Raw genomic sequence first — 49286 nt, 5'->3', positions numbered from 1 at the left:
CCCCCGCCTTCTCCCAGTGGCCCGTCGCCGGGTCATACAGCTCCGACTGCAGGCCGCTCGCGAAGAGCACCTTGCCCGTGCGCAGCACCACCGCCGTCCCCGCGCCGCCTCGCGCGTACGCAGGCGCCTCCGCCGCGCTCCACGTCGCAGTCACCGGATCGAACAGCTCCGCCGAACGCACCGGCCGCAGATCCACGTCCGTGCCTCCCGCCACCAGCACGCGCCCGTCCGGCAACACCACCACCGCGGGGTCGTTGCGCGCCTCGCTCATGGACGACGCTTGCGTCCACACGCCCGTGTCAGGCGCGTACAGCTCCGCGCTCGCCAGCGCGCCCACCGTCACGCCGTTGGAGCCCCCCACCACCAGCACGCGCCCATCCAGCAGCCGCACCGCCGCGTGGTTGCGCCGCGCCGTGCGCAGCGCTCCCGTGGACCTCCAGTGCCCCGTTTCCGGGTCGAAGACCTCGCAGCTGCCCAGCGTGCGGTTGCCGTCATGCCCTCCCGCCGCCAGCACCCTCCCGTCGTCCAACGCGATGTAGGGCAACAGCCGCCTCGGCGTGGACAACACGCCCGGCACCGGTGCCTCCACGCCGCCCGCATCGGCGCGCGGCGCGGGCCCGCACGCGAACACCACTCCCAACCACAGCATCGTGACGCAAGAAGTCGAAAACCGTCGCATGGCCCCACCGGGACGTCTGGTCGAGGGGTCCGTTTAACCCGCCGGTCTGACACCCAGGCTCCTGCAAGACCCTGTGATTCCAGGGTCTTGCCCTGCCCTCCGGGTTGGAAATCCCGAAGTCCCGGAGGCGCGCCGGGCCCTTCCGCATCAGTGCCTCATGGGACCCACGGGGTCGTTCGCGGGCTCCGCTTCCAGGCCCTCGCTGTGGCGCGGCGGCAGGGCTCCGCCGTCGTCGTCCTCCTCCAGCGTGAGCTGCGAGTGGTCCGCCGGCTTGAGCAGGACTTCATCCCCGCTCACGGCCTCCACGTCGCTGTACTCGACCAGGTAGTCGCGCCGGGGAATGGGCACCACCCCCTGCTCCAGTTCGAAGTGCGTGTCGCCCACGCCCGCCACCCGGCCCAGCCGCTGTCCGTCGGCGGTGCGCACCGACATGCCTTCGCGAACCTCTCCCGCGTGAATCATCGCGTCGCTCCTCGCGCTCATGGGGTCCTCACCAAGAGTGGGGTCGCTCCCGCCGCCGTGCGCGATGTGACAGGCAGCCCGGTGGGCCCTCGGGCCGCCTTCTTCCACGCCTGTGTGCCTGCCCTGCGCGCGGCCCCGTCGCGCGGTGCCTAACGTTGCCTCAAGGAGGCCCCCATGCTGCTGGAACTGTCGAACGACGAATCGCGCGTGTTGAAGGACGCAGTGGATTCCGCACTGAACACGCTGCTGGATGAAATCGCCCACGCGGAACAACGCGAGCTCAAGGAAGCGCTGCACCAGCGCTACGACCGGCTCGCCGCCCTCCAGCGCCGGCTGGAACCGGTCGTGGAGAGCGAACAGGTCTACGCCTGACAACCTCCCCGCCCAATTCCTCACACCCACCCCAAGGCGGGTTGCGATGCGCGACCCGCCTGTGTATGGTTTTGATGCAGCCCGCAGAACCCCAACTGGCCAGGAATTTCCACGTGGGTCCGTGGCCGTCCGTCTGGACGGAGGCTTGGTTGGCCGTTGAATCCGGCATGACCACGAGCACCGCCGGCAAATCCGACACTGGAGATGCCCATGAGCAGGTCTTCGAAGCAGTACCAACCCTCGCAGGCAGATATCGATAACCGTTCGCGTCAGCTCAATTCCGAGCATGACGCGTACTGGCAGTCTCGTGGCGAAGAAGGTCGTCCCTCCGAAGAGGAAGTGGATACCCAGAAGCCTCAGGCTCCCGCGCCCGCCACGCCCGCGTTGAAGTAGAGATCCAGCCACCCACATGGAGACACGGCTTCGCGCATGTGGGCGGAGCCGTGTCGCGGCGTTCCACACCCTCTCATTTCAACCAGTGTCGTGGCCAGGAGCCATGACGCCCGGGCCCTCTCATGCGAGTCCTTCAGGTCATCCATGGCTATCCCATGCGCTTCAACGCAGGCTCGGAGGTGTATACCCAGGCACTTTCACAAGGCCTGTCGAGCCGGCACGAGGTCCAGGTCTTCACCCGCCGCGAGGACCCGTTCCTCCCAGACTACGCGCTGACGCAGGAGCGCGATCCGGACGACCCACGTGTCCTGCTGCACCTGGTCAACCTCCCCAACAGTCGTGACCGCTACCGGCATGAAGGGGTGGATCAACGCTTCGAGGAGGTGCTGGACGGCTTCCGTCCCCACGTCATCCACGTGGGCCATCTGAACCACCTGTCCACGTCCCTGCTGGAGGTAGGCGCGGCCCGTGGAATCCCCATCGTCTTCACCCTGCACGACTACTGGCTCATGTGTCCCCGGGGGCAGTTCATGCAGATGCATTCCGTACCTGGGAGCGAGCCCTGGTCCGCATGTTCAGGCCAGGAGGACCGGAAGTGCGCGGAGCGCTGCTACGCGCGCTACTTCTCTGGAGGCCCCGAAACGCGGGAGCAGGACGTCGCGCACTGGAGTCAGTGGGTGCGCGACCGGATGGAGCATGTGCGCCGGATGATGGAGCACGTGGACCTCTTCATCGCTCCCTCGCGCTACCTGCTGGAGCGTTTCCAGCGGGACTTCGGGCTGCCCGCCAACAAGGCGGTGTATCTGGATTACGGCTTCGACCTGGAGCGACTGCGCCACCGGCAGCGAACGCCCGAACCCGACGTCGTCTTCGGCTACATCGGCACCCACATCCCGGCCAAGGGCATCCACCATCTCATCCAGGCCTTCGGGCAGGTGCGCGGCAAGGCCCGGCTGAAAATCTGGGGCCGGCCTCGCGGCGAACACACGGAGACGCTCAAGGCCATGGCCCGCGCCCTCCCGGGAGATGCCAGCACGCGCGTGGAGTGGCTTCCCGAGTACCGCAACGCGGACATCGTTCCGGATGTCTTCAACCACGTGGATGCCATCGTCGTGCCCTCCATCTGGGTGGAGAACTCTCCGCTGGTCATCCACGAGGCGCTCCAGGCGCGGGTGCCTGTCATCACCGCGGATGCAGGAGGGATGCGCGAGTACGTCCGGGATGGAGAAAATGGCGTGCTCTTCACCCACCGCGACCCCGGGTCGCTTGCCCAGGCCATGCAGCAGCTCGTGGATGCCCCGGACCTGGCGGTGCGCCTGGGCAGCCGTGGGCACCTCTGGGGCGAAAGCGGCGACGTGCAGGGGATGCAAGCCCATGTGGAGGCCGTGGAGGCGCTCTACGCACGCGCCATCCGGGAACACCGTGCCCGCCGTCCTGCCACCCGGCCCGGCCCCTGGCGAATCACCTTCGACACCAACCCCGACGACTGCAACCTGCACTGCATCATGTGCGAGGACCACTCGCCCCACAGCGACACCCAGCGGCTGCGCAGGGAAGCGGGCCAGCCGAAGCGCCGCATGCCCCTCGAGCTCCTGCGAAGGGTCATGGAGGACAGTGATGGCACGCCCCTGCGGGAGGTGATTCCGTCCACCATGGGAGAGCCGCTGCTCTATCCCCACTTCGACGACATCATCGACCTGTGCATGGCGCACGGGGTGTGGCTGAACCTCACCACCAACGGGACGTTTCCCAGGCGCGGAGCACGCGCGTGGGCACGCAGACTGGTCCCCATCACCTCCGACGTGAAGGTGTCCTGGAATGGGGCCACGAAGCAGACCCACGAAACGGTGATGCCAGGGACGCGCTGGGAGCAGGTCCTGGAGAACCTCCGGCAGTTCCTGGCCGAGCGTGATGCCCATGCCCACCAGGGAGGCCACCGCTGCCGGGTCACGCTCCAGCTCACCTTCCTGGAGTCGAACGTGGGCGAGCTGGCGGACATCGTGCGGCTCGCGGCGGGCCTGGGCGTCGACCGGGTGAAGGGGCATCACCTCTGGGCCCATTTCGCCGCCATCCAGCCCCTGTCCATGAGGCGCGACGCATCCGCGATCCACCGTTGGAACGAGGCCGTCCGGCAGGCCCATGCCGTCGCGGAGGAGTGCCGTCGGCCGGATGGGAGCAAGGTGCTCCTGGAGAACATCCTCCCCCTGGGCGCGGAGGCCGTCACGGACCTCGCGCCAGGCGCACACTGCCCCTTCCTGGGGAAGGAGGCCTGGGTGAGCGCCGTGGGCCGCTTCGACCCCTGCTGCGCTCCCGACAAGGAACGACGAACGCTCGGGAATCTGGGCAACCTGAACGCGGTGGGCATCCAGGAGGTGTGGACGGGCCCGGCCTATCAACGGCTGCTGAACGGCTATCAGGACCATCCCCTGTGCCGTGGATGCAACATGCGTCAGCCGGTGAAGGAGGCCCCTTGAACCCCAGCTCCCATCCGCGGGTCTCGCCTGACAGGACCCATCATCTCCTGGACGGCAAGCCGCTCTATGCCTCGCGCTTCACCGAGGTCCTTTCCTTTCACGAGCCAGGGCTCGCGGCCGTCAGGGACGCCTCGGGAGCATTCCACATCGACTTGAGGGGGAACGCTCTCTCTTCCCGCCGCTTCATCCGGACGTTTGGATTCTATGAAGGGCTCGCGGCGGTCGTGGATGCAGCGGGTGCGTTCCACTTGCGAGTGGATGGGCAGGAGCTCACCCCAGGGCGCCACGCGTGGTGCGGCAACTTCCAGGACGGACGCTGTCCGGTCCGGGCGAAGGACGGCCGCTACTTCCACATCGACGGCCGGGGAGATGCGGCCTACCTGGAACGGTATGCCTACGCGGGAGACTTCCGGGACGGCTGCGCGGTGGTGCAGGAGTCCTCGGGTCTCCACCTGCACATCGACAAGCAGGGGCACCCCCTGAACGCGCGCCGGTTCCTGGACCTGGATGTCTTCCACAAGGGCTTCGCGCGTGCCCGGGACGCAGGCGGCTGGCATCACGTCGACGCCGCGGGAGACGCGCTCTACACCCGGCGTTTCGCCATCGTGGAGCCCTTCTACAACGGACAGTCCCGCGTGGAGACGTTGGACGGCGCGCTCCAGGTCATCGACGAGCAGGGCGTCACCGTACGCGAGTTGCGTGCACGCCTTCTGGATCCGGCATGAGGTGCTCGCCTCTCGCGCCGGACTCGGTCATCGCCTTTGCTCGGGACCAGCTCGCTCCGATTGTCTCCCGCGCGTTTCCAGGTCGATTCTTCCTGGCCGGGGGTGCGTTCAAGACACTGCTCCATGGTCGTTCCCCTCATGACCTGGACCTCTGGCCAGCGACCCTCCAGGACCGGCAGGCGCTCCTGCTGCACCTGGAAGCACTCGGAGCCGTGCTGCTGGACGACAACCCTCCATTCCAGACGACCTTCCAGTTTTCGGGGCAGCGACTCGAAGTGGCCCATGACTGCACGCCAGCGAGCCTGGAGGAGCGCCTTTCCAGGTTCGACCTGGGCCTCTCGGCCATCGGAGTGGAGTACGCGGAAGGCCGGTGGCGGGGGTACGTGCATTCCTTCGCATCCGAGTCCCACCAGCGACGGGAGGTGCTGTTGCTGCGCCCGCTGGCCAACTGGAAGTACCTGCTCGCCACCCTGGAGCGGTTGCGTCGCTATGGCGAGGAGCTGGGGTATCGCGTCCCTGTCCTGGAGGAGCAGTACCTCTGGGACCTGTTCGAGGCACAGCCTCGTGCATCCCAGGAAGCCCTGATGACGCGCCATGCGCGTGTCGCGCGTGAGGCCAGCTGCGTCCTGGCGGAAGCCCGGCTGCGGCTCCGCCCGTGACTCACACCGCGCGCCCCGTCTTCGCGTCGAACCGGCGCAGGTAGCGCGCGTCGTGGCGCAGCCACACCGTGTCTCCGCTCGCGGCGCGGAAGTCCCCGGGCGCCCGCGCCACCAGGCGCTCGCCGCCTGTCTCCACCGTCACCCAGACCTCCGCGCCCATGGGCTCCACCAGGTACACGCGACCCTCGCGCGCGTCCTCCGGCATGGCGCCCTGCCCCACCTGGAGGTGCTCAGGCCTCAGGCCCAGCACCGCGTCACCTTCGGACAGGCCCAGCGTCTGGGGCTTCACCAGGTTGATGCGCGGCGAGCCGAAGAAGCCCGCCACGAAGAGGTTCGCCGGCGCGTCGTACAACTCGCGCGGTGGAGCCACCTGCTGCACCTCGCCCTGGCTCATCACCACCACGCGGTCCGACAGCGTCATCGCCTCCGACTGGTCGTGCGTGACGTAGATGAACGTGGCCTTCAGCTGTTCGTGCAGCTTCTTGATTTCGCCGCGCATCTGCGTGCGCAGCGCCGCGTCCAGGTTGGACAGGGGCTCGTCGAAGAGGAACACCTTGGGCCTGCGCACCAACGCGCGCCCCAGCGCCACCCGCTGCCGCTGCCCGCCCGACAGCTCCTTCGGCCGGCGCGCCAGCAGCGCCTCCAGCCCCAGCACGCCGGACACCTCGCGCACGCGCGCGTCCACGTCCTTCGCCCCCATCCCCGCCACCTTCAACGGAAACGCCAGGTTCCCCGCCACGTCCAGGTGCGGATAGAGCGCGTAGCTCTGGAACACCATCGCGATGTCCCGCTCGCGCGGCGACAGGTCGTTCACCCGCTGCCCGTCGATGCGCAGCTCGCCGCCCGACAGCTCCTCCAGCCCGGCGATGAGGTTCAACGTCGTGGACTTGCCGCACCCGGACGGGCCCACCAGCGACACGAACTCGCCGTCCGCGATGTCCAGCGTCACGCCCTTCACCGCCGCCACCCCACCCCGGTACACCTTGCGCACGTCCTGCAGGGACACCGTCGCCAAGGCTCCGCTCCTCCACTCAGGGCCACGCCCCGCGAAAGGCCCCAGCATCGCCGCTCGCGTCCGCCCGCGAAGCCCCATCCCCACGTGCCCCGTCACATCCCCTACGTGTCGGGTTTTCCATGGCGGGCGGTTTGTTACAGGTTCAACAGTTCTCTACACTGCGCCGGGAACGCCGTCCGCCGGAGCGCCCGCCCCATGCCCTTCATCTTCCGTGGTCAGAACCTGGACGCCATCCTGGGCGACCCGCTCAACGCGGCCAACAGCCTGTTCAGCATCATGAACGCGGCGGAGCCGGAGCTGCTGCAGGGGCTGCGGACACACTGGTCGAAGCATGTCAGCACCGTGACCGCCTTCCAGGGGTGGCGGCCCGCGCTGAAGGCCTTCTCCGACATCACGGGCTTCTGGGGCACCACGTACAGCGACCACCGGCTCGCGAAGGTGCTCTACGACCACGACGCCAATGCGACCGCGGCGGTGACGGGCGCGCAGTCCGCCGCGCAGTTCCTCCGCGACTTCGAGGCCGCGCGAGACGAGGCCTTCTACGTCTTCTTCCAGGCCACGTCCGTGAACCAGCTGGCGGGCGTGTCCTTCAAGGCCACGTACTACCACAAGGACGTGTCCGCGCTGTTCGAGCAGCGGCGGCACAGCAAGATCAAAGCCGTCGTGTCCCGTCGGGTCATCGAGACGGCGCAGATCATGCTGCGCATCCTCTACGGCAACATGAACATGGGCTGGGGCAGCATCTACAGCACGCGCACCCTGGCCACGACGCTGCTGCTGGCGCAGATGCACAACGTCGCGCTGAGCCACTACCAGTCCCATCACACGGGGCGGGACCGTTGCTACAACCAGAGCGCGGTCGCGTTCACGCTGCTGACGTTCTCCCACGTCGTCGCGCAGGCGTGGGTGAACAAGGGCTACGAGTACAACGAGCAGCGCTGGTACTCCTTCTGGAAGCTGCTGGGCTCGCTGCTGGGCGTGGACACGCGCCTCATGGCGGACGACCACGCGGAGGCCGCCACGCTGTGGAACCTCTTCTTCGCCCGGGGCGAGTGCTTCGGAGGCACGCCCGCGCCCGCCCCCACGGTCCTGGACCCCAACCGCATCGACGATGACCTGTGGAACGGCTACGACGTGCAGCCGGAGGCGAACCTGCTCCAGTGGGTGCCCGCCTTCATCGTCACCCAGATGCGCAACAGCCTGCGCTGGGGCAAGTACCTCACCGGCCTCTGAGTCAGCGCTCCACCGTCACGCCCTTCCAGAAGGCCACATGGCCCTGGATGTTGGACGCGGCCGGCTTGGGCTCCGGGTAGTACCAGGCCGCGTCGGCGTTCGTCTTCCCGTCCACCTCCACCGAGTAGTAACTCGCCTCGCCCTTCCAGGGGCAGGTGGTGTGCGTGGCGCTGGGCTTGAAGTGCTCGCGCGCCAGGCTGTCGGGCGGGAAGTAGATGTTGCCCTCCACCGTCTCGTAGGTGTCGCTCTTCGCGAGCACGGTGCCGTTCCATTTCGCGACTGGCATGGGGAAACCCTCCTGGAGTGCTGGTTAACGGCGCGTCAGCCCGCGTGCGCGGCCTGGTTGGACGCGTGCTGCGTGAGGAAGGGGGCGAGCTCCGCGTTGACGAGCGCCGGCTCCTCCACGGAGGACGAATGGCCTCCGCGCGACAGGCGCACCAGATGGGAGCCGGGAATGAGCGAGTGGATGCGCTCCGATTTGGCGGGCACTGTCGCACGGTCCTCTTCCCCCACGATGACGAGCGTGGGCGTGCGGATGCGCGGCAGCTCCTCCGTGATGGCCTTGCGTTTGATGACGCCGTTGACGGCGCGGTAGATGTCGCGGCGGTTGCCTGTCAGGCGCGTTCGCCACAGCGCCCGCTCCTCCGCGCGGCCCGGGTCGGAGAGGAACGACGCGCCGAACATGATGCGCATCACCGCGGTCGCGACGGGGGCCAGGCCCACGTAGCGGGCGACGAGGTTGAGCGCGGTGTAGCGCGGCACGTTGGCGATGGGCTCGGGGTCCGCGGACGTCTCCAGGAGCACCAGCGAGCGCAGCAGGTCCGGCCGGCGCGCCGCGAGCCGCATGCCCACGAAGCCGCCCATGGACAGGCCCACGAAGTGGACGGGCGCCACGCCCAGGGACTCGATGAGCGCCACCGCGTCCGCGTACACCGTCTCCACGTCGATGGCGGACTCGGGCGGCACGTCGCTCTGGCCCTGCCCCCGGTGGTCGTACGCGATGCAGCGGAAGCGGCCGCGCAGGGCCTCCACCTGCGGGTCGAACAGCCGGGTGCTCCAGAGGAGCCCGTGGCTGAAGAGGACCACGTCCCCGGAACCACCAGTGTCCTCGTAGTACAGCCGGGTTCCATTCACGGATCGCATGGGCATGGGCACGGCCTCCCTTGGCTTGGAGGGAGACCCTAATCCAGGGCTCGCCAGGACCGCAGCCCTCCCTGGGAGGTCATTGTCCACTGGAGGAGAAGGGCTTGCGCGGAGCGCCGCTTGTGCGGCCCGGCGCTTGGGAGGAGCATGGGCGGCACCTTCCGGATGCGCTCCTCTCGCCCTGTCCTTGTCGCCCTCGCGGTGGTGGTCCTCGCGGCGGGCCTGTTCTTCTTCCTGCGCTCTTCGTCCGCGCCCACGCCCTCCGTGTCCCCACCGGTGACACAGGCGCCGACTCCGGCTCCGGAGACCCCGCTGGACGCGGGCAGTGTGGCCGCGCCCGTGCCGGTGAAGACGGTGGAGGCGCCGCCCGCGAAGCCGAATCACTTCGTGGGCTCGCAGGTGTGCGCGGACTGCCACGAGGAGCAGCACACGGGCTGGAAGCACGACTGGCACGCGCGGGCGCTGTCTCCGGCGACGAAGCCGTACGTGGTGGGCACATTCACGGCGAGCACGCACTTCAAGGGCGAGTCCAGCGAGGCCTGGATGCGCCGCGACGGGAGCCAGTACCTGATGCGCACCAAGGGCGCGGACGGGAACCTGGGCGAGTGGCCGGTGCAGTGGGTGGTGGGCGGCAAGCGGATGCAGGACCCCATCACCCTGTTGCCGGACGGCCGCTGGCAGGTGATGCCGGTGTACTTCCACGTCACGGGCAAGGCCGAGTGGGTGGACTACTCGGAGAAGAAGCAGGGGGCGCTGTCGCCGGACCACCCGTTCTTCTGGACGAACTTCCGCCGCAGCGCGCAGCACGCGTGCCTGGACTGCCACGTGACGGGGTTGGACGCGCGCTATGACCGGGCGAGCCACCAGTGGGAGACGAAGTTCGCGGACGCGGGCGTCGCGTGCGAGTCCTGCCACGGGCCCGGCGGGCAGCACGCGGAGTCGCAGGCGCCGGAGGACATCATCCAGCCGGCGAAGCTGTCGAAGGAGGAGGGCTTCGCGGTGTGCGCGCAGTGCCACGGGCCGCGCCGCACGTTGTTCCCCATGCTGGACGCGAAGCACCACTTCCTGCCCGGCCAGCGCTACGACGCGAGCTATCAGCCCATGGTGCTGCTGGTGGGCAACGACCGCTCCGGGGACTTCTTCGCGGACGGGCGGCCCAGCACCTCCAGCTTCGAGTACCAGGCGCTCATCCAGTCCCAGTGCCACCTGAAGGGCGGGGCCACCTGCCTGACGTGCCACACGGCGCCGCACGACGCGAACGCGCCCAACGAGGTGCGCAAGCAGAAGCCGGTGGCGGCGCGCACGTCGGTGAACGCGTCCACGTGCCAGGGCTGTCATCAAGAGGTGGTGGCGCAGGGAGAGCAGCACACGCACCACAAGGCAGCGGCGGCGCAGGACTGCCTGGCGTGTCACATGCCGCCGGTGGTGTCGGGCGTGTTGGACCACTTCGCGGACCACGCGCTGGACGTGCCGGCGCCCCAGAACACGGCGCGCCATGACATCCCCAACGCGTGCAACACCTGTCATGAGAAGAAGACGCCGGACGCGATGCAGGACGCGCTGGTGAAGTGGTGGCCGAAGGCGGAGGCGCGGCAGGCGCGGCGGCTGCGGCTGGCGGACGCGTTCGACGAGAAGACGGCGGCACAGAGCCGTGGGGCGCTGGAGGCGGTGCTGGCGGACACGGCGGAGGCGGGCACGCTGAGGGGCGCGGCGGCGAAGTTCCTGGCGCGCCGGTTCAAGCACGACGCGGTGCCGGCGCTGCGAGCGGCGTTGAAGAGCACGACGGACAGCACGTTGCGCTCGGACATCATCGACGGGTTGGGCGCGGCGAACGCGCGCGAGGCGACGGACGACCTGGCGTCGCTGCTCAAGGACGGCTCGCTGTGGGTGCGGCAGGGCGCGGCGTTGACGCTGGCGGCGTTCGGGGACGCGAGGGGAATGCCGGCGTTGCAGGCGCTGGCGACGGAGCCGGAGACGCGCGGCCTGGTGCAGCCGCACGTGATGCTGGGGCAGCTGGCCATGCGCCGCAGGGACGTGACCACGGCGACGCGTGAGTTCGAACAGGCGCTGGACCTGCAGCCCTACAACGCGGACGTGCTGGTGCGGCTGGCGGACCTCTACGTGGTGCAGGGCAACCCGGCAAAGGGCCGCGAGCGGCTGGAGGAAGCGCTCCGGTTCGATCCGCAGAACAAGTCCGCGAAGCAGCGGCTGGGCATGTTGCCGCAGTGAGGATGCGCGGCGTGAATGTGTCGTGGTGCGTGTTTCCGGCAGCGTTGCTCCTGGCGGGCTGCCTGCGGCCCACGCCCACGCGTGATGCGTGGACGAATGACGCGTCCATCGAGTTCCCCCGGTTCTTCGAGCAGCCTGCCGTGGAAGCGAGCGCGGAGAGAGGCGCGGTCGAACTGAGCGGCACCGTCCTGCATGCGCTCGACGTCGCCGCCGCCGATTTCCTGGGCCCACAAGATGCCAACCCACCCTGCGTCGACCGGCGCGAGTCACACCGGTACAGGGTCATGCAGCGGCAAGGCATCCTCTTCGTCCGGATCGATGAGGATCCCCGGGCCTGTGGACTGACTGTTCCCGCGCTGCACTCGGGCGCGCAGTACGCGGTCGGGAGCGATGGCCGGATCCTCCGCCGCCTTCGGGATGGAGAGCCGGATGAATCGATGGCGCCCACGGATGCTGGGCCCGGCATCCTGGTTCCCACTTCGGAGGTCGGTCGGTCCTTCGATCCACCGGATGGCTCCGTGCCCTTGCCGTTCATCCAGGCGCCTGACCCGGATGCTGGAACCGGAGTGCGCCATGGCCCATGACCTGCACCAACTCCTGGAAGAGGTCACGGACGAGGCGTCCTTCCTGCGCTTCGTCCAGGCGCTGAGCGAGGACTTCGAGGAGGACCGCGCGGAGGCTGCCCGTCGGCCTCCTGCTCCGCACGCACCGAGCCCCCTCGGATGGGAGAACGGCACCATCGGGGCGTTCCTCGAACGAGGCGCCTCCTGGGGCGAGGACTCCCAGGACCAGGACCGCTCCGCCAATCCCTGGCACCGGTGCGCGAGCATCCTGTTCGCGGGCAAGTTCTACGAGTAGCGGGGCTCCACCCGTGGCGTGTTGAACGCCCGCCCTCCCTTGAAGACAGACGCCCGCTCGGCGATCGCGACGCACGTTGGCTCTTCCCTTGCCCCAGCCACCGTCAGGACGCGCCATGTCTCCACGAGCCCCTCCACCTTCCCCGCCCTTGCGTCCGTAAGGGCAACCCCGGACCTCCCGCTCCTGGCCCGAGGTCCGTTCATCGACTGCTGAGCACAACCTCGCCCTGCTGTGTTGTCCACTGGAGCGCCGGGGGGCGCGAACCGTGGCCGGGGGCTGGCTTCGCCCCTACCTGGGGAGCATCCCTTTATGAACGCGCTCGTGTTCGCAGCCCTGCTGGTTCCCACCGGAATCCCCGGTGAGGCGCCAGCACAGCACGGCTCCGGACCCCTCCGTCCCGTCCTCGCGCAATACACCGCGCCACCGCAGCGCGCTCCACCCGCGCCTCCGCCGCCCACGCCTTCCGTCGCGACACCGAACACCCAGGCTCCGAACGCGCCCGCGACGAACGCCCCGGTCCTGAACCTACCCGAGCAGCCTCCGGCCGCGCCGAGTGCCCCGGCTCCGAACGCGCCCGCGCGGACACCGGCCGCGCCAAACGCACGGACTCCCGCGCGGCAGCCCGACCGGACCCGCACGCCGTCGGCCCAGGACCCGGACGACGTCCCCGAGGTGCCACCGCCGTTCCAGGCGAACGTGTCGGATCCGTTGCTCACGCCCGCACCCGCCGCGCCCCTACAACTCCAGTCCTGGAACGAAGCGCTCACGCTCCTGCGCCAGCGCTCCCCCGACCTCCAGGCAGCGCTGGGCCAGATTGAAGTCGCCGCGGGCACATGGCGCATCGCGCTCGCCAACCTGCTGCCCTCCGTCTCCGGCAACCTGACCGCGCAGTACAACGTCCTCAACCCGGGCATCGTCGCCTTCGGCGGCGGCACGGGCGGCGCGGTGACGGGCGGCGGGAGCTTCACACCCACGGAGCTGCTGGGCGTGGGCATCCTCACCGCCAACGTGCCCGTGGTGGACCTGGCCAGCCTCTATGCCCTGGGCAGCGCCAAGGAGTCGCGGCGCACCGCCGGCCTGTCGCTCGCGGAGACGCGCCGGCAGCTCACCCGCGGCCTCGCACAGGCGCTCGTCTCCGTGTCCTCCACGGAGCGCCTGGCGGAGGTCAACCGCGTCAACCTGCGCACCTCGCTGGAGCGGCTGGCCCTGGCGCAGCGCCGCTTCGAGCTGGGCGCGGGCACCCGACTGGACGTCGTCCGCGTGGAGCAGGACGCACAAATCGCCCGCCGCAACGTCGTCACCGGCGACGAGGACCTGCGCAAGGCGCGCGAGTCCCTGGGCCTGGCACTGGGCACCCCGTCCGCCGTGGGCCTCAAGCCGGGCCTGGAGCTGACCACACTGCTCCAGGGCGCGAAGGCCACCTGCCGCACGCTGGAGGAGCTGGAGAACCGCCCGGACATCGCCGCCGCCCGCTCGCGCCAGGTGGTGGCCGAGCGCGCCATCGGCGAGGTGTATCGCCTGTACGCGCCCACCCTGGACCTCACCAGCAGCACCACCGCGCTCACCGTCAACCCGGGCTTCGCGGAGGTGCCCATCTGGAACGTCGGCGCCAGCCTGGTGCTGCCCTTCTGGGATGGCGGCGCGCGCGAGGGCCGCCTGCGCCAGGCCCGCGGCCAGCTGGAGCAGGCCCGCGCGGAGGTCACCGGCCGCGAGCGCAACATCGTCATCGAAGTGACCCAGGCGAAGCGCGCCGTGCAGGTGACCCAGGAGACGCGCGACCTGGCGGACCGCCAGCGGAAACTCGCGGAAGAGAATGACCGGCTCACCCGCCGCAGCTTCGAGGTGGGCACCGGAACGAGCCTCGAGCTGGTGGACGCGGCCGGGGCCCTGCGGCAGGCCGAACTGGAGCTCGTCATCCGTGACTTCCAGTACCGCCAGGCCGTGGTGGATGCATTCCTGTCGGAGGCGGCATGCGATTGGTGAGGGGCGGTTGGGGCGCGTGGGGACTCGTGCTCGCGCTGTCGGCGGGCGGGTGCAGCGGCGGCAAGGACCCCGGCCAGGCCGCGCCCGGAGGCGGCCCCCAGGCGGGCAGCCAGACCCAGGGCGGAGGCAAGCCCACGCCTGTGCAGGTGATGGCGGTGAAGCCCGGCCCGGTGCGCGACACCCGCGAATACGTGGGCACCCTCATCTCGCGCAGCAGCATCACCGTCGTCCCGCAGGTCGCCGGCTACATCCAGAAGATTCCCGTTCGCCAGGGCCAGAAGGTGAAGGCGGGCCAGGTGCTGCTCGTGGTGGATCCGCGCCAGGAGCAAGCCTCCCTGCGCGCCACCCAGGCCCAGAAGGCCTCCGCCGTCGCCAACCGCGAGTTCGCGCGCAGGACGCGCGAGCGCAGCGCGCAGCTCCTCAGGGAAGGACTCGTCAGCCGCCAGGACTACGACCAGGCCGTGGCCCAGGCGGCGCAATCCGAGGCCCAGGCCCAGGCGGCGGAAGCGCAAATCCAGAACCAGCAGGTGCAACTGGGCTTCTTCAACGTGAGCGCCCCCTTCGACGGCGTCGTGGGCGACATCCCGGTGAAGCTGGGCGACTACGTGACGCCGCAGACGGCGCTCACCATCCTGGACCAGAGCCGCGCGCTGGAGCTGTCCGTGCAGGTGCCCGTGGACCAGGCCGCGCGCGTGAAGATTGGCGAGACGCCACTGGAGGTGCTCAACGAGGATGGCGAGCCCATCGTCCGCGCCCCCGCCTTCTTCGTCGCCACCACACCCAATCCCAACACGCAGCTGGTGGAGGTGCAGGCCGCCTTCGAGAACACCGTGGGCCTCAGGGCCGGACAGCTGGTGCGCGCGCAGCTCGTCTACGACGTGCGCGACGCCTTGAAGATGCCCACCACCGCGGTGACGCGGCAGGGCAGCCAGTCCTTCGCCATGGTGGTGGGGGAAGGCGACGCCGGCACCGTGGTGAAGCGCCAGCCCGTGACGCTGGGGCTGGTGGAGGGCAACGACTACGAGGTGCTCAAGGGCCTGGACGCGGGCACCCAGGTCATCATCAGCGGAGTGCAGCAGCTGCGGGACGGCATGCCCATCCAGCCGAAGCCCGCGCAGCAGTCGCAGGGCCAGACAGCAGGCATGCCCCTGCCCCCTGCCCAGGGCATGGGCGGTGGCTCGGACGCGGGTCAGTAGGGGGCTGCCATGTTCACCGACTTCTTCATCAAGCGCCCCGTCTTCTCCAGCGTGCTGTCCATCCTCATCACGCTGGTGGGCGCCATCTCCATTCCCAGCCTCCCCATCGAGCAGTACCCGGAGCTGGCGCTGCCGCAGGTCCAGATCACCGCCACGTACACCGGCGCGTCCGCGGAGACGGTGGAGAGCGCCGTCACCACCGTGCTGGAGCGCCAGCTCAACGGCATGGAGGGCATGCGTTACATGTCCTCCACCAGCACCAACGACGGCCAGTCCACCATCACCGCCACGTTCGACCCGTCGCGCGACGTGGACCTGGCCGCGGTGGACGTGCAGAACCGCGTGGCCACCGCCACGCCCCAGCTGCCCGCGCAGGTGAACGCGCTGGGCGTCACCGTGCGCAAGGCGCAGACGCAGCTGCTGGTCTCCTTCGGCGTCTATGACAAGGAGAAGCGCTACGACACGGAGTTCATCAGCAACTACGCGGACGTCTTCATCCGCGACGCGCTGTTGCGTGTGAAGGGCGTGGGCGACGTGCGCATCTTCGGCGAGCGCCGCTTCGCCATGCGCCTGTGGCTGGACCCCACGGAGCTGGCCCGCCGCGGCCTCACCGCGCAGGACGTGGTCAACGCGCTTCAAGAACAGAACGTCCAGGTAGGCGCGGGCAAGGTGGGCCAGGCCCCGTCCTCCAAGGAGCAGGCGTATCAGCTGTCCCTCCAGGTGAAGGGCCAGCTCACGTCCGCGGACGAGTTCGGCGCCATCGTCATCCAGCGCGGCGCTGACGGCGCCCTGGTGCGCATCCGCGACGTGGGCAACGCGCAGCTGGGCGCGGAGAGTTATCAGCAGCTGTTGCGCTTCAACGGCCAGGACGCGGTGGGCCTGGGCATCACGCAGTTGCCCGGCTCCAACGCGCTGGAGGTGCGCGAGGGCGTGGAGGCGGAGCTCAAGCGGCTGTCCGCCAACTTCCCGCCGGGCCTCACCTATCAGGTGGCGTTCGACACCACGGCCGCGGTGAGCGCCTCCATCGAGGAGGTGCTCCAGGCGCTGGGTGAAGCCATCCTCCTGGTCATCCTGGTCATCTTCATCTTCCTGCACGGCTGGCGCAGCGTGCTGGTGGCGGTGACGACGCTGCCGGTGTCACTGGTCGGCACGTTCATGTTCGTCAACGCGTTCGGCTTCTCGCTCAACACGCTGACCCTCTTCGGCCTCACGCTGGCCACGGGCCTGGTGGTGGATGACGCCATCGTGGTCATCGAGAACGTGGAGCGCGTCATCGAGCACGAGAAGGTGGACGCGAAGGAGGCCACCCACCGGGGCATGCAGCAGGTGTCCGGCGTGGTGGTGGCCACGGCGCTGGTGCTGTCCGCGGTGTTCATCCCGGTGTCCTTCTTCCCCGGCACCACCGGCGCCATCTACCGCCAGTTCGCGCTCACCATCGCGTTCTCCATCAGCCTCTCCGCGCTCGTGGCGCTCACCCTGTCCCCCGCGCTGTGCGCGCGCCTCCTGCGCCCGAACGAGGGCCAGAAGTTCGTCCTCGCACGCAAGTTCGACGAGGGCCTGGACGCGCTCCGGCGCGGCTACGGGAAGCTCTTGGGCGTGATGCTGGGCAAGGCACGGTGGGTCGTCGTGGGCATCTTCGCGGTGTTCCTCGTCGCCACGGGCCTGCTCTACCGGGCCACGCCCACGGGCTTCATCCCGGACGAGGACCAGGGCTACGTCATCATCGCGGTGCAGGGCCCGGAGGGCACGTCGCTGGAGTACACGCGCAACGTGCTCATCCAGGTGGAGGGCATCATCAAGCAGCAGGAGGAGGTGACGCAGATCTTCACCGTGGGCGGCTTCTCGCTGCTGGGCACGGGCGCCAACTACGGCTCGCTCTTCATCAACCTGAAGCCCTGGGACGAGCGCAAGACGAAGGAGTCCAGCGTCGCGGGCCTGATTGAGCGCCTGCGCGGTCCGCTGAGCCAGGTGGGCGGCGCGCGCGTGCTGCCCCTGCAACCGCCCGCCATCCGTGGCGTGGGCAGCGTGGGCGGCTTCGAGTTCGTGCTGGAGGACCAGCAGGGCGGCCGCACATTGGAGGAATTGGCGCAGGCCACGCAGGCCCTGGTGGGCAAGGCGGGCCAGGACCCGCGGCTGCGCGGCGTGTTCTCCGCGTTCACCGCGGGCTCGCCGCAGCTCAACATCGACGTGGACCGGGAGAAGGCCAAGGCCATGGGCGTGCCCCTGTCCTCGCTGTTCTCCACGCTCCAGGTGTACCTGGGCAGCCAGTACGTGAACGACTTCACCTTCGCCAACCGCGTCTACCGCGTGTTCGTGCAGGCCGCGACGCCCTTCCGCGACAACCCGAAGGACATCGGCAGCTTCTACGTGCGCTCGGACACCGGGGCCATGGTGCCGCTGGAGGCGCTGGTGAGGGTGACGCCCATCACCAGCGCGCAGAACATCACCCACTACAACCTCTTCCGCTCCGCCAACATCAACGGCCAGGGCAGCCCCGGCACCTCCACCGGCACGGCCTTGAACGCCATGGAGGAGGTGGCGAAGCAGGCCCTGCCGCCGGGCTTCACCTTCGAGTGGACGGGCCTGTCCCAGGAGCAGAAGAGCGCGGGCAACACCGTGCTCGTCATCTTCGCGCTCGGCATCGTGTTCGTGTTCCTGGTGCTGGCCGCGCAGTATGAAAGCTTCGCCCTGCCCTTCGTCGTCATGCTCGCGGTGCCCGTCGCGATGATGGGCGCGCTGCTCTTGCAGAACCTGCGCGGGCTGGTGAACGACGTGTTCTGTCAGGTGGGCCTGGTGATGCTGGTGGGCCTCGCGTCGAAGAACGCCATCCTCATCGTGGAGTTCGGCGAGCAGCTGCGCGCGCAAGGGCAAGGCGTGGTGGAGTCCGCCATCAACGCGGCGGAGACGCGCCTGCGCCCCATCCTGATGACGTCCTTCGCGTTCCTCTTCGGCGTGGTGCCGCTGATGCTGGCCAGCGGTGCGGGCGCCTCCGCGCGCAAGTCGCTGGGCACGGCCGTCTTCGGCGGAATGCTCTTCTCCACCTTCGTGAACCTCATCTTCATCCCGGTGCTCTACGCGCTGGTGGAAGGCGCGCGCACGAAGGTCCTGAAACACCGCAAGCACGGCAATTCACCTCGCGGTCCGAGCAACCCGCCGCCGCCGGCCATCCCTCCCGAGGGGGAGCCACCGCGACCCCAGCCGGCGTAACGACGACCCGCACGGAGCGGGCAGGCACTCCGGCGCGCTACCCCGCGCCGGAGCGTCCTGGTTATCCTTGGGCGACGCATGCCTTCTCCTCTGACTGTCGATGAGCGGCGTCGCTGGCTGTACACGTTGAAGCAAGCCCCCGTGCTGCGCCACGCGCGTGCGTCCGCCCTGCTCCGCTTGCTGGAGCGGGCCCGGCCGGTGGAGCCCCAGCCGGGCGAGGGCATCTGCCGCGAGGGCGAGCCGGTGGACGGCATCTACCTCCTGCGCTCGGGCGAGTGGCGGATGACGACGGGAGGGACGGTGCTGCTGCACCTGCGCTCGGGGATGTCGCTGGGCGTGGAGGCGCTCGCGCGCGGCACCTGGCCCGTCACGGTGACGGCGGTGTCCGCGTCGCATGCCCTCTTCCTTCCTCGAGTGGAGCTGGAGGCGGTGGCGGCGGTGCTTCGGCCTGGAAGCCCTGGAGGAAGCGCGGCGGCGCGGCCGGACGTGGTGACGTTCCACGCGCAGCAGGGGCTGGACCTGCCGCCCGCGACGCGGTCCGTGTTGGTGGAGCTGGTGGCGAAGGTGATGGTCCACGACTTCGGGGACCGGGTGCTGCTCGTGCGCGCGGGGGCGAAGCGCACGAAAGGCGCGGTGCGCGGAGCCGACGGCGTGTTCCGCCGCACGCTGACTCCGGGCGCGCCGCTCCTCGCCGAAGGTGAGGACTTCGACTGCGTGCTGGTGGATGGAGTGCCGGTGCCGGAGGTGCTGACACCGCGCGAGGTGCGGCTGGTGCCGCCGGGTGGAGGAGAGACGAACAGAGTGGGGACGCAGGGAGCGCCGGTGCTGCTCACCGTACTGCTGTCGCCGTGGCGGTCGCAGGGCAGCACGATGTTGCAGGGGCGCTCGCTGCCGGACGAGGACGGATGGGACGAGGAGGCGCCGCCGCCCGGGTGCCGGCTGCGGCTGGACTGGGAGCGGCTGGTGGTGCGGCCCGGGGACTCTCGGCCGCTGGCGGCGCTGGGCCTGGACGCGGGGACGCGGGACGCGCTGTCGCGGTGGGCGCGCGCCATCACCGGCCGGCGCGTGGGGCTGGCGCTCAGCGGCGGCGGCGTGTGGGGCTTCTATCACGCGCACCTGTTGCGGAGGCTGGCTGCGCTGGACGTGCCGGTGGACTTCCTCAGCGGCGCGAGCATGGGCTCGCTGGTGGGCGCGTACTACTGCGGCACCGCGCGCGACGGACGTGAAGGTCTGGACGGCCTGCGCCGGCTCCAGCACCGCGCGCGGAACGGGCACCTGTCCGCCGCGGCGCTGTCCTCCGTCGTGACGACGCAGGCCATGGAGTGGCTGGTGCGCGGCGACCTGGGGGACCTGGCGCTGGAGGAGTTGCCCATGGGCTTCCTGCCGGTGACGACGGACCTGACCACGGGCCGCTGCGTGGTGCTGGAGAAGGGACCGCTGGCGCTGGCGGTGCGCGCGAGCGGATCCGCGCCAGGCGTCTGGGCGCCCACGTTGCAGCCGCCCGCGCGCTACGTGGACGGAGCCTTCACCAGCATGGTGCCGGTGGACGTGCTGCTCCACGCGGGCGCGGACCTGGTCTTCTCCAGCAACATCTTCCCCGCGGGCCATCACCACGCCGCGCGGCCGCTGTTGCCCGGAGCGGTGGGGCTGTTCCTCTCCGCGCTCAACCCGGTGGCGCGAGCGAAGGACCTGCTGGCCAGCGGCGTGCTGCTCCTGCACCGCAACGGCGACCTGGAGTCCGCGCGAGGAGACCTGCGCTACGACGTGGGCACGCGCGAGCATCCGTTGCTCGGCTCCATGCGCTTCACGCACGTGGACGAGGTGCTGGACGAAGCCGCGCGCGACATGGGCCTGGAGCAGAAGCTGCTGGAGTTCAAGCAGGCCTGGGAAGCGCTGCGCGGGCGCCGGAACGCGGCCGGTGGCCGGAGGGCCGCGTGATTCCGGTCCGCATCCTCGGCACCGCGAGCGTGCTGCCGGGCCCGCCGGTGACGACCGCGGAGGTTTGCGCGCGAGTCGGCCGCGACGCAGCGGAGGTGGAGCGCAAGACGGGCATCCGCACGCGGCACTTCGCTCCGGCGGGCATGCGCGCGGGGGACCTGGGAGCCCAGGCCCTGCGAGGAGCACTGGAGGCGGCGGGACTCCCGGCGACAGCGCTCCGGCGAATCCTGTTCGTGTCGTCGATGGGCGGAGACGTCACCACGCCGGCCAACGGCAGCCGGGTGGCGGCGGCGCTGGGGCTGTCCGGGACGTGCGATGCGATGGACGTGAGCAACGCGTGCATGGGTTTCCTGAGCGCGTTCGACCTGGCAGCACGCTCGGCGGCGACGGGACTGGGGCCGGTGGGCGTGGTGTCCGTGGAGCTGCTGTCACGCACCACGCGGCCGGAAGACCCGCGTCCCTACCTGGTGCTGGGTGACGCTGCGGCGGCGGTGGTGCTGGGCGAAGCGCGTCCCGGCGAAGGCGTGCTGGGAGCCGCGTTCGGCAACGACGGCACGCTGCCGCCGGACGTCGTGCTGGAGAACCCGCACCAGACAGGCCAGCGCGAGGGCATGCGCTTCCTCACGCCATCGCGGGACATGACCCGCGTCGCGCTGGGGGAACTGAAGCGCGCGGCGTCGACGGTGCTGCAGGGCGCGGGGCTGACGGTGTCGGACGTGGAGTGGGTGCTCACGCACCAGCCGAACGGGAGCATGTTCGCGGCCATCCTCCAGGCGCTGGAGGTGCCGGAGGAGAAGAGCGTCACGGTGGTGGACACGGTGGGCAGCGTGGGCTCCGCGTCGCTGGGTACGGGGTTGGATCGCCTGTGGCGCACGCGGCCGGTGAAGCCGGGGGACCGGGTGTTGATGGTGGGCGTGGGCGCGGGCGTGGCGCACGGCGCGGTGCTGTACCGGGTGGGTGGGTGACGGTCACGGCGACAGCGGCACGGGCCGCGTGGCTGACGACGTTCCGCCTGCTCCAGCGCTACCACCGCTACGAAGTGGTGAACCTGGAGCCGCTCTTGCGCCCTGGAGCGAAGCTGCTGGTGGGCTACCACGGCCGGCCCCTGGCGGTGGACCTGTGCATGCTGACGGTGACGCTGCACGACCGGCTGGGCTACCTGCCCCATGGCATCGCGCACGGAGCGTTCGACCGCATCCCCGGCATGCGCCAGGTGGCGGACGGGCTGGGCTTCGTCACCAGCGACGGGCCGCTGCTGGAGGAAGCGGTGAAGAAGGGCGAGCACGTGCTGGTGCAGCCAGGCGGCACACGCGAGGGCTGCCGCGACTTCCGGCACCGCTACCGCGTGGACTGGGGAGAACGGCTGGGCTACCTGCGCCTGGCCGTGCGCTACGGCCTGCCCATCGTCCCCATCGCGGGCCACGGCATGGACGACGCCTACGTGGGCCTGAACGACGGCTACGCGTGGGGCAAGCGCGTGGGGATGCCCGGAAGGCTGCCGCTGTGGCTGGGCGTGGGCGCCACGGGCCTGTGGCCGCTGTCCCTGTCCTTCCCGGTGAAGATGACCCAATGGGTTGGAGAGTCACTGACAACCCACCTGACCCCAGGATTCGACGCGACGGACCGGGAGGCACTGCTCACGGTGCACCGCGAGGTGACGGGCGCGGTGCAGGGACTGCTGGACGCGGCGCGTCCGTCCTGAGCGTTACCACCAGAGCGGGCGGCGCTGCGGCTTGTTCCGGACGCAGTACCACTCTGAAATCTGGTGTGCGGCCTTCAGTGCGAGCCCGTGCTCCCGACGAAGCACGTCCAAAAACCCATGAAGGGAGAGGACCCGTCCGCGAAGCTCCTCGATGCCCCGATGAAGGGCGCGTCGGTCATGCAGGATCGCCGTCGCGCCGGGATGGTGACAGGCATAGGCAATCACCGAGTGCTCCCCCATCCCCTCTGTCACCGGCGGCAGCTGGAGCTGGACCAGCGTCTGGGCCTCCGGGCTCTGCGGCACCAACACGGTGGGCGCGCCCGCGATGGCCTTGAGCATCGCTTCCGCTTCCTGGACCAGACGCTCCGGAGCGCCGGCAAGCGAGGCGCCCACGGTCAACTCATCCCAGACCGTGTCGGTGATGACGACGGGCAGGGTCCCCAACTCCCCCAGCGTGACGGCATGCCCCGCGCGCTGGACGTTCGCCAGCACGTCGGTGTCGACGACGTATCGGCTCATGTCGCGAGCAGGTCCTCGACAGGGCGTCCGAGCAGCTCGCGAGCCCGGCTCGATGAGATCAACTCGTGGGCGTGCGCATCCAGGGCACGACGCTCGATGCCCGTGAAGCGCGTCTCGTCCTCGAAGCCCTCCAGGACGGTCTCGTCCGGGGACATCAAGAGGGCCTCCACGGTCTCCCGCTCCCGGATGTACCGGAGGTTGTAGAGGTGCCAGGCCATGGCGGAGAAGCTGAGGCCGAAGTGCGTGCGAGCCCGGATGACCAGCTCACGGGCTTCCTTCAGGCCATAGCCCTCCGGCTTCGCGGCCCCCAGGCTCTGCGTCACCGCTTCTTCGGGTGCCAGCAGCATGGCGGCGAACGCATTCGCCCGTTTCTCCGCGGGAGGGTTCTCCATCCAGAAGCGCGACGAGTCCAAGCGCCCCTCGTCCGTCTGGACGTCGCTCTCCGACAGGTCGAGGAGCTGATGTGCCAGCTCGTGAGCCAGCACGAAGCGGCGCACCGGCTCACGTGTCAGCTCCGAATGGATGACGATGAGGCGGGCATTGCCAGAGCGGCAGCTGACGCCATGCACGGCGGGATTCGTGAAGACATGCCGGAGGACGAGGACGTCGAAATGGCTCTCCATCAGCCGGCCCAGATTGCGCAGCGGGCCCTGACGCTCAGGAAGCAGGGCTCGGACCCTCCGGGCGCACGCATATCCCGCCTGGTGGGCGTTCTTCGCGGGGGGCGGCTCGGGAGGGAACTGCTCCGCCAACCGGGGGACCTGCCGGAGCGCTCCAAGCAGGCTGAAGGCCCGTGCCTGCCGGAGCCCTTCCAGGAGGAAGTCCCGATCCACATCGGAGAGCGAAGCACTGACCGCGCTTCCCTTCAGCAGCGCCGCGGGCTCCAAGGGGACCTGCTCGACAGGCGCGGACGTGTGGAAGAAGGCCGTAGGCGCAAGTCCCAGCGCCGAGGCCAGCCGGGTCAACGCGCTGAGCCCCAGCGCCTGCTCGCCCAGCTCGAAGGTCCGGATGAGATGCGCGGACACCCGCGCACGCGCGGCCAGGGCCTCCACCTCCAGCCCGGCTTCCTTCCTCCGCCTGGAGAGCCGGCGGCCCAGCTCCCGCAGGGCATCCGAGGCGTCATCCGTGGGCGGCCCTTGCGTCATGACCTCAGCATCAAGCAGGGCCCCCCAGGTGGCAAGGGCACCCGCTGGACGCGGCGCGTGACTACCAGCGCACGCGGTAGATGGCGGCGCGGCCCTGGCGGGACTCGACCACGGTGGTGAGGCCCTTCACGCCGGTGGTCATCGTCCCGTGGTGGCAGATGGAGCCGATGAACTCCGGGTAGGTCCCGCCCTCGTTCACCTTGATGCGGTAGTCCGTGTCCGCCAGCCGCTCCACCTCCACGTGCAGGAAGTTGCTGCCGGAGGCCAGGTTGCGCGACGTGCGCTCCAGGGCGCGCGCGGGGCCCAGCAGCTTCAGCACCGTTTGCAGCGCGCGGCCCATGTTCGTCTCGAAGTAGCCCACGACGAAGCGCTCACCCAGCAGCCACTGCGCCTCGTTCATGGACACGTTCGGAAACAGCTCCGTCGCTCCAATCTGCAGGAGCTTCTGCCAGATGGCGTTCGGATACGCGGGCTCCAGCTTCCGGTCCAGGTCCAGCCCGGCGTCCTTCAGCTTCGCGCGCAGCGGGCCTTCCAGCCGGCCCTTCAAGGCCAACAGCAGACCTTCGACCGTATGGCCGAAGACGATCTCCGAGGGGTTCGACACGAGGGGCTCCTCCGCCACGGCTCGGGGGATGACGTGGCTTGGGTGCCCCCTGGTTAGTCCGAACACCGACTTGTGAACAACCCCTACATCCCCGGGGTGATGACGATTTCGCTGTGAGGACAGTCGCACCTCCCCGCCGTCAGAAGCGGCCAGGCAGGCCCCACGTCAATGATTGCTCAGCGGTCCCAGGGACACAGGCAATCCAAGGTGGGGGAGTCTCATGAGCTGGAGCATCCACATTCCCGCGGTGAACACGCTCAAGCTCGCGCTGGGCAACGCCGCTCACGAACAGGCGCTGGGCCACGCGGAGCTGAACGGCAACAAGGCCATCCCCATCCAGGGAGGCCAGGTGTCCCTCACGGGCGCCCTCAAGGTCCCCGTCGAGCTCTTCAACGACCGGAGCGACAAGGACGCGTACGGCATCATCGGCGTGCCTCCGAAGCAGCTGGACGGCGCCTCGGTGGAGCCCCTCTTCTCCCCGGACGGGACCGCGTGCTGGCTGAAGTACGCGGCGGAGCTGAGCGCGGAGGCCAACGGCCAGGGGAACTTCCCCTTCGTCGAGTTGAGCGGCGGCGGATCACTCCAGGTGAAGGTGGCGGACTACCGGCACCACGCCGCGACCCAGATCCTGGAGGCCGCGCTGGGCTCGGACGCGAAGTCCCTGCGCCTGCCCTTCGTGCTGGGGGATGTGCAGGCACTCCAACCCGGTGATGCCCTGTCGTTCCAGACGCGCGTGGCCCTGAAGGCCGGAGTGAAGGTCTCCTGGTCCGCCATCAGCACGTCCCTGGTGGGGGCGCTCGCGAAGCGGTTGGCCGGGCAGCTGGTGTTCGAGCTGAAGGCGGAGGTGGGCGCGTCCATCGGCGGCACCGTGTCGCTCCAGGACGAGTTCCGCATCGTCTTCTCACGGCCGAAGGACGGACCGTTCCGCGTGTCGGTCCGCAAGGCCACCTCGGACTCCGCGGCGGCCCAGATATCCGCCGGGGTCTCGCTGGGGTACTCGTCGCCGCTGCTCGCCTCCATCCTGGGCGCCGTGGACGCGAAGGTGCAGGACGCGTTGAAGATCGTCGACGGCCTGGAGCACGGCTCGCTCACGCCCGCGCTCCTCCAGGTCGCCGCCGCGCTGCTGAAGCAGCTCGGGTTCCACAAGCCGGTGGAGGCCACGCTCGCGTCGGTGACGGCCGCGTACGAAGAATTGAAGGACTTCGTCGAGAGCGTGGTCAGCGGCACGCTCAAGGCCGGCTTCGAATACGAGTACGCGCGCAGCACCGAGGACGCGACGCTCCTGGAGCTGGAGGTGCCCGTGGAGGAGCTGGCGGGCGCGCACGGCGCGTTCGTCTCCGGCGACCTGGCCTCCATCCAGCACCGGGTGAATGACGCCTGGCTGCGGCGCTACTTCCACATGAAGTCCGTGGAGTCCCAGCGCGTCTGGGGCCTGGGCCTGGGCTGGCGCGACGTCAACTTCGCCTCGCAGGAGGACCGGCGGAAGCTCAAGGCCGTCGTCCAGCACGCGTCCCGCGACCACCGGCAGGGCCCACGCCGCTACGCGTTCCTGGGGGCGCGCAGCTACACGAGCTCGGGCGTGCTGTACGGGAAGACCTCCCGCTGGGGGCTCGACTTCAGCGCCCAGATGCCGCGCTTCAGCCTCACGCCCAGCGCGGACGAGTTCGAATACTCCTTCTTCGCCCAGAGCCAGGTGGAGGACGGCCTGTCGAAGGAGCTCATCCAACGCGCGGTGGACGGGGCCACCGTCTGGGGCGCGGTCCGTCCGGAGGACGCACCCGCGTTGGTGGACCGCCTCTTCCGCGCGGCGCCCGCCGGCACGAAGACCGAAACGCGGCTGGACCTGCGCGTGGACAACCCCAGCTTCCGGCGGCTGCTGGCGAAGCTGGGCTCCGAACCCGCCTTCGAACGCAACGCCTTCGCACGAGCCCTGGCGCGAGCCATGCCCCGGGCGAGCCAACCCGTGCGCACCAGTCTCCAGCGCAGGGAAGAGCTCTACACGCCGCTCTGGGACGCGTACCTCAAGGACGGGGCGAAGGACTGGACGCTCGACCGGGCGAAGGCGAGCGTGGCCTGGCACCTGAAGAACCATGCCGGACCGGACGGCTTCGTCGCGTCGCACTGGGAGCAGAGCGGCGGGACGGGCACGTTCTCGGATGTGCTCGTGCAGTCGTCACGCTACGCAGGCGACATCGGGAGCCAGCCGTACGGGAAGGTGTACGTGTTCTGGAGGGACCTGCTCGACAAGCTCATCGCGCTGAACAAGGCCATCCATTCGGAAGCCGTCATCGCGGAGAACGACGCGACCTCCGCCGTGCAGCAGGTGTTCACGTCCCTGGATGACCTGGCCTGCGACGACTTCCGCGTCACCGCGTTCGTCGCGTGGATGGATCAGCTCGCCATCCGGTGGAAGCTGGGGTCGGGCATCCAGCGCCTGCTCCAGGTGCGCGTGGGAGCGCAGGAGTTCGTCATCTCCCACGGCTGAGCACGGGGGCCGCTACCAGCGCATCCGGTACGTCGCGGAGGGTCCTTCGCGGCCCTCGACCACGGTGGTGAGTCCCTTCACGCCGGTGGTCAACGTGCCGAAGTGGCACAGGGCCCCGATGAACTCCGGGTGGATGCCGCCTTCGTTCACCCGGAGCTGGTAGTCGGTGGCTGCCAGGCGCTTCACATCCACGTGCAGGTAGTTGTTGCCGGAGGCCATGTTGCGCGTGGTGCGCTCCAACGTGCGCGCGGGGCCCAGGAACTTCAGCACACCCTGGAGCGCGCGACCGATGCGGGTGGCGAAGTAGGCCGTGACGAAGCGCTGGCCCAAATGCCAGTGCGCCTGCGCGACAGAGTGGTGCGGGAAGAGCACCTGCGCTCCCAGGAGCAACATCTGGTGCCACTGGTCCCGGGGATAGGCGGGCGCCAGCTTCTCGTCCAGGTCCAGGCCCACGGCCTTCAACCTCGGCCGGAGCGGACCTTCCAGATGCCCATCCAGGGCCACCAGCAGGCCTTCGACGGTGTGGCCGAACACGACCTTCTCTGGAGTACGCACGATGGGAGGCTCCTTCTCCACGGCGCTGGGGATGCGTCCTTCATCGGTAAACGCGGACGGACCCGGGAACAACCCACCCATCCCTTCGTGCAGCGGGCTTTCCACCAGCGGACGGCGCAACTTCACGAAGCCCGTGGCCGCGGGGTTTCAGCTCCGGCACGGATGACGCGACGGAACGCTCACTTCCCGCACTCCCTCGCGCTCCAGGACCCCGCCGCCAGGTAGAGGCAAGCTCGCGCCCGGGCCTCCTGGACCTGGGGCGCATCCGGCCCCAGGTGGCGGTGCTCCCGCAGGAGCTTCGCGAGCAGCTCGCACGCGTCCCCGGACTTCATGGCGCAGGCCAGCTCCGAGCGTGCGAGGGCGGCTTCCAGGTCGCGGGGAGCGCCCGCGACCCTCTCCTCGCTGGAGCGCTTCGCCAGCTGCCAGCAGGCGTCGCTGCTGCCATCGGAGCACCCCTTCTCCGCCACCCGGAGCTCTTCCTCGAGGTTGCGCTCGACCGTGGCGAACCGGCTGCCTTCGTTGGCCTGACGGTACTTGAGGGCCAGGTCCGCGCAGGCATCCGGGTCGCCCGCGTCGCAGTCCGTCCGCAGGTGGCGCACCCGCAGGACGTCCTTCGGCATCGGCTGGCCCAGCGCTTCGCAGGCGTCCTTCATGCGCGCCTTGCAGGCCTGGGCCTGGATACCAGGGATGCTGCCTTGCGCGTCCGCCCTCAACGCCTCCGGCCCCGAGGCGGCGAGCTTCCGCGTCATGGCGAGGAACAGCACACAGCTGTTCGTGTCCTCATGTCCGAGGCATCCGTCGCGCCAGGCCTGAATGCCCTTCCCCAGGTTCGCGTACGGGCGGGGGGTGTTGGTCAGGGCCATGCCCAGCAGGTTGCACGCATCGCCGCCGTCGCGCGCTTCGCACCCCGTCTCCAGGAAGGCGAGTCCCACGAGTGGAGCCGGTCCAATCTTCAAAGCCTCATCACCGGAGGACAGCACGCTCCAGAGCCGCACGCAGGCGGCGGGCGCGCGTTTCAGGCATGCGTCCTCCAGCAACTTCATGCCCCGCTTCACATCCACCTGGAGCCCGGCGCTCCCCTCCAGCAGCACCGCCCCCAGCCGGGCGCACGCATCCCCTTCGCCCTTTCCGTCCTGGCACTCCTCCTTCCAGCGGTCGACGGACGCGCGCGGCGCGGGCTTCGCGTTCGCGGAGACCTTGCCCGCATCCAGTTGGAGCGACTGCAACACGGACTGCTTCGGCTTCTCCGGAGCGGTCTTCGCCGGGTCCAGTTGGAGCGACTGCAGCACGGACTGCTTCGGCCCTTCGGTCTTCGCGCCGTCCGCCGTGAGCCCCAGCATGCGCCGCACGTCGCCACAGGCCTCCGGCACCTCGTGGTCGCACGCGCGCTGGTAGTACATCGTCGCGCGGCCGGGGTTCACCGCCACGCCCGCGCCCTTCTCGTACGCGGTGCCCATCATGTGGCACGCCATGCCCAGGCCCACGCCGGTGCCCAGCTCACACATGGCGCGGACCCCATCCAGCTTCGCGCCCTCCTCCGGCGTGACGGCGGGCGTGGGCTCCGGCTTCGCCACCACCGCCGCGTTCGCGGACGTGCACGCCTCCTGCGCTCCCATGCCGCACGCCATGCGGAAGTAGCTGGACGCGAGCCGCGCATCCTTGCGTGTACGCACGCCCTGGTCGAACTCGCGCGCCACCGTGAGACAGGCGACCCCAAGGCTCCGGTTGCACGCCTGCACCAGCATCCCCATGCCCGCCGCCACGTCCTGCTCGACGCCGAAGCCGCCCATCAGCTTCAGCACGCCCAGGTTGTTGCACGACAGCCGGTCATCCCCGGCGCAGCCGCGCTCGTAGAGGCGCACCGCCTGCGCGAGGTCCTTCGCCACGGCCCGGCCCTCGCCGTACAGCAGCGCCAGGTGGCCGCAGCCCTCCGGCAGGTCCCGCTCACAGCCCCGTGCGTACAGGCGCGCCGCTTCCGCCTCGTCCTTCGCGACGCCCCGCCCCTCTTCCTTCAACACCCCCAGCGCCACGCACGCGCGCAGGTCGTCGCCGTTGCAGCCCAGCTCGTAGAGCGTCGCCGCGCGCGCCACGTCCTTCGTGACGCCGTCGCCCACGCGGAGGCGCTCGGCCTGTTCGAAGCACGCCTGCGCCAACCTCCCACCGCAGGTGCGCTGGTACAGCGTGGTGAGCTCCTGTTCGGACTCCGACTTCGTTTCGTCCGAGGAGCCATGGGCACAGGCCGCGAGAAGTGCGAGGACGGGCACGACCCGGCACGCGAAGAGGAGCTTCACTGAGGGCATGGGTGGATCTTTCCACTCCGTTCCCCTTTCCGTCGAGGACCCCTGCCGTCTCCCGAGCCCCGCCCCGCGTGGCTTCCTATGATGGGAGCACCATGCACGAGCCCCCTGTCCCCTGCGGATCTCCTCCAGCCGCATCGGAGGGTGCTCCCCCGGCGTGGGCGCTCATCCTGGGTGCCTCCTCCGGCTCGGGCGCTGCCATCGCGGAGGCCGTCGCGCGAAAGCCGGGGCTGAACGTCTTCGGCGTGCACCGGGGCCGTTACCCGGACACCGCGCGCGAGCTGGAGACACGCGTGCGCGACGCGGGCCGGGACGTGCACCTGCGGCAGGCGGATGCCTCCACGCCCGAAGCCGCCGAGGCCGGCGCGGACGAGCTGCTCCAGCGCACCGGCCCCCGCAGCGTGAAGCTGTTCGTGCACGCCATCGCCGGCGCGTCCGTGGGGCACTTCCTCTCCGAGGGCCCGGACCGGCTCCACCCGCGCCGCATCCAGCGCACGTTCGACTGCATGGCGCACTCGTTCGTGTACTGGACGCAGGCCCTCGTGCAACGCGATCTGCTGGCCCCGGACGCGCGCCTCCTGGGCCTTCAGAACCCGCTGGACGAAACGCACCTGGGCAACACCGGCCTCATCAGCGCCGCCAAGGCCTCGCTGGAGATGTACGTGCGCCACCTGGCCATGGAGCTGGGCCCCAAGGGCCACCGCGTCAACCTGCTCAAGTTCGGCACGGTGATGACGCCCGCGCTGCGCCACGTCTACTCGCCGGAGGCACTGGCCCGGCTGGAAGCGCGCCACGCGGCCATGAACCCCGCGGGGCGCATGGGCACACTGGACGAGGTGGCCCGCTTCGTCACCGTGCTCACGGGTGACGACGCCGCGTGGTTCAACGGCGCCACCATCGACTTCACGGGAGGCATGACGCTGAAGCTGCTGGACCTGGTGCTCAACCCGTAACGGCCGGAACGCGAAACGTGAGGCAGTAGTAGAACGGTGACACCTGTTCCTCGATGACGTCTTCGGCGTTCCGCGGCAGCAGCGCGCGGGGGCTCTTCGCGTCGCGCGTGTAGAACGTGAGGGCGCGGAAGGCCGCGCGCTGGAACAGCGACGGGCGGAAGGCCGCGTCCAGTTGCTCGTCCACCACCACCAGCGGAGTGCCGGGCCGAGCCACGCGCGCCATCTCCCGCAGCGCCACCGCGGGCTGGCGGTAGCTCCCAATCCCTCCGACGTGGAAGACGCGGTCGAACAGGCCGTCCTTGAACGGGAGCGCGTGCGCGTCCGCCACCATCAGCCGCGTGTCCTTCACGCCCCGGCCCTTGCGCAGCCGCTTCTCGCAATGCGCCAGCATGCCGGTGCTCAGGTCCAGGCCCCACACCTCCACGGGCAGGCCCGGCGGCAGCGCGCCCCGGATGCGCGGCAGGTTCGCGCCCGCGCCCACGCCCACCTCCAGCACGCGCACGGGCTGTCCGTCGTCGCGCGGCTTCAGCGCGCCCAACTCCAACCTGCGCATGTACCCGTCGCGCATCCGCGACTCGGAGACGGACTGGAACAGCGGCGTCAGCACCGCCGTCAGCGGGTCGTGCAGCGCGGGGAGCCCGTCGTAGACATGGCGCATCAGGCGGTCCGTGCCCTGCACGCGGTCCTCGCGGTACAGCCGGGCGAGCCCGTCCGCCACCTCCCACGTCTCGCCGCAGCTACCGCAGAGAAGACGTCCCTCGTCCAGCCGGTCGTCCTCGCTCTGCCCGTGCCACACCAGTTGGCCCCGGCAATCCAGGCATGCCAGCAACGCCACGTCCCGCAGCCACATCATCGCTTCGTCACCCTGCCGTCCCTTGTTCGGCCAGGGTCCGCGACAGGTCCTCGCGCGCCCCCAGCCGGGTGAAATCCTCCGCCGCGCGCCGCAGCAACTCCGCGCGCTCCGCGTCGTCCGCGGGCAGGTGCCGCGCCCACTCCAGCCGAGCGCGCGCCGCCTCGTAGGGCATGCCCCGCGCGTCCGACTCCGCGAGGCAGCGCTTCCACGCGCGGAAGGCCTTGCGGTGCTTGCCCGCGAGCCACGCCTCGCAGCCGCGCCACAGCCACGCGGCGGGTTCGCCGAAGGGGAACACCCGCGCGAAGCGCTCCACCTCCTGGAGCGCGGACCGCGCGCTGTGCGTGAGCGCCTGCAATCCGGGCCCTGGCGTCTCGCGCGCCAGGAGGGTGAGCAGCACCTCCGCCACCGCCGTCGCGCCGAAGTAGACGAAGTGCGCCACCGGCTTGCCCGCGGACAGCCGCACCAGCGCCTTCTCCGCCGCCGCGCGAGCACCCGCCGTGTCGCCCTCGCGCAGGCACAAGAGCGCCAGCGTGCCGTCCACGATGATGCGGTCGGTGGCGCCGCCGTGCGCCTCCGTCCACGCGAGCGCCGGCTCCAGCGCCACGCGGGCCCGAGCGTGTTCGCCCAGCCGCAGCAGCATGTGCGCACGGTAATGCTGGGCCCAGTGCTGCGTCTGCGCCGAGCCCCGGCGCACCGCGGACGCCTCCAGCCAGTCCATCAGCGGCAGGCCCCGCGCGAACTGGCCGCGGTACATGGCGGACACGGTGAGCAGCGCGCGGCACTCCTCCGCCAGCCGCAGGTCCCCCACCGAGTCCACGATGGCCGTCGCTCGCGAAAGCCACGTCTCCACGTCCTGCCAGCGCGCCTGGTACACCGCGCACACCGCGTTGCGGTTGAGCACGTAGGCCAGGTCCGCCGGGCGGCCCACGCTTTCGGCCACCTCCTGCGCCCGCTTCACCCACGCGTCCGCCACGCGGTGCACCGGCACCGTGCCCGCCACCACCGCCATCACCGTGTAGCCGCGCGCCAGCTCCGGCGTGGGCCCCGCGGGCTCGCACAGGTTGAGCATGCGCAGGCCGCTCCAGAGCACCGGCAGCGCTTCCTGCGCGTAGATGAACGCGTCGGTGAGCCGCATCAGCAGCCGGCCCGCCACCCGCCGCGACTCCCGGCGCCGCCTGGAATCATCCACGTACGCATCCGGCCGGGCACTCTGCGCCAGCCGAGACAGCGCCTGCGTCAGCGTGCCCAGCACCCACGCCACGCGCGACGAAGGCACACGCCAGCCGAAGTGCGCGAGCGCTGACTCCGCGTGCACGCGGAAGGCCTCCAGGTCTCCCAGTTGGAAGCGCGCCTCCGCCAGCAGCGCCTCCACGCGGCCCTGCTCCAGCGGCGTGGCCTGGGGCGCGACCGCCAGCGCCCGCGAGAGCAGCGGCACCGCTTCCCGGCACGCACCCACCGCCAGCGCCTCCTCGCCCGCGATCCGCGCGTGGTGCGATTCGCGGGCCGCGTCCCCGGCCTGCCCCCAGTGGTACGACAGCGCGGCGGCGTGGCCCGTGGGGTGGGCCGACTCCAGCGCCAGGGCCGCGCGCCGGTGGAGCGCGGGGCGGAGCGTCGGGGACAGGTCCTCCAGCAACCTTTCGCGCAGCTTGTCGTGAGCGAAGCGCCAGCGGCCGTCGGCCACGTCCAGCACCGCCGCCGCCGCGCAGTCGGTGAGCCACGCCTCCACGTCCACGCCGGGCGCGGCCCGCTCCAGCACCGCCAGGTCCAGCTCCCGGCCCAGCAGCGCCGCCACGTCCAGCAGCTCCCGCGCCGCCCGAGGCACCTTCTCCAGCCGGCGCTGCACCAGCGCGCGCATGCCACCCGCCCACACGCGCTGGGGCAGCGCGACGGCGCCCAGCCGGTCCAGGCCCCCCGCGTCCTCCGCGAGCGCGCGCACCACCTCCACCAGCAGGAACGGATTGCCCTCCGACTCGCGGCGCAACAGCGACACCACGTCGGGCCGGCGGCCGACGGCGCCCAGCATGGACTCGCCCAGCTGGGCGATCTCCTCCGCGTTCAGCCGTTGCAGCCGCAGCACGCGAGTGCCGGGCAGGTGCTCCGGCAACTGCGGGGACTCGTCGTCGCGGAAGCTCACGAGCAACAGCAGCGGCAGCCCCGGCGACCTCGCCGCGAGCTGAGCGAGGAGCTGGAGCGATTCGGCGTGCGCCTGATGCAGGTCCTCCAGGATGACCACGGTGGGCTGCGACAGGCGGGCGAAGAGGTCCTCCACCGTCTGGTGCAGGCGCAGCTGCGCCATGTCCGCGTCCAGCTCCGGCGCGGCGGGCACCTCGCGGCCCAGCAGCGCGTCCAGGTCCGGCACCAGCGACCGGAGCACGCGCGCCTCACGGTCGGAGAGCTCCGTGAGCATGGGCAGCCAGCGCAGCACCGCGCGCCACTCCTGGTAGGGCACGCCGCCGGTGTCCACCGCCTGGCCGCGCAGCACCATCGCGCCGCGCACCAGCGCCAGCGAGCGCACCTCCTCCAGGAGGCGCGACTTGCCCACGCCGCTCTCGCCGCCGATGAGCCACGCGCCGCCCTGGCCCGCCATCGCCGCGTCGAGCACGTCCGTCAGGTGTTCGCGCTCCGCCACGCGGCCCACGAAGCGCGCGGACTGGAGGAAGCTCTCGCGCGTGGCGGCGGACTCGGCGGGCCGGGGCTGGCCCACGGCGTCGCTCAGCGCGGTGATGACGGCCTCCGCGTCGCGCGGCCGGCGGTGGGCTTCGGGCGCCACCAGCTGCTCCAGCAGGGCCTTGAGCGCGGGCGGGAAGCCCGGCGTGGCGAACACCTGGCCCGCGTGGGGCAGCCGGCCGAAGAACATCTGGCACGCCATGGCGCCGAAGCCGAAGAGGTCGGTCAGCTCGGAAGGGGGCTGGTCCTCGAAGAGCTCCGGGGCCAGGTAGCCGGGGGTACCCGCGGGCTGCGCGCGGCGGCCCTGCTGGTCGCGCCCCACGGCCAGGCCGAAGTCCAGCACCTTCACCTGGCCGCGCACCACCAGCACGTTCCCGGGCTTCAGGTCGCGGTGGATGATGCCGCGCCGGTGCAGGTACGCGAGCGCCTGGAGCGTCTGGATGAGCAGCCCCACCTGCGTCGCGAGGGGCGCGTCCGTGCCGGCCTCCACCAGCGTGCGCGCGTCCTCCAGCAGGTCCATGGCCAGGTAGGGGCGGCCCTCGGCGTCGAAGCCGTAGTCCAGCACGCGGATGACGTGCGGGTGGCGCAGCGACACCAGCGTCTGGAACTCATGGGCCAGCGACAGCGCCATGCCCTGCGTGGCGAAGGCGGAAGGGGTGCCCCGGCCGGGCCGCCGCGCCAGGTCCGCCACCGTCTTGTGCAGCCGCTTGAGGGCCACCGGCCCGGACAGGCCGTCCTGCGCGCGCCACACGGTGCCCGCGCCGCCGCGCCCCAGCAGGTCGAGGATGCGGTACCGGCGCCCCACGACTTCCGGATCCATGCCCGGAGACGTGTCGATGTCCGGGGCATCCGCCCGGGGGGAGGTCTGACAGGAGGGGGGGTGAGACATGAGGGGGAGCCGCCCTACGTACGGATGAGGATATCCCCCCTTCTCGTGCGGGAGGGGGATTGAATGCGTCCGGGGCAGCCGAAGCAGTAGGCGCTTCGGACCCTGGGGAGCAGCCCGGCGGGCAGGGCCCGGCAGGGCTCCTTCCCTCCGGAGAGTGGAAACACCATTTCTTGATGCAGGGAGGACACCGGATGGCGGGCTACGACTTCGACTTGTTCACAGTGGGCGCGGGGTCGGGCGGCGTGGCGGCCAGCCGGCGAGCGGGGGCCTCCGGGGCGAAGGTGGCCATCTGCGAGGAGGGGCGCGTGGGCGGCACGTGCGTGCTGCGCGGGTGCGTGCCCAAGAAGCTGCTCGTGTACGCGGCGCACTACCGCTACGACATGGAGGACGCGGCCGGCTACGGCTGGACGGTGAACAGCCCCGCGCTGGACTGGAAGAAGCTCCAGACAGTGAAGGCGAAGGAGCTGGACCGGCTGACGGGCATCTACGGGCGGCTGCTGCGCGACGCGGGCGTGACGCTGGTGGAGGGCCGGGGCCGGGTGGTGGACGCGCACACGGTGGAGGTCGCGGGCAAGCGCTACACGGCGGAGCGCATCCTGGTGGCCACGGGCGGGCGGCCCTACCTGCCGGAGGTGACGGGCATCGAGCACGCGCTCACGTCCGAGCAGGCGCTGGAGTTGCCCACGCTGCCGCGCCGGGTGGCGGTGGTGGGAGGCGGCTACATCGGAGTGGAGTTCGCGGGCATCTTCGCGGCGCTGGGCGCGAAGGTGACGATGCTGATTCGCGGCGACACGGTGCTGCGAGGCTTCGACAACGACATCCGAGCGGCGCTGACGCAGGAGATGCGCAAGAAGGGCGTGGACATCCGCCCGGAGACGTTCGTCCAGGACATCGAGAAGCGCGAGGACGGCACGCTCAGCCTGCTGACGCGCATGGGAGACACGCTGGAGGTGGACGCGGTGCTGTACTCCACCGGCCGAGTGCCCAACACGAAGGGCCTGGGCCTGGAGGAGGCGGGTGTGAAGCTGAATGAGCGCGGCGCGGTGGTGGTGGACGCGCAGTCACGCTCATCGGTGGAGAGCATCTACGCGGTGGGGGACGTGACGGACCGGCTCAACCTCACGCCAGTGGCCATCGCGGAGGGCCGAGCGATGGTGGAGACGCTGTACCGGAACAACCCGGTGACGATGGACCACGAGAACGTCCCGTCCGCGGTCTTCAGCCAGCCGCCCGTGGGCACGGTGGGGCTCACGGAGCGCGAGGCGATGGAGCGCCACGGCAAGGTGGACGTCTACGTCTCCAGCTTCCGGCCCATGAAGCACACGCTGACGGGCCGGGATGAGCGGTCGATGATGAAGGTGGTGGTGGAGCGAGGCACGGAGCGCGTGCTGGGCTTCCACATGGTGGGAGCGGATGCGCCGGAGATCATCCAGGGGCTCGCGGTGGCGCTGAAGTGCGGCGTGACGAAGAAGCAGCTCGATGCCACGGTGGGCATCCACCCCACTGCGGCGGAGGAGTTCGTCACGCTGCGCGACAAGCGCCCGGATCCGTCCGAGAGCGCCACGCTGCTGGAGCTGGGGCGAGAGGTGGTGGCCACGCCTCCGGGGGACACTCGTAAGTAGTCACGCCTCTTCGTCGGGGAGGAGCATGCGGAGCAGCTCGTCGTCAGGGCCCAGGGGACGCCAGCCGGGAGGCGGAGGGTTGGCGAGAAGCGCGTCACCGGCCCGCCTCATGCTCTCCTTGTGGGTTTCTGGGGTGAAGCCGGCCCACAAGCCAAGTGCCTTGGCGACCTTGAAACGATTGGCGTCATCCAGCACGGCAGGCCAGCCGTCGGGCAGGCTCCTCCAAAGTTCGCGCACGAGTTGCCCGCGCACCAAGCGCGTAACCCGATGACTGCGCTCTGCTTCGGCTGCCAGTCCGCTGAAGACCTGCGCTCCGGCGATGTCGTCAGGCCCCAACTCCCTGGCCAGCGCAACCAATGAGGCTGTAGGACGTGCCTCGGCAAAGGCAGTGAGAGAATCGTAACCGCGCTCGCGGACCCGCTCGTACAAGCGGACTCGCCAATTGCCCTGCCATGGGCGTCCATCGGTCATCGGTCAGCTCTCCAAACACTTCGCTCACCAGCTTGAAAGTTCGCGGCTCCCGCTCAGGCTTCCTTGTCAGGCATGAGTGTCCGGAGAAGTTCATCGTCAGGGCCTAGAGGGCGCCAGCCCGCTGGGGGTGGGTTGGCGCGAAGCGCGGCCATGAGCTGATCGGCACGCTCCAGGTGGGTCTCTGGAATGTGCCCGTACCAGCAGCCGAGTGCCTGGGCGACCTGGAAGCGGTTTTCGTCGTCCATCGTGGTCGGCCAACCGTCAGGAAGTCCTTCAGACAATTCGCGCACGAGCACATCACGAGCAAAGCGTGTGACTTGCTTGCGACGCTTCGCTTCGTCGAGCAGCTCTCTCAACACCTGGATCCCGGCGATGTCATCCTTCCCGAGCTCCTCGGCGAGGAGGTACAGCGGGACGGCAGGTCGCGCCTCGGCAAAGGCCGTCAATGAGCTGAAACCACGCGCGCGGACCCTCTCGAACAGCCGAGCCTTCCAATTGCCCTCCCAAGAACGGTCCCCGCTCATCTCCTTCTCCCAGGAACGAAGTTCATCGGGATCTTATGATTTCTCATGTTTCTTGCGACGATCTGCAGGATCTCATTTCGCGTCAACATCCGCCCTGTCTCGCTCTCAGCCTTGTTGAGTGCCAGCATGATCATTCGGTTCCATTCGCCGGGCCACTCGCGGCCCATTCCCCAGTTACCGCCGCCATGAATCGCCTCGTGGTGGGCCTGCTCCATCCGGACACAGAATTTGTCGATGTCCATGTCGCCCTTGAATCCGCGCCGCTCGAACCATTCACGGTGCTCTTGAGGCAGCACATGATGCTTCGGGGCATCGGACATGCCCGCCCCTGCCCTGCCGGTTTCGTGCATGCCGCGCACCTCAGGACTGTCCCCCAACGCATCGCGCACGCCCTTGGGCAGGTCCCGAGGCGCCTGCGCCATCAGCACCTGTCCGCCATGGATGAGGACGGCGGAGCTGACAGCAGGAACGGAGATGACGCCCGCCCTTACGAGCCTCCGCATCATCTCCACCCACTCGGCGGAGACCACCAGCCGCGAGCCCGTCATCACTCCGCCCGAGCTCATCACGAAGCCCACGCCCAGCGACGCAGGCGCTGAGGGAGGCAGCCGCGGCAGCGACACCTTCAGCGTGGAAATCATGGCGACCATCTCCACCGCCCGCACCGCCGCGAGGACCTGCCCACCGAGCTTCATGCTCGCGCGGGCCCCCCGATGAATCGCATCGAATTCACGGGTCAGCTTCCCCATCAACTCGGGCATCGCAACCGCCGCCGTCTCCACTCGCTCCGGGTCCTCGGAGGCGAGGTCCGCCAGCACAGGCTCCATCAGCTCCTGCACGCGATGCAGGTCGACGAAGAGCTTCTCCACACTGCACGTCGGACAATTCTGGAGCACGGCATCCGCGAGGTGGAGGAAGTCCACCCAGGTGGCCAACAGAAGCGTCCCGAACATGGCCGCCTGGAGCTTCGGCCCTGTCATGCGCAGGAGGCCCTGCTCCATGTTCGAGTCATCCACGTCCGAAGCCACGCGTGTCAGCGCGTTGGCGCTCCCAAGCGCACCCTTCATCCACTTCACCTGACTGGAGCCATGGTCGAGGTAGCGGGTGAAGACACCGTTGAGGCTCCATCCCACGAGGGGCGGTGGACGGTCCGCCAGCTTGGAGAGCGCGGCTTCAACGCCGCCCAGGGAGCCCTTCACGTCGGCAATGCCCGCGAGGACTGCATCACGCGTCAGTGCATCGCTGTCACGTACGCCCTGACGGCGCAGCGACCGTTGCTCCGGTCCAGAGAAGACGGACGTTCCACTCGGCGCGTAGCTCAAGTTCCGCGGACGCGGCGAGGAGGCACATCCCGTAGCCAGCAGCACTACGACCAGCATCAGCAACATCATTCTCATACGCGCCTCCCAGGAATGCCCTAGCGAGGGCAGCAAAGGATACGCGTCTGACGCTCAGCCCTGGTCGGCCCACTTCGGAAGACCACAGCGCAGGCACTTCCGTGTGAAGGAGTTCCTGTAGTTCCCGTCGAGAAAGAACCGCTCTCGACAGCGGGGACATCGGAAAGCCCCCGCTCGAATCGATGCAGTAATGGTGAACAGCATCGACCCCAGCACGAAGGCAAACAGGATTCGCCTTCCTCCTGGAAGCCCCTGCAGGGCCCATCCCACGACAGGGACGAGCGGAAAGAGCAGGAACCCCACGAGCACCAGACGGTCGCGCCGCCGCAGGTCCTTCCACTGTTCCCGGTAACTGGAGGCCATGGCAGCCCCTTTAGTCCGTCTCGCCCAACTCGAAAGCCGATGTGCCCGTGTGGTGCTTGCGCTTCGTGAGCTGGTGCTCATCACGGAGCTGGTTCTCGTAGAAGGGCAGGTGCTCCGCCGTGCGGACCTTGCGCAGCGCGCGGATGGTCTCGTGCTCCGTGGTGTTGCTGTAGCCGTGCTTCGCGTGCACGTTCGTGTACGGCTGGGGCTGCAACACCATCCGCGTGGGGTAGCGGTTCTGCAGGATGTGGATGAGCTCGTGCCCGTACACGATGAACGCCGGCGCGGGGATGGGGTGCTGGTCGCGGGAGTAGTTGCGCTGCGTGCTGTCACGCAGTCCCGAGCGCAGGCTGAGCTGTGAGCCGCGTCCCCCGCTGGGGCGCTTGCCCGCGAGCCCCGGCGCGGGTTCGCTCAGCAGGTAATCCTCGCCGTGGCCGTCCTCGTCGTACCAGCCGATCTCCACCTCCATCGCGCCCATGCGCGGGCTTAGCGCGTCACGTGCCTCGGCCAGCTCGGCGTAGGGCCTGGACGTCGACGCCAGGCGGCTGCGCAGTTCGCCCCACGGCTCATTGCCTCGCCGCGAGGATTCCTCGATGCGGGACAGCTCCTGGGTCATCCCTTCGTATTCGGCCTCCAGGCGCTTGAGCTCATCGGAGGTCGCCTGCAGCCGCTGCTTGTTGACCACCACCTTCTGCCGGAAGTTGGCGGAGGGCGTGAAGGCCTGGGTCAACACCAGCGTCACCTGCCACTCCGGATCCGCCTCCGTGTCCCTGAGAATCCACCGCATCAACTCCCGGCCATGCGGCCGCGACAGCAGCCGGGCGTGGATGGCGCGCACCTCGCGGTTGCCGCGCGCGTATTGCGCACCGGTGGGCAGCTTCACCGCGCCCGTGCCGTTGCGCAGCGCATTCCAGTCCGCGTCCAGCTGATTCAACGCGGCGGTCCCCAGCGTCCCGCGGTCCGGTGTGTAGAGCTTCAGGTTGTTCACGTGGACGTAGTCCACCATCTCGATGTGCGCTTCCTGGATCTCCACCAGGAACTGCATCAACAGCAGCCGCGACGCCGTGGAATGCTCGAGCCGCTCCTGCTCCACGTCGCAGAGCCGGTACAGCAGATGCTCCGCCGTATCGAGCGCCTTCAGCTTCGCGTCCACCCACGTCTGCTTGCCCGTCAAGAAGTACGAGGCCTTGCCCCAGCCACTCCAGTCCGCATGGAACGCATCGAGCGCGGCGCAGAACGGCCGGATGAAATCATCCAGTCGCGACACGAGGGGCAGCAGGTGACGGGGATCCATCCCCAGATCCGACTTGAAGTCCGCCGACGTGCTCAACGCCATGTCCGCTCCCGGTGTCTCGACGGAGCGGAACGGTAGCACGCGGTTTCCTACTCACAGGCTCGGGCCCGGGAGAGCAGGTACTCACGTTGCGGCGGCGTCCGTGCCAGCGCCGCTGCCTGACGGAAGCAATCCGCCGCCCTGCTCCGAGCCCCTACCTGTTCCAGCAGCATGCCCTCCACGGCGAAGCGGTACGGATACCGCCGCAGCACGGCCTCCGAGCGCAACGGCCCCAACGCCTCCAGCGCCTCGGCCGGCCCGCGCACGCGCGACAGCGCCACCACGCGTCCCAGCGCGACGATGGGCGACGGCTTGAGAGCCAGTAGCGCGTCGTACAACCGCAGCAACCGAGCGCTGTCCTCGGGCCCCGGTGTGGACGTCTTCGCATGCACGAAGGCGATCTCCGCCTCCAGGTGCAGCGGCGTCAGTACCGTCCCCATGGAAGCGCGCAGGTGCCAGAGCCCTCGAGACATCAAGAGGGGCGAAGACTCCGTCCCGGTTCGCGCCTCCTGCGGCACGAACGCGCCCCGCGCATCCACGCGGCCCGGAAGCCCCGCGGTGCGGAAGCAGAACAGCGCCGCCAGTGCATGGCCCTCCGGCGTCGCGGTCCCCGCGTGCGACAGCAACACCTCCGCCAGGCGCAGCGCCTCCAAGCACAGCTCCGCGCGAGACAGGTCATGGCCCTCGGAGGCTTCGTAGCCCTCGTTGAAGAGCAGGTAGAGCGCGGCGTGCACCGCGCCCAGCCGCTCCGGTAGCGCCTCGGGAGAAGGCACCTCCAGCGTGGCTCGACAGGCGCGCAGTGTCCGCTTCGCGCGCACCAGGCGCTGCGCCACGGTGGGCTCGTCCGCGAGCAACGCGGCGGCGACCTCGCGCACGGAGAAGCCACACGCCACCTTCAGCGTGAGGGTCACCTGCATCTCGCGGGAGAGCGCCGGATGACAGCACGCGAAGAGCAACCGCAGCGCATCATCCGGAAGCTCCGCCGCGAAGCGCGTGGGCTCCTCCGTCGGCGTGGCCTCCTCCACGGATTCCGAGTCCTCCGGCACCTCCGGCGCGCGCTGCCGCAAGAGGTCCGTCAGCCGGTTCAGCGCCACGCGCAGCAGCCACGCGCGAGGCTGCTCCGGGATGCCGTGGAAGCCCCACGTCCGCGCCGCCTGGAGCATGGCGAACTGCACCGAGTCCTCCGCCAGGTCCAACCGCCCCAGCCCCACGCGCCGGGCCAGGGCCGCGACGAGCCCCGCGGACCACTCGCGGAACGCCAGCTCCAGCGCCTGCGTCACGGAGGACACGCCGTCAGACCTCTTCGATGGCGCGAAGCTCGACCTCACCGCCGTAGCGCAGGTGCGGACACGTCCGGGCCAGGGCCACGGCGGCGTCATACGAATCCGCGGACAGGATGAAGAGGCCGCCCACCACGTCCTTCACCTCCGCGTACGGCCCGTCCGACACGAGCAACTGTCCGCCCTGCTGCTTCAGGCGCCGGCCGCCCTCGTCGCGCAGCTTCTCGCCCTGGAGCAGGCGGCCCTCCTGGAGCAGCCCGTCACTCCACCGGGCGTACTCCTCCACGATGGCCTGCAGCTCGGCGGGGGACATGGCGGCGAAGTGGGCGGGGTTCTCGTGCAGCAACATCAGGTAGCGGGCCATGGGACGGACCTTTCGGGAGACAGTGGGGGGTTTCGCCGAAAAAGACGGCCCACGTCGCCGGAGATCGACATGCCTACCTCACCACCCTGTGCGCACACCCACACCGTGGACAGAGAACACTCGTCTCGTGCTCACGGGTGACACGTCACCCGGGGGTGCCTACCCCTGAAGGTCAGGAGGCGCGGGCAACGGACGTGGACAAGGGCGGGCGATGGTTGGTGGGAATGATGGGGGCGTTGCTGCTCGCGGGATGTCCGTCCGCGTGCAACACGAAGGAGTCGTCACGTCCATTCCAGCTCACGGGGCAGGTGGGATCGCGTGGGGCGGGCTTCGCATCGGCGCTGTACCAGACGACGGGCGTGCGGATGGAACCGCGCAACCGCATCCGGTGGGCGAACAACGGCGCCGTATTCGACGTGATGGTGGAAGAAATCGGCCGGGCCCGCGCCTCCATTCACATCGTGATGTTCATCTGGCGGCCGGGCCGTGCGTCCGACCGCATGATTGAAGCGCTGGCCGAGCGTGCCCGAGCGGGCGTGCACTGCCGCGTGCTGGTGGATCCGCTGGGCAGCGGACCCTTCGAGACGGAGGTGAAGCCCCGGCTGGAAGCAGCCGGCTGCGAAGCCCACCTGTTCCGCCCGCTGCCAGCGGACGAGAACCTGGCGCGCAACCACCGGAAGATTCTCGTGGTGGACGGCAGGGTGGCCGTCACCGGCGGGCTCGCCATCCAGGACGAGTGGCTGGGCGACGCGCGCAATGAAAAGGAATGGCGCGACACCAACGTGCGCGTCCAGGGCCCGGTGGTGGCGCAGCTCCAGCAGGCGTTCGCGGAGAACTGGCAGGAGTCGACGGGCGAGCTCTTGCCGCAGACGGACTTCCCCACGCTGTCGGTGGAGCAGCCCGGACTGGACGCCGCGGGCGAAGGTTGGGCGGCCTTCGTCAGCAGCACGGCGAACCCGGAGGTGACGCGCGCGGAGCGGCTGACGCAGCTGATGGTGAAGGCGGCGAAGAAGCGGCTGTGGATTTCGCAGGCGTACTTCACGCCCAACGACGCGCTGACGGCATTGCTGGTGGAGAAGGCACGCGCGGGCGTGGACGTGCGGGTGCTGGCGCCGGGGGACAAGAATGATCAGCGGGCCATCACGCTGCTCCAGCGCCAGAGCTACGACACGCTGCGGGCAGCGGGCGTGCGGCTCTGGGAGTACCAGCCGTCGATGATGCACGCGAAGACGATGCTGGTGGATGACCGGCTCATCCTGGTGGGGTCCATCAACTACGACGCGCTGTCGTTCAATCTGCTGGAAGAAGGTTCACTCGTACTGGAGGACGTGGAGGCGGCACGTCAGCTGGAAGCCATCTTCCTGGACGACCTGACGAAGGCGCGGGAGGTCCAGGCCGAGCGCGCCGGACGCTGAGAGGCCGGCTGTCCGCTTTCACGCGTGCCCCCTGGAAACAGTGGGCAAGGGGCGGGCCGTGTGCTCAAGAAGTGCACCAGGGCCGTGCAGACAGGCCCGGGAGGCATCGCCATGAGCAGCGCAGCTCCTCGTCATCTCTTCGTCGCGGGCGCCACGGGCGCGACGGGCCGCACGCTGATGCGGCAGGCCCTGGCCCAGGGCGTCTCCGTGACGCCGCACGTGCGCCCCAAGAGCGCGAACACGGAGCCCGCGAACACCTGGCCGAAGAAGGCGGTGCTGGAGCTGGCGGACGGGCCCGCGCTGGCGGAGGCGATGAAGGGCAGCACGACGGTGCTCCAGCTCATCGGCACGATGCGCAAGCGCTTCGCGGCGGGGGACACCTACGAGACGAGCGACATCGGCACCACGCGGCAGTTGGTGGACGCGGCGAAGGCGGCGGGGGTGGACCACTTCGTGCTGCTCACGTCGGTGGGAGCGGGAAGCCCGGTGGGCGCGTACCTCAAGGCCAAGGCGGAAGCGGAGCGCATCGTCCGTGAGAGCGGCATCCCCTACACCATGGTGCGGCCCCCCGCGCTGGAGGGCGAATACCACGCACCGCCCGGCATCCTGCACACGCTGGGCAAGCTGCCGCTGCTGCATCACTTGAAGCCCATGCACCTGGACCAACTGGCCGCCGTGCTCCTGCGCATCTCGGAGCGACGGGCACCGCTCGACACGGCGCTTGAGGGCAAGCGCCTGTGGGCGGAGGTCGAAGCGGTAGGCCGGTAGTTGTCAGACCCTCCAGGTAGGAAGGTTCCTCCGCGACGGAGGAGGAACCATGGAAGCCGTTACCGTTGAAGAGGTCTTTGAACAGGCATTGAAGTTGCCCCCTTTGGAACGTGCCTGGCTTGCGTACAAGCTGCTGCTCAGCCTGGATGAAAACACAAGCGGCAGTGACGCCTCGCAGGAAGCCTTCGATGACTCCATGAGCATTGAAGACGTGCAGCGAAAAATCGCGGAGCACTTGAGACGTACGCGAGAGCAGCTTTAGGCCCGCGCCTACTCCTTCACAGCGCCAGCCGTGAGTCCGGACACGATGCGCCGCTGGAACAGCACCGTGAGCACCACCAGCGGCAACGTGGCCACCACCGACGCGGCGGCGATCTCTCCCCACGGTTCCTTGTACTCACTCGCGAAGAGGCTGATGGCCACCGGCACCGTGCGCTTCTCCGGCGTGGACAGGAACGTCAGCGCGTAGAGGAACTCGTTCCACGCGAAGATGAAGACCAGGATGGCCGTCGTCGCCAGACCCGGCGCCGCCAGGGGCAACAGCACCCTTCGGAACGCCCCCACCGGCGTGCACCCGTCCACCCGCGCCGCCCGGTACAGCTCGTCCGGTAGCTGGCGGAAGAACGACGTCAGCACCCACAGCGTCAGCGGCAGCGCGAACGTCGTGTACGGCAACGCCAGCCCCACCAGGCTGTCCCTCAGCCCCACCGCGTTGAGGATGAGGTACAGCGGGCTCACCGTCGCGATGGGCGGGAACATCGACACGCCCAGCGCCGCGGACAGCAGCAGTCCCCTCCCCCGGAACTCCAGCTTCGCCAGCGCGAACGCCGCGGACGCGCCCACCGTGAGGCAGAACACCGTCGTCAGCGTCGCCACCACCAGCGAGTTCAACACCGCCCACAGGAACGGCCGCCCGAACAACACACTCTCGTAGTTCGCCCCCGTCAGGTGCGACGGCCACGGCCGGGTCAACTCCCCGTCCGGCCACAGGCTCGTGAGCACCTGCCACAGGAACGGCCCCAGGAAGAACGTGAGGAACGCCACCACGGCCAGCGCCGTGCCCAACCCTGGCCGCTTCATCGCCGCCCCTCCTCGCGCCCCAGCCAGCGCAGCCACACCACCGCCAGCAGCACCACGCACAGGAACGTCGCCACCGACAGCGTGCTGCCGTACCCGAAGTCCCCGGAGCGCATCAGCGTCTTGTACGCGTAGATGCTCAGCGTCTCCGTCGTGTTCGCCGGTCCGCCCTCCGTCAGCACGTAGATGGCGTCGAACACACGGAACGCGTCCAGCGACCGGAACAGCACCGCCAACAGCAGCGCGGGCTTCAGCAAGGGCATCGTGATGGACCGGAACTGCCGCCACCCTGACGCCCCGTCCACGCGCGCCGCCTTGTAGAGGTCCTCCGGAATGCCCTGCAGCCCCGCCAGCACCAGCAGCGCCACGAAGGGCGTCGTCTTCCACACGTCCACCAGGATGGCCGCGTGCAACGCATACCCCGGCGCCCCCAGCCAGTTGATCTCCGCCCCACCCAGCAGCCGGTTGATGAGCCCGTAGTCCGGGTTGAACATCCACGCCCACAGCCGAGCGCTCACCACCGTGGGAATCGCCCACGGCACCAGCACCGATGCACGCAACAAGCCCCGCCCCGGGAACGCGCGGTTGAGCAGCAGCGCCAACGGCACCGCGAGCAGCAGCTCCACCGTCACCGCCACCGCCGTGAAGTACGCCGTGTTCCCCAGCGCGGACCAGAAGCGAACGTCCCCCATCAGGTAGGCGTAGTTCTCCAACCCAGTGAAGCGCCGCTCGCCGAACACCAGGATGAACCGGTGCAGGCTCAGCCATATCGCCGCCAGCACCGGGTACAGCGCCACCACGGCCAGCACCACCACCGCGGGCGCCACCAGCAGGTACGCCTGCCGCCGCTCCCGAGCCTGCGAACCCGCGCCCCTCATTCCTCCTCCGGAGGCTGCTCACCGGTCAGGTGATCCACCTGCTTCTGCGCCCGCGTGAGCGCCACCTCCGGAGTCCGCAGGCCCGCCACGGCCGCGGAGAACTCGCTCTGCAGCACGTCCGCGATGAGCAGGTAGTACGGCGTCACCGGCCGGGGGCGAGCCCGCACCAGCGCCTCCTTCAGGCTCGCGATGAACGGCTCCGCCGCACGCAGCTCCGGGTCGTCATACAGGGCCATCCGCGGCGGGTTGCGCGCGTAGTGCAGCGCCAGCACGCGGTTCGCCTCCGGCGACGTCAGGTGAGCGATGAGCCGGGCCGCGGCCTTGCGCCGCGCGGGCGAAACATGCGCGTTCACCGCGAGCTGCCACCCGCCCAGCGTCCCCCACCCCGGCTGTCCATCCTTCGTCGGCAGCGGCGCGATGCCCACCTTGCCCCGGATGGGAGAGCCCTCCGCCTGCGCCTCGCTCCACGCATAGGGCCAGTTGCGCATGAACACCGCGCGGCCCTCCTGGAACACGCGCCGCGACTCCTCCTCGCCAAAGCCCGTGACCGTGGGAGGAGACAACCCGTCCGCGATGAGCCCATGCAGGTACGCCAGCGCCTCGCGAGCGGCCTCCGTCTCCAGGAGCACGCGCCCGTCCTCGCCCAGGGATTGCCCGCCGTGGCCCCAGATGGCCTCGTACACGTTGCAGGTCAGGCCCTCGTACTGCCGGCCCTGCCACACGTAGCCCTGGATGCCGGGCGTCTTCGCCATCGCGTCGCGAGTGAAGCGCCGCAGCTCCTCGTAGGTGCGCGGCGCGCGAGGCACCAGGTCCGAGCGGTAGTAGAGGACGCCCACGTCCACGTACCAGGGCACCGCGTACGTGCGCCCGTTCATCACGACTGCGTCCACCGGCCCGGGCAGGAACTCCTGGCGCAGGCGCTCGGGGGGGAAGTCCTCGGACAGGTCCGCCACCCAGCCCGCGCGAGCGAACTCCGGCACCCAGACGACGTCCGCCACCAGCACGTCGAAGTCCGTGGCCTTGCCCTGCAACGACGTGAGGAAGAACTGGTGCGCCAGGTCCGACGAGTTCGGCAGCGCCTCCGTCACCAACTCCACGTCCGGATTGGCGCGCTCGTACTGCGCCAGCAGCTCACGGAACGGCTTCGGGTCACCCCACAGCGGCTGGAACTTGAAGACGATGCGAGTGCGGCCCCCCGTGCCCGCCTCCTCGGACGAGCGCCGGCAGCCTCCAACAGTGAGGCCCAGCGCGACGAGGAGGACAAGGAGGCGGCCCATGCGCCCGGATGACTCCAGCGCGAAGGCCCACCGTCAACGACAAGCCCCGCGCCCGGTCATCCAGGTGACACGGGCACCAAGGCCCCAAGCCCTGGAGCGAACAACCGCCGGGCCGTGGCCCCCACCGCGCGGCACGCGAGCGCATCCACCGCGCCGCCCACCAGCCCACCGGCCAGCGGCACCACCTTCGACAGGTTCACGACGCCCTTCTGCGACGCCTTGCTCACCAGCCGGAAGCCCACCGCGCGGTTGATGCTGCTCAGCGCATGCATCGGCACGGCCTCCAGCGCGCGCATGCCCAGCTGCTGGCTCACTTCGATACCGGCCTGCTTCACCACTTCCTTGCCAATGTCCCCCACGATGGCCAGCAGCGTGAGGGTCCGCACGCGGTCCTCCTCCACGTCATGCCCGTGGATGCGAGCAATGGCACCCACCAGCCGCGCCTGCACCATCCACGACACGCCCAGGCCCGCGGGCAGCGACACCGGCAGGGTGAGCAGGCCGCCCAGTCCGGCCAGGAAGCCCGTGGTGAACAGCTTCCCCGTCTCCCAGTGGATGAGCGAATTGATGCGCGCCTCGTGGTCCGCGTAGCGCGTGTCCCGCAGGTACTCGTCCGCCAGCCCCGTCGCGCTACACAGCGGCCCCAGACCATCGAAGCCCGCGTTCAGCACGGCGTTCACGACTTCCAGCGGCTTCGACATGCGTCCATCCTCCACGATGAGGCCAGCCCCGCATCCTAACCGGCGGCGGACCCCTGCTGGAGCGGCCCCTCCTTGTCCGTCCTCCAGGCAGGCACGCGAACCCCATACGCGGCGTCCCACGCGAGCCTGCCGGCCCGTCGAGGTCCGAGCCATCCCACGCACGGGGTATGGCCAAACCCACGCAATGGGTTGAAGCATGAATTCTTGCCACGCGGCCGGCCTGAGACAGCATCCGCCGCCAATCCCAGACACCCCGAAGGAGCCCTGGATGTACGAGTATCACGTGGATGCCTTTGTCCCGCCCGCCCCCGGCTGCAACTCCACGGACCCGGGCTGGAACCCCAAGCGCTGCGGCGACTTCGCGAAGTTCCTCAACAACTACGCCGCGCAGGGCTGGAAGCTGCACTCCAGCGAATACCGCGCCGTCACCGCGACCAAGGGCTGTGGCACCGCGACGGGCTCCTGGCTGGTGTGCGTCTTCGAGCGGACGAAGCAGGAATGAGCCCGGGCCCTCCGCCCTGGGAAGGCAACCCCTACTCCGCCCTCGCCCTCTTCCCCGAGGAGGCCCGCGAGCTCCAGGC

44 protein-coding genes are annotated in these 49286 nt (G+C 69.8%); 22 read left to right on the top strand and 22 right to left on the bottom strand.

Annotation, left to right across the window (positions count from 1 at the left end; translation table 11 throughout):
* Together D7Y15_RS14390 and D7Y15_RS14385 are read right to left on the bottom strand one after the other, a co-directional pair.
* The coding region (locus D7Y15_RS14390; RefSeq protein WP_304988680.1) for a kelch repeat-containing protein at positions 1–649 on the bottom strand (649 nt) is incomplete at its 3' end.
* A gap of 177 nt (positions 650–826) precedes the next feature.
* Positions 827–1162 (bottom strand): DUF2171 domain-containing protein, encoded by a 336-nt coding sequence (locus D7Y15_RS14385; protein ID WP_233596612.1) that lies wholly within the window; start codon positions 1160–1162, stop codon positions 827–829.
* Between the two features lie 153 nt (positions 1163–1315).
* On the opposite strand from D7Y15_RS14385, the gene D7Y15_RS14380 reads away from it, so the two are divergent.
* The 5 genes from D7Y15_RS14380 (at position 1316) to D7Y15_RS14360 (ending at position 5764) form a co-directional block, all read left to right on the top strand.
* A complete protein-coding gene (locus tag D7Y15_RS14380; protein WP_120574626.1) occupies positions 1316–1513 on the top strand; it encodes a hypothetical protein in 198 nt (65 codons plus the stop codon).
* Between the two features lie 210 nt (positions 1514–1723).
* Positions 1724–1906: a hypothetical protein gene (locus tag D7Y15_RS14375; RefSeq protein ID WP_120574627.1), complete on the top strand. Its 183-nt coding sequence runs from the start codon at positions 1724–1726 to the stop codon at positions 1904–1906.
* A gap of 122 nt (positions 1907–2028) precedes the next feature.
* Positions 2029–4380, top strand: a complete 2352-nt coding sequence (locus tag D7Y15_RS14370; protein ID WP_121752940.1) for a glycosyltransferase — start codon at positions 2029–2031, stop codon at positions 4378–4380.
* 224 nt (positions 4381–4604) lie between these two features.
* Positions 4605–5105 carry a hypothetical protein gene (locus D7Y15_RS14365; RefSeq protein WP_126932891.1) on the top strand — a complete coding sequence of 167 codons (501 nt, stop codon included), beginning with the start codon at positions 4605–4607 and terminating at the stop codon, positions 5103–5105.
* Entirely contained in the window at positions 5102–5764 is a 663-nt protein-coding gene (locus tag D7Y15_RS14360; RefSeq protein ID WP_121752939.1) for a hypothetical protein, read from the top strand. Before D7Y15_RS14365 ends, D7Y15_RS14360 begins: the two co-directional genes overlap by 4 nt.
* A 1-nt stretch (position 5765) precedes the next feature.
* Here the strand turns inward: D7Y15_RS14360 and D7Y15_RS14355 are convergent, their stop codons facing one another.
* A complete protein-coding gene (locus D7Y15_RS14355) occupies positions 5766–6779 on the bottom strand; it encodes an ABC transporter ATP-binding protein (RefSeq protein ID WP_121752938.1) in 1014 nt (337 codons plus the stop codon).
* Between the two features lie 195 nt (positions 6780–6974).
* On the opposite strand from D7Y15_RS14355, the gene D7Y15_RS14350 reads away from it, so the two are divergent.
* Complete coding sequence (locus D7Y15_RS14350; RefSeq protein WP_121752937.1) at positions 6975–8012, top strand: oxygenase MpaB family protein; 1038 nt, start codon at positions 6975–6977, stop codon at positions 8010–8012.
* Between the two features lies 1 nt (position 8013).
* On the opposite strand, the gene D7Y15_RS14345 is transcribed toward D7Y15_RS14350, so the two are convergent.
* Positions 8014–8298 carry a DUF427 domain-containing protein gene (locus D7Y15_RS14345; RefSeq protein WP_120574633.1) on the bottom strand — a complete coding sequence of 95 codons (285 nt, stop codon included), beginning with the start codon at positions 8296–8298 and terminating at the stop codon, positions 8014–8016.
* A 35-nt stretch (positions 8299–8333) separates the two neighbouring features.
* Positions 8334–9161 (bottom strand): alpha/beta fold hydrolase, encoded by an 828-nt coding sequence (locus D7Y15_RS14340; RefSeq protein ID WP_120574634.1) that lies wholly within the window; start codon positions 9159–9161, stop codon positions 8334–8336.
* Between the two features lie 141 nt (positions 9162–9302).
* Here D7Y15_RS14340 and D7Y15_RS14335 point away from each other — a divergent pair, with 141 nt between their 5' ends.
* The 9 genes from D7Y15_RS14335 to D7Y15_RS14295 all read left to right on the top strand — a co-directional run bounded on the left by D7Y15_RS14335 (position 9303) and on the right by D7Y15_RS14295 (position 22268).
* Positions 9303–11384, top strand: coding sequence for a HEAT repeat domain-containing protein (locus tag D7Y15_RS14335; protein ID WP_121752936.1), 2082 nt, complete (start codon positions 9303–9305; stop codon positions 11382–11384).
* A 2-nt stretch (positions 11385–11386) separates the two neighbouring features.
* A complete protein-coding gene (locus D7Y15_RS14330; protein WP_121752935.1) occupies positions 11387–11968 on the top strand; it encodes a hypothetical protein in 582 nt (193 codons plus the stop codon).
* Positions 11958–12242 (top strand): hypothetical protein, encoded by a 285-nt coding sequence (locus tag D7Y15_RS14325; RefSeq protein WP_120574637.1) that lies wholly within the window; start codon positions 11958–11960, stop codon positions 12240–12242. The genes D7Y15_RS14330 and D7Y15_RS14325 overlap by 11 nt, the downstream gene beginning before the upstream one ends.
* Positions 12243–12914: 672 nt before the next feature.
* Complete coding sequence (locus D7Y15_RS14320; protein WP_121752934.1) at positions 12915–14225, top strand: TolC family protein; 1311 nt, start codon at positions 12915–12917, stop codon at positions 14223–14225.
* On the top strand, positions 14213–15421 hold the full coding sequence (locus D7Y15_RS14315) for an efflux RND transporter periplasmic adaptor subunit (protein WP_121752933.1): 1209 nt from the start codon (positions 14213–14215) through the stop codon (positions 15419–15421). Before D7Y15_RS14320 ends, D7Y15_RS14315 begins: the two co-directional genes overlap by 13 nt.
* Before the next feature lie 9 nt (positions 15422–15430).
* The gene (locus D7Y15_RS14310; protein WP_121752932.1) at positions 15431–18628 is read left to right on the top strand and encodes an efflux RND transporter permease subunit; all 3198 of its coding nucleotides are present in this window, start codon (positions 15431–15433) and stop codon (positions 18626–18628) included.
* A gap of 78 nt (positions 18629–18706) precedes the next feature.
* Positions 18707–20566, top strand: coding sequence for a cyclic nucleotide-binding and patatin-like phospholipase domain-containing protein (locus D7Y15_RS46560; protein ID WP_121752931.1), 1860 nt, complete (start codon positions 18707–18709; stop codon positions 20564–20566).
* Positions 20563–21531 carry a 3-oxoacyl-ACP synthase III family protein gene (locus D7Y15_RS14300; RefSeq protein WP_121752930.1) on the top strand — a complete coding sequence of 323 codons (969 nt, stop codon included), beginning with the start codon at positions 20563–20565 and terminating at the stop codon, positions 21529–21531. Before D7Y15_RS46560 ends, D7Y15_RS14300 begins: the two co-directional genes overlap by 4 nt.
* Positions 21528–22268: a lysophospholipid acyltransferase family protein gene (locus D7Y15_RS14295; protein WP_121752929.1), complete on the top strand. Its 741-nt coding sequence runs from the start codon at positions 21528–21530 to the stop codon at positions 22266–22268. Before D7Y15_RS14300 ends, D7Y15_RS14295 begins: the two co-directional genes overlap by 4 nt.
* Before the next feature lie 3 nt (positions 22269–22271).
* Here the strand turns inward: D7Y15_RS14295 and D7Y15_RS14290 are convergent, their stop codons facing one another.
* The 3 genes from D7Y15_RS14290 to D7Y15_RS14280 all read right to left on the bottom strand — a co-directional run bounded on the left by D7Y15_RS14290 (position 22272) and on the right by D7Y15_RS14280 (position 24536).
* Positions 22272–22787, bottom strand: a complete 516-nt coding sequence (locus D7Y15_RS14290; RefSeq protein WP_121752928.1) for a hypothetical protein — start codon at positions 22785–22787, stop codon at positions 22272–22274.
* The gene (locus D7Y15_RS14285; protein ID WP_121752927.1) at positions 22784–23932 is read right to left on the bottom strand and encodes an ImmA/IrrE family metallo-endopeptidase; all 1149 of its coding nucleotides are present in this window, start codon (positions 23930–23932) and stop codon (positions 22784–22786) included. The genes D7Y15_RS14290 and D7Y15_RS14285 overlap by 4 nt, the downstream gene beginning before the upstream one ends.
* 61 nt (positions 23933–23993) lie before the next feature.
* Positions 23994–24536, bottom strand: coding sequence for a DUF2378 family protein (locus tag D7Y15_RS14280; protein ID WP_121752944.1), 543 nt, complete (start codon positions 24534–24536; stop codon positions 23994–23996).
* Between the two features lie 220 nt (positions 24537–24756).
* On the opposite strand from D7Y15_RS14280, the gene D7Y15_RS14275 reads away from it, so the two are divergent.
* Positions 24757–27021, top strand: a complete 2265-nt coding sequence (locus D7Y15_RS14275) for a hypothetical protein (RefSeq protein WP_121752926.1) — start codon at positions 24757–24759, stop codon at positions 27019–27021.
* A gap of 12 nt (positions 27022–27033) precedes the next feature.
* Here D7Y15_RS14275 and D7Y15_RS14270 read toward each other — a convergent pair whose 3' ends face one another.
* A complete protein-coding gene (locus D7Y15_RS14270) occupies positions 27034–27576 on the bottom strand; it encodes a DUF2378 family protein (protein ID WP_233604956.1) in 543 nt (180 codons plus the stop codon).
* Between the two features lie 179 nt (positions 27577–27755).
* On the bottom strand, positions 27756–29876 hold the full coding sequence (locus D7Y15_RS14265; protein WP_126932898.1) for an SEL1-like repeat protein: 2121 nt from the start codon (positions 29874–29876) through the stop codon (positions 27756–27758).
* Between the two features lie 92 nt (positions 29877–29968).
* Between D7Y15_RS14265 and D7Y15_RS14260 the strand changes: the two genes are divergently transcribed.
* Positions 29969–30826, top strand: coding sequence for an SDR family NAD(P)-dependent oxidoreductase (locus tag D7Y15_RS14260; protein WP_233604955.1), 858 nt, complete (start codon positions 29969–29971; stop codon positions 30824–30826).
* Here D7Y15_RS14260 and D7Y15_RS14255 read toward each other — a convergent pair.
* Positions 30816–31679, bottom strand: a complete 864-nt coding sequence (locus tag D7Y15_RS14255; RefSeq protein ID WP_172813237.1) for a class I SAM-dependent methyltransferase — start codon at positions 31677–31679, stop codon at positions 30816–30818. The genes D7Y15_RS14260 and D7Y15_RS14255 overlap by 11 nt on opposite strands.
* Before the next feature lie 7 nt (positions 31680–31686).
* Complete coding sequence (locus tag D7Y15_RS14250) at positions 31687–35235, bottom strand: serine/threonine-protein kinase (protein ID WP_121752923.1); 3549 nt, start codon at positions 35233–35235, stop codon at positions 31687–31689.
* A gap of 191 nt (positions 35236–35426) precedes the next feature.
* Here D7Y15_RS14250 and gor point away from each other — a divergent pair, with 191 nt between their 5' ends.
* Positions 35427–36857, top strand: a complete 1431-nt coding sequence (gene gor / locus D7Y15_RS14245; RefSeq protein ID WP_121752922.1) for a glutathione-disulfide reductase — start codon at positions 35427–35429, stop codon at positions 36855–36857.
* Here gor and D7Y15_RS14240 read toward each other — a convergent pair whose 3' ends face one another.
* The 6 genes from D7Y15_RS14240 to D7Y15_RS14215 all read right to left on the bottom strand — a co-directional run bounded on the left by D7Y15_RS14240 (position 36858) and on the right by D7Y15_RS14215 (position 42589).
* Positions 36858–37328 carry an NUDIX hydrolase gene (locus D7Y15_RS14240; RefSeq protein ID WP_120574652.1) on the bottom strand — a complete coding sequence of 157 codons (471 nt, stop codon included), beginning with the start codon at positions 37326–37328 and terminating at the stop codon, positions 36858–36860.
* 53 nt (positions 37329–37381) lie between these two features.
* Positions 37382–37852, bottom strand: coding sequence for an NUDIX hydrolase (locus tag D7Y15_RS14235; RefSeq protein ID WP_121752921.1), 471 nt, complete (start codon positions 37850–37852; stop codon positions 37382–37384).
* A complete protein-coding gene (locus tag D7Y15_RS14230) occupies positions 37849–39249 on the bottom strand; it encodes a DUF2380 domain-containing protein (RefSeq protein ID WP_121752920.1) in 1401 nt (466 codons plus the stop codon). The genes D7Y15_RS14235 and D7Y15_RS14230 overlap by 4 nt, the downstream gene beginning before the upstream one ends.
* Positions 39250–39622: 373 nt before the next feature.
* On the bottom strand, positions 39623–40948 hold the full coding sequence (locus D7Y15_RS14225; RefSeq protein WP_121752919.1) for a hypothetical protein: 1326 nt from the start codon (positions 40946–40948) through the stop codon (positions 39623–39625).
* 47 nt (positions 40949–40995) lie between these two features.
* Positions 40996–42234, bottom strand: a complete 1239-nt coding sequence (locus D7Y15_RS14220; RefSeq protein ID WP_158629050.1) for an RNA polymerase sigma factor — start codon at positions 42232–42234, stop codon at positions 40996–40998.
* Positions 42235–42238: 4 nt separating this feature from the next.
* A complete protein-coding gene (locus D7Y15_RS14215; RefSeq protein ID WP_120574657.1) occupies positions 42239–42589 on the bottom strand; it encodes a YciI family protein in 351 nt (116 codons plus the stop codon).
* Positions 42590–42783: 194 nt separating this feature from the next.
* Here D7Y15_RS14215 and D7Y15_RS14210 point away from each other — a divergent pair, with 194 nt between their 5' ends.
* The 3 genes from D7Y15_RS14210 (at position 42784) to D7Y15_RS14200 (ending at position 45034) form a co-directional block, all read left to right on the top strand.
* Positions 42784–44004, top strand: coding sequence for a phosphatidylserine/phosphatidylglycerophosphate/cardiolipin synthase family protein (locus D7Y15_RS14210; protein ID WP_233604954.1), 1221 nt, complete (start codon positions 42784–42786; stop codon positions 44002–44004).
* 111 nt (positions 44005–44115) lie between these two features.
* Entirely contained in the window at positions 44116–44772 is a 657-nt protein-coding gene (locus tag D7Y15_RS14205) for an NAD(P)-binding oxidoreductase (RefSeq protein WP_120574659.1), read from the top strand.
* Positions 44773–44821: 49 nt separating this feature from the next.
* Positions 44822–45034: a hypothetical protein gene (locus D7Y15_RS14200; protein WP_120574660.1), complete on the top strand. Its 213-nt coding sequence runs from the start codon at positions 44822–44824 to the stop codon at positions 45032–45034.
* Positions 45035–45042: 8 nt separating this feature from the next.
* Here D7Y15_RS14200 and D7Y15_RS14195 read toward each other — a convergent pair whose 3' ends face one another.
* Genes D7Y15_RS14195 through D7Y15_RS14180 form a run of 4 tightly spaced genes read right to left on the bottom strand, consistent with a single transcriptional unit; the run spans position 45043 to position 48705 of the window.
* Positions 45043–45852 (bottom strand): carbohydrate ABC transporter permease, encoded by an 810-nt coding sequence (locus tag D7Y15_RS14195; RefSeq protein ID WP_014392992.1) that lies wholly within the window; start codon positions 45850–45852, stop codon positions 45043–45045.
* Positions 45849–46727, bottom strand: coding sequence for a carbohydrate ABC transporter permease (locus D7Y15_RS14190; RefSeq protein WP_120574661.1), 879 nt, complete (start codon positions 46725–46727; stop codon positions 45849–45851). Before D7Y15_RS14190 ends, D7Y15_RS14195 begins: the two co-directional genes overlap by 4 nt.
* On the bottom strand, positions 46724–48004 hold the full coding sequence (locus tag D7Y15_RS14185) for an ABC transporter substrate-binding protein (RefSeq protein ID WP_121752917.1): 1281 nt from the start codon (positions 48002–48004) through the stop codon (positions 46724–46726). Before D7Y15_RS14185 ends, D7Y15_RS14190 begins: the two co-directional genes overlap by 4 nt.
* Before the next feature lie 56 nt (positions 48005–48060).
* Entirely contained in the window at positions 48061–48705 is a 645-nt protein-coding gene (locus tag D7Y15_RS14180) for an EcsC family protein (RefSeq protein ID WP_121776939.1), read from the bottom strand.
* A 268-nt stretch (positions 48706–48973) separates the two neighbouring features.
* Here D7Y15_RS14180 and D7Y15_RS14175 point away from each other — a divergent pair, with 268 nt between their 5' ends.
* Positions 48974–49207: a DUF4177 domain-containing protein gene (locus D7Y15_RS14175; RefSeq protein WP_158619458.1), complete on the top strand. Its 234-nt coding sequence runs from the start codon at positions 48974–48976 to the stop codon at positions 49205–49207.
* Positions 49208–49286: the final 79 nt, after the last annotated feature.

Source organism: Corallococcus sp. AB030 (genome assembly GCF_003668965.1).
Classification (GTDB): Bacteria; Myxococcota; Myxococcia; order Myxococcales; family Myxococcaceae; genus Corallococcus; species Corallococcus exiguus.
Note: the sequence above shows the minus strand (reverse complement) of the source record. Positions and strands in the feature narration are given on the sequence as shown.

What these genes read in the sequence shown, in the direction of transcription:
- D7Y15_RS14290 (WP_121752928.1), bottom strand. Translation starts at nt 22,787, where the DNA reads ATGAGCCGATACGTCGTCGACACCGACGTGCTGGCGAACGTCCAGCGC.
- D7Y15_RS14380 (WP_120574626.1), top strand. Translation starts at nt 1,316, where the DNA reads ATGCTGCTGGAACTGTCGAACGACGAATCGCGCGTGTTGAAGGACGCA.
- D7Y15_RS14340 (WP_120574634.1), bottom strand. Translation starts at nt 9,161, where the DNA reads ATGCCCATGCGATCCGTGAATGGAACCCGGCTGTACTACGAGGACACT.
- D7Y15_RS14370 (WP_121752940.1), top strand. Translation starts at nt 2,029, where the DNA reads ATGCGAGTCCTTCAGGTCATCCATGGCTATCCCATGCGCTTCAACGCA.
- D7Y15_RS14385 (WP_233596612.1), bottom strand. Translation starts at nt 1,162, where the DNA reads ATGAGCGCGAGGAGCGACGCGATGATTCACGCGGGAGAGGTTCGCGAA.
- D7Y15_RS14255 (WP_172813237.1), bottom strand. Translation starts at nt 31,679, where the DNA reads ATGATGTGGCTGCGGGACGTGGCGTTGCTGGCATGCCTGGATTGCCGG.
- D7Y15_RS14175 (WP_158619458.1), top strand. Translation starts at nt 48,974, where the DNA reads ATGTACGAGTATCACGTGGATGCCTTTGTCCCGCCCGCCCCCGGCTGC.
- D7Y15_RS14195 (WP_014392992.1), bottom strand. Translation starts at nt 45,852, where the DNA reads ATGAAGCGGCCAGGGTTGGGCACGGCGCTGGCCGTGGTGGCGTTCCTC.
- D7Y15_RS14200 (WP_120574660.1), top strand. Translation starts at nt 44,822, where the DNA reads ATGGAAGCCGTTACCGTTGAAGAGGTCTTTGAACAGGCATTGAAGTTG.
- D7Y15_RS14260 (WP_233604955.1), top strand. Translation starts at nt 29,969, where the DNA reads ATGCACGAGCCCCCTGTCCCCTGCGGATCTCCTCCAGCCGCATCGGAG.
- D7Y15_RS14335 (WP_121752936.1), top strand. Translation starts at nt 9,303, where the DNA reads ATGGGCGGCACCTTCCGGATGCGCTCCTCTCGCCCTGTCCTTGTCGCC.
- D7Y15_RS14215 (WP_120574657.1), bottom strand. Translation starts at nt 42,589, where the DNA reads ATGGCCCGCTACCTGATGTTGCTGCACGAGAACCCCGCCCACTTCGCC.
- D7Y15_RS14375 (WP_120574627.1), top strand. Translation starts at nt 1,724, where the DNA reads ATGAGCAGGTCTTCGAAGCAGTACCAACCCTCGCAGGCAGATATCGAT.
- D7Y15_RS14205 (WP_120574659.1), top strand. Translation starts at nt 44,116, where the DNA reads ATGAGCAGCGCAGCTCCTCGTCATCTCTTCGTCGCGGGCGCCACGGGC.
- D7Y15_RS14350 (WP_121752937.1), top strand. Translation starts at nt 6,975, where the DNA reads ATGCCCTTCATCTTCCGTGGTCAGAACCTGGACGCCATCCTGGGCGAC.
- D7Y15_RS14345 (WP_120574633.1), bottom strand. Translation starts at nt 8,298, where the DNA reads ATGCCAGTCGCGAAATGGAACGGCACCGTGCTCGCGAAGAGCGACACC.
- D7Y15_RS14190 (WP_120574661.1), bottom strand. Translation starts at nt 46,727, where the DNA reads ATGAGGGGCGCGGGTTCGCAGGCTCGGGAGCGGCGGCAGGCGTACCTG.
- D7Y15_RS14310 (WP_121752932.1), top strand. Translation starts at nt 15,431, where the DNA reads ATGTTCACCGACTTCTTCATCAAGCGCCCCGTCTTCTCCAGCGTGCTG.
- D7Y15_RS14250 (WP_121752923.1), bottom strand. Translation starts at nt 35,235, where the DNA reads ATGTCTCACCCCCCCTCCTGTCAGACCTCCCCCCGGGCGGATGCCCCG.
- D7Y15_RS14325 (WP_120574637.1), top strand. Translation starts at nt 11,958, where the DNA reads ATGGCCCATGACCTGCACCAACTCCTGGAAGAGGTCACGGACGAGGCG.
- D7Y15_RS14240 (WP_120574652.1), bottom strand. Translation starts at nt 37,328, where the DNA reads ATGACCGATGGACGCCCATGGCAGGGCAATTGGCGAGTCCGCTTGTAC.
- D7Y15_RS14185 (WP_121752917.1), bottom strand. Translation starts at nt 48,004, where the DNA reads ATGGGCCGCCTCCTTGTCCTCCTCGTCGCGCTGGGCCTCACTGTTGGA.
- D7Y15_RS14180 (WP_121776939.1), bottom strand. Translation starts at nt 48,705, where the DNA reads ATGTCGAAGCCGCTGGAAGTCGTGAACGCCGTGCTGAACGCGGGCTTC.
- D7Y15_RS14330 (WP_121752935.1), top strand. Translation starts at nt 11,387, where the DNA reads ATGCGCGGCGTGAATGTGTCGTGGTGCGTGTTTCCGGCAGCGTTGCTC.
- D7Y15_RS14315 (WP_121752933.1), top strand. Translation starts at nt 14,213, where the DNA reads ATGCGATTGGTGAGGGGCGGTTGGGGCGCGTGGGGACTCGTGCTCGCG.
- gor (WP_121752922.1), top strand. Translation starts at nt 35,427, where the DNA reads ATGGCGGGCTACGACTTCGACTTGTTCACAGTGGGCGCGGGGTCGGGC.
- D7Y15_RS46560 (WP_121752931.1), top strand. Translation starts at nt 18,707, where the DNA reads ATGCCTTCTCCTCTGACTGTCGATGAGCGGCGTCGCTGGCTGTACACG.
- D7Y15_RS14230 (WP_121752920.1), bottom strand. Translation starts at nt 39,249, where the DNA reads ATGAGAATGATGTTGCTGATGCTGGTCGTAGTGCTGCTGGCTACGGGA.
- D7Y15_RS14265 (WP_126932898.1), bottom strand. Translation starts at nt 29,876, where the DNA reads ATGCCCTCAGTGAAGCTCCTCTTCGCGTGCCGGGTCGTGCCCGTCCTC.
- D7Y15_RS14285 (WP_121752927.1), bottom strand. Translation starts at nt 23,932, where the DNA reads ATGACGCAAGGGCCGCCCACGGATGACGCCTCGGATGCCCTGCGGGAG.
- D7Y15_RS14360 (WP_121752939.1), top strand. Translation starts at nt 5,102, where the DNA reads ATGAGGTGCTCGCCTCTCGCGCCGGACTCGGTCATCGCCTTTGCTCGG.
- D7Y15_RS14235 (WP_121752921.1), bottom strand. Translation starts at nt 37,852, where the DNA reads ATGAGCGGGGACCGTTCTTGGGAGGGCAATTGGAAGGCTCGGCTGTTC.
- D7Y15_RS14275 (WP_121752926.1), top strand. Translation starts at nt 24,757, where the DNA reads ATGAGCTGGAGCATCCACATTCCCGCGGTGAACACGCTCAAGCTCGCG.
- D7Y15_RS14225 (WP_121752919.1), bottom strand. Translation starts at nt 40,948, where the DNA reads ATGGCGTTGAGCACGTCGGCGGACTTCAAGTCGGATCTGGGGATGGAT.